This window comes from Micromonospora sp. DT53 (assembly GCF_049841535.1).
Lineage (GTDB): Bacteria > Actinomycetota > Actinomycetes > Mycobacteriales > Micromonosporaceae > Micromonospora.
The window spans coordinates 12,821-69,111 of sequence record NZ_JBNCKM010000012.1 but is presented as its reverse complement, the minus strand read 5'-3'; the positions used below and the strand labels follow the sequence as shown (position 1 = coordinate 69,111).

The 56,291-nt window shown below is 72.4% G+C and carries 53 protein-coding genes and 1 riboswitch; of the genes, 44 read left to right on the top strand and 9 right to left on the bottom strand.

The genetic code is table 11. The features are described from left to right. Positions 1-44 precede the first annotated feature (44 nt). The 15 genes from pyrR to ACLQ3B_RS29995 all read left to right on the top strand — a co-directional run bounded on the left by pyrR (position 45) and on the right by ACLQ3B_RS29995 (position 17,941). Positions 45-629 (top strand): bifunctional pyr operon transcriptional regulator/uracil phosphoribosyltransferase PyrR, encoded by a 585-nt coding sequence (gene pyrR, locus ACLQ3B_RS30065; RefSeq protein WP_425784062.1) that lies wholly within the window; start codon positions 45-47, stop codon positions 627-629. Next, positions 626-1,552, top strand: a complete 927-nt coding sequence (locus ACLQ3B_RS30060; protein ID WP_124821248.1) for an aspartate carbamoyltransferase catalytic subunit — start codon at positions 626-628, stop codon at positions 1,550-1,552. The genes pyrR and ACLQ3B_RS30060 overlap by 4 nt, the downstream gene beginning before the upstream one ends. Next, on the top strand, positions 1,549-2,826 hold the full coding sequence (locus tag ACLQ3B_RS30055) for a dihydroorotase (protein ID WP_425784061.1): 1,278 nt from the start codon (positions 1,549-1,551) through the stop codon (positions 2,824-2,826). Before ACLQ3B_RS30060 ends, ACLQ3B_RS30055 begins: the two co-directional genes overlap by 4 nt. After that, positions 2,823-4,022: a glutamine-hydrolyzing carbamoyl-phosphate synthase small subunit gene (carA, locus tag ACLQ3B_RS30050; protein ID WP_425784060.1), complete on the top strand. Its 1,200-nt coding sequence runs from the start codon at positions 2,823-2,825 to the stop codon at positions 4,020-4,022. Before ACLQ3B_RS30055 ends, carA begins: the two co-directional genes overlap by 4 nt. Further along, on the top strand, positions 4,015-7,362 hold the full coding sequence (gene carB / locus ACLQ3B_RS30045) for a carbamoyl-phosphate synthase large subunit (protein WP_425784059.1): 3,348 nt from the start codon (positions 4,015-4,017) through the stop codon (positions 7,360-7,362). The genes carA and carB overlap by 8 nt, the downstream gene beginning before the upstream one ends. Further along, positions 7,359-8,405 (top strand): quinone-dependent dihydroorotate dehydrogenase, encoded by a 1,047-nt coding sequence (locus ACLQ3B_RS30040; protein WP_425784058.1) that lies wholly within the window; start codon positions 7,359-7,361, stop codon positions 8,403-8,405. Before carB ends, ACLQ3B_RS30040 begins: the two co-directional genes overlap by 4 nt. Before the next feature lie 255 nt (positions 8,406-8,660). Beyond that, a complete protein-coding gene (locus ACLQ3B_RS30035; RefSeq protein WP_425784057.1) occupies positions 8,661-9,935 on the top strand; it encodes an adenosylmethionine--8-amino-7-oxononanoate transaminase in 1,275 nt (424 codons plus the stop codon). A gap of 72 nt (positions 9,936-10,007) precedes the next feature. Next, positions 10,008-10,844, top strand: coding sequence for an orotidine-5'-phosphate decarboxylase (gene pyrF, locus ACLQ3B_RS30030; RefSeq protein ID WP_425784056.1), 837 nt, complete (start codon positions 10,008-10,010; stop codon positions 10,842-10,844). A gap of 178 nt (positions 10,845-11,022) precedes the next feature. After that, positions 11,023-11,340, top strand: coding sequence for an integration host factor, actinobacterial type (mihF, locus tag ACLQ3B_RS30025; RefSeq protein ID WP_030335662.1), 318 nt, complete (start codon positions 11,023-11,025; stop codon positions 11,338-11,340). 25 nt (positions 11,341-11,365) lie between these two features. Continuing rightward, positions 11,366-11,899, top strand: a complete 534-nt coding sequence (locus ACLQ3B_RS30020) for a guanylate kinase (RefSeq protein ID WP_425784055.1) — start codon at positions 11,366-11,368, stop codon at positions 11,897-11,899. A gap of 64 nt (positions 11,900-11,963) precedes the next feature. Continuing rightward, on the top strand, positions 11,964-12,227 hold the full coding sequence (gene rpoZ, locus ACLQ3B_RS30015; protein ID WP_030335666.1) for a DNA-directed RNA polymerase subunit omega: 264 nt from the start codon (positions 11,964-11,966) through the stop codon (positions 12,225-12,227). A 14-nt stretch (positions 12,228-12,241) separates the two neighbouring features. Next, positions 12,242-13,450 carry a bifunctional phosphopantothenoylcysteine decarboxylase/phosphopantothenate--cysteine ligase CoaBC gene (coaBC, locus tag ACLQ3B_RS30010; RefSeq protein WP_425784054.1) on the top strand — a complete coding sequence of 403 codons (1,209 nt, stop codon included), beginning with the start codon at positions 12,242-12,244 and terminating at the stop codon, positions 13,448-13,450. Between the two features lie 87 nt (positions 13,451-13,537). Further along, entirely contained in the window at positions 13,538-14,731 is a 1,194-nt protein-coding gene (gene metK / locus ACLQ3B_RS30005; RefSeq protein WP_091401916.1) for a methionine adenosyltransferase, read from the top strand. Between the two features lie 59 nt (positions 14,732-14,790). Then, on the top strand, positions 14,791-16,701 hold the full coding sequence (locus tag ACLQ3B_RS30000; RefSeq protein WP_425784053.1) for a primosomal protein N': 1,911 nt from the start codon (positions 14,791-14,793) through the stop codon (positions 16,699-16,701). 256 nt (positions 16,702-16,957) lie between these two features. Then, positions 16,958-17,941 carry an AAA family ATPase gene (locus ACLQ3B_RS29995; RefSeq protein WP_210820320.1) on the top strand — a complete coding sequence of 328 codons (984 nt, stop codon included), beginning with the start codon at positions 16,958-16,960 and terminating at the stop codon, positions 17,939-17,941. 80 nt (positions 17,942-18,021) lie between these two features. On the opposite strand, the gene ACLQ3B_RS29990 is transcribed toward ACLQ3B_RS29995, so the two are convergent. Further along, positions 18,022-19,302, bottom strand: a complete 1,281-nt coding sequence (locus ACLQ3B_RS29990) for a hypothetical protein (RefSeq protein WP_425784052.1) — start codon at positions 19,300-19,302, stop codon at positions 18,022-18,024. A 239-nt stretch (positions 19,303-19,541) separates the two neighbouring features. Between ACLQ3B_RS29990 and ACLQ3B_RS29985 the strand changes: the two genes are divergently transcribed. The 4 genes from ACLQ3B_RS29985 to ACLQ3B_RS29970 all read left to right on the top strand — a co-directional run bounded on the left by ACLQ3B_RS29985 (position 19,542) and on the right by ACLQ3B_RS29970 (position 25,044). Further along, complete coding sequence (locus tag ACLQ3B_RS29985) at positions 19,542-22,010, top strand: ATP-binding protein (RefSeq protein ID WP_425784051.1); 2,469 nt, start codon at positions 19,542-19,544, stop codon at positions 22,008-22,010. Positions 22,011-22,121: 111 nt separating this feature from the next. Continuing rightward, positions 22,122-22,679 carry a peptide deformylase gene (def, locus tag ACLQ3B_RS29980; protein ID WP_030335682.1) on the top strand — a complete coding sequence of 186 codons (558 nt, stop codon included), beginning with the start codon at positions 22,122-22,124 and terminating at the stop codon, positions 22,677-22,679. Between the two features lie 5 nt (positions 22,680-22,684). Beyond that, the gene (gene fmt / locus ACLQ3B_RS29975; protein ID WP_425784050.1) at positions 22,685-23,611 is read left to right on the top strand and encodes a methionyl-tRNA formyltransferase; all 927 of its coding nucleotides are present in this window, start codon (positions 22,685-22,687) and stop codon (positions 23,609-23,611) included. Continuing rightward, positions 23,566-25,044 (top strand): RsmB/NOP family class I SAM-dependent RNA methyltransferase, encoded by a 1,479-nt coding sequence (locus ACLQ3B_RS29970; protein ID WP_425784233.1) that lies wholly within the window; start codon positions 23,566-23,568, stop codon positions 25,042-25,044. Before fmt ends, ACLQ3B_RS29970 begins: the two co-directional genes overlap by 46 nt. A 50-nt stretch (positions 25,045-25,094) precedes the next feature. Here ACLQ3B_RS29970 and ACLQ3B_RS29965 read toward each other — a convergent pair whose 3' ends face one another. Next, positions 25,095-25,985, bottom strand: coding sequence for a septum formation family protein (locus tag ACLQ3B_RS29965; RefSeq protein WP_425784049.1), 891 nt, complete (start codon positions 25,983-25,985; stop codon positions 25,095-25,097). Positions 25,986-26,067: 82 nt separating this feature from the next. After that, the gene (locus ACLQ3B_RS29960; protein ID WP_425784048.1) at positions 26,068-26,961 is read right to left on the bottom strand and encodes a septum formation family protein; all 894 of its coding nucleotides are present in this window, start codon (positions 26,959-26,961) and stop codon (positions 26,068-26,070) included. 254 nt (positions 26,962-27,215) lie between these two features. On the opposite strand from ACLQ3B_RS29960, the gene rpe reads away from it, so the two are divergent. From rpe to ribH, 7 genes are all read left to right on the top strand, one after another. After that, a complete protein-coding gene (gene rpe, locus ACLQ3B_RS29955; RefSeq protein ID WP_425784047.1) occupies positions 27,216-27,896 on the top strand; it encodes a ribulose-phosphate 3-epimerase in 681 nt (226 codons plus the stop codon). Between the two features lies 1 nt (position 27,897). Further along, positions 27,898-28,854 carry a GGDEF domain-containing response regulator gene (locus tag ACLQ3B_RS29950; RefSeq protein WP_425784046.1) on the top strand — a complete coding sequence of 319 codons (957 nt, stop codon included), beginning with the start codon at positions 27,898-27,900 and terminating at the stop codon, positions 28,852-28,854. A gap of 78 nt (positions 28,855-28,932) precedes the next feature. Next, positions 28,933-29,103: riboswitch (FMN riboswitch) on the top strand. A 166-nt stretch (positions 29,104-29,269) separates the two neighbouring features. Continuing rightward, positions 29,270-30,331 (top strand): bifunctional diaminohydroxyphosphoribosylaminopyrimidine deaminase/5-amino-6-(5-phosphoribosylamino)uracil reductase RibD, encoded by a 1,062-nt coding sequence (ribD, locus tag ACLQ3B_RS29945; RefSeq protein ID WP_425784045.1) that lies wholly within the window; start codon positions 29,270-29,272, stop codon positions 30,329-30,331. A 1-nt stretch (position 30,332) separates the two neighbouring features. Next, positions 30,333-30,983, top strand: a complete 651-nt coding sequence (locus ACLQ3B_RS29940) for a riboflavin synthase (RefSeq protein WP_425784044.1) — start codon at positions 30,333-30,335, stop codon at positions 30,981-30,983. Then, on the top strand, positions 30,983-31,666 hold the full coding sequence (pnuC, locus tag ACLQ3B_RS29935) for a nicotinamide riboside transporter PnuC (protein WP_425784043.1): 684 nt from the start codon (positions 30,983-30,985) through the stop codon (positions 31,664-31,666). The genes ACLQ3B_RS29940 and pnuC overlap by 1 nt, the downstream gene beginning before the upstream one ends. Then, on the top strand, positions 31,663-32,928 hold the full coding sequence (locus ACLQ3B_RS29930; RefSeq protein WP_425784042.1) for a bifunctional 3,4-dihydroxy-2-butanone-4-phosphate synthase/GTP cyclohydrolase II: 1,266 nt from the start codon (positions 31,663-31,665) through the stop codon (positions 32,926-32,928). The genes pnuC and ACLQ3B_RS29930 overlap by 4 nt, the downstream gene beginning before the upstream one ends. Positions 32,929-32,930: 2 nt before the next feature. Then, positions 32,931-33,431 (top strand): 6,7-dimethyl-8-ribityllumazine synthase, encoded by a 501-nt coding sequence (gene ribH, locus ACLQ3B_RS29925; RefSeq protein WP_091401939.1) that lies wholly within the window; start codon positions 32,931-32,933, stop codon positions 33,429-33,431. A 37-nt stretch (positions 33,432-33,468) separates the two neighbouring features. On the opposite strand, the gene ACLQ3B_RS29920 is transcribed toward ribH, so the two are convergent. Genes ACLQ3B_RS29920 through ACLQ3B_RS29910 form a run of 3 tightly spaced genes read right to left on the bottom strand, consistent with a single transcriptional unit; the run spans position 33,469 to position 35,921 of the window. After that, complete coding sequence (locus ACLQ3B_RS29920; protein WP_425784041.1) at positions 33,469-34,212, bottom strand: amino acid ABC transporter ATP-binding protein; 744 nt, start codon at positions 34,210-34,212, stop codon at positions 33,469-33,471. A gap of 3 nt (positions 34,213-34,215) precedes the next feature. Further along, positions 34,216-35,061: an amino acid ABC transporter permease gene (locus ACLQ3B_RS29915; protein WP_425784040.1), complete on the bottom strand. Its 846-nt coding sequence runs from the start codon at positions 35,059-35,061 to the stop codon at positions 34,216-34,218. Further along, complete coding sequence (locus tag ACLQ3B_RS29910) at positions 35,058-35,921, bottom strand: ABC transporter substrate-binding protein (RefSeq protein WP_425784039.1); 864 nt, start codon at positions 35,919-35,921, stop codon at positions 35,058-35,060. Before ACLQ3B_RS29910 ends, ACLQ3B_RS29915 begins: the two co-directional genes overlap by 4 nt. Positions 35,922-36,054: 133 nt before the next feature. Here ACLQ3B_RS29910 and ACLQ3B_RS29905 point away from each other — a divergent pair, with 133 nt between their 5' ends. From ACLQ3B_RS29905 to pheT, 9 genes are all read left to right on the top strand, one after another. Next, positions 36,055-36,318, top strand: coding sequence for a phosphoribosyl-ATP diphosphatase (locus tag ACLQ3B_RS29905; protein ID WP_030335709.1), 264 nt, complete (start codon positions 36,055-36,057; stop codon positions 36,316-36,318). Positions 36,319-36,367: 49 nt separating this feature from the next. After that, complete coding sequence (hisG, locus tag ACLQ3B_RS29900) at positions 36,368-37,213, top strand: ATP phosphoribosyltransferase (protein WP_030488425.1); 846 nt, start codon at positions 36,368-36,370, stop codon at positions 37,211-37,213. A 234-nt stretch (positions 37,214-37,447) separates the two neighbouring features. After that, positions 37,448-37,921 (top strand): PH domain-containing protein, encoded by a 474-nt coding sequence (locus tag ACLQ3B_RS29895; protein WP_425784038.1) that lies wholly within the window; start codon positions 37,448-37,450, stop codon positions 37,919-37,921. Between the two features lie 687 nt (positions 37,922-38,608). Continuing rightward, positions 38,609-39,259 (top strand): translation initiation factor IF-3, encoded by a 651-nt coding sequence (gene infC / locus ACLQ3B_RS29890; RefSeq protein WP_124818759.1) that lies wholly within the window; start codon positions 38,609-38,611, stop codon positions 39,257-39,259. Positions 39,260-39,279: 20 nt separating this feature from the next. Beyond that, entirely contained in the window at positions 39,280-39,474 is a 195-nt protein-coding gene (rpmI, locus tag ACLQ3B_RS29885; protein WP_007458415.1) for a 50S ribosomal protein L35, read from the top strand. A gap of 32 nt (positions 39,475-39,506) precedes the next feature. Further along, complete coding sequence (rplT, locus tag ACLQ3B_RS29880) at positions 39,507-39,899, top strand: 50S ribosomal protein L20 (protein ID WP_030488429.1); 393 nt, start codon at positions 39,507-39,509, stop codon at positions 39,897-39,899. A gap of 83 nt (positions 39,900-39,982) precedes the next feature. Continuing rightward, positions 39,983-40,780, top strand: coding sequence for a TrmH family RNA methyltransferase (locus tag ACLQ3B_RS29875; RefSeq protein WP_425784037.1), 798 nt, complete (start codon positions 39,983-39,985; stop codon positions 40,778-40,780). 219 nt (positions 40,781-40,999) lie between these two features. Continuing rightward, positions 41,000-42,067, top strand: a complete 1,068-nt coding sequence (gene pheS, locus ACLQ3B_RS29870) for a phenylalanine--tRNA ligase subunit alpha (RefSeq protein ID WP_030335722.1) — start codon at positions 41,000-41,002, stop codon at positions 42,065-42,067. Between the two features lie 40 nt (positions 42,068-42,107). Beyond that, entirely contained in the window at positions 42,108-44,654 is a 2,547-nt protein-coding gene (gene pheT / locus ACLQ3B_RS29865; RefSeq protein WP_425784036.1) for a phenylalanine--tRNA ligase subunit beta, read from the top strand. A gap of 172 nt (positions 44,655-44,826) precedes the next feature. On the opposite strand, the gene ACLQ3B_RS29860 is transcribed toward pheT, so the two are convergent. After that, positions 44,827-45,420: a TetR/AcrR family transcriptional regulator gene (locus tag ACLQ3B_RS29860; protein ID WP_425784035.1), complete on the bottom strand. Its 594-nt coding sequence runs from the start codon at positions 45,418-45,420 to the stop codon at positions 44,827-44,829. A gap of 63 nt (positions 45,421-45,483) precedes the next feature. Between ACLQ3B_RS29860 and ACLQ3B_RS29855 the strand changes: the two genes are divergently transcribed. From ACLQ3B_RS29855 to argH, 9 genes are all read left to right on the top strand, one after another. Further along, positions 45,484-46,182: an alpha/beta hydrolase gene (locus ACLQ3B_RS29855; protein ID WP_425784034.1), complete on the top strand. Its 699-nt coding sequence runs from the start codon at positions 45,484-45,486 to the stop codon at positions 46,180-46,182. Positions 46,183-46,615: 433 nt separating this feature from the next. Next, positions 46,616-47,617: an N-acetyl-gamma-glutamyl-phosphate reductase gene (gene argC, locus ACLQ3B_RS29850; RefSeq protein ID WP_425784033.1), complete on the top strand. Its 1,002-nt coding sequence runs from the start codon at positions 46,616-46,618 to the stop codon at positions 47,615-47,617. A 55-nt stretch (positions 47,618-47,672) separates the two neighbouring features. Next, a complete protein-coding gene (gene argJ / locus ACLQ3B_RS29845) occupies positions 47,673-48,845 on the top strand; it encodes a bifunctional glutamate N-acetyltransferase/amino-acid acetyltransferase ArgJ (protein WP_425784032.1) in 1,173 nt (390 codons plus the stop codon). Further along, positions 48,842-49,747, top strand: a complete 906-nt coding sequence (gene argB / locus ACLQ3B_RS29840; RefSeq protein ID WP_425784031.1) for an acetylglutamate kinase — start codon at positions 48,842-48,844, stop codon at positions 49,745-49,747. Before argJ ends, argB begins: the two co-directional genes overlap by 4 nt. Beyond that, positions 49,744-51,015 carry an acetylornithine transaminase gene (locus tag ACLQ3B_RS29835; protein WP_425784030.1) on the top strand — a complete coding sequence of 424 codons (1,272 nt, stop codon included), beginning with the start codon at positions 49,744-49,746 and terminating at the stop codon, positions 51,013-51,015. Before argB ends, ACLQ3B_RS29835 begins: the two co-directional genes overlap by 4 nt. Continuing rightward, positions 51,012-51,980 carry an ornithine carbamoyltransferase gene (argF, locus tag ACLQ3B_RS29830; RefSeq protein ID WP_425784029.1) on the top strand — a complete coding sequence of 323 codons (969 nt, stop codon included), beginning with the start codon at positions 51,012-51,014 and terminating at the stop codon, positions 51,978-51,980. Before ACLQ3B_RS29835 ends, argF begins: the two co-directional genes overlap by 4 nt. Then, positions 51,977-52,492, top strand: coding sequence for an arginine repressor (locus tag ACLQ3B_RS29825; protein ID WP_425784028.1), 516 nt, complete (start codon positions 51,977-51,979; stop codon positions 52,490-52,492). Before argF ends, ACLQ3B_RS29825 begins: the two co-directional genes overlap by 4 nt. After that, positions 52,489-53,700, top strand: coding sequence for an argininosuccinate synthase (locus ACLQ3B_RS29820; protein WP_425784027.1), 1,212 nt, complete (start codon positions 52,489-52,491; stop codon positions 53,698-53,700). The genes ACLQ3B_RS29825 and ACLQ3B_RS29820 overlap by 4 nt, the downstream gene beginning before the upstream one ends. A gap of 76 nt (positions 53,701-53,776) precedes the next feature. Beyond that, positions 53,777-55,240 carry an argininosuccinate lyase gene (gene argH / locus ACLQ3B_RS29815; protein ID WP_425784026.1) on the top strand — a complete coding sequence of 488 codons (1,464 nt, stop codon included), beginning with the start codon at positions 53,777-53,779 and terminating at the stop codon, positions 55,238-55,240. 44 nt (positions 55,241-55,284) lie between these two features. On the opposite strand, the gene ACLQ3B_RS29810 is transcribed toward argH, so the two are convergent. Beyond that, entirely contained in the window at positions 55,285-55,638 is a 354-nt protein-coding gene (locus tag ACLQ3B_RS29810; protein ID WP_425784025.1) for an MmcQ/YjbR family DNA-binding protein, read from the bottom strand. A gap of 77 nt (positions 55,639-55,715) precedes the next feature. Beyond that, positions 55,716-56,156, bottom strand: a complete 441-nt coding sequence (locus ACLQ3B_RS29805) for a DNA-binding protein (protein WP_425784024.1) — start codon at positions 56,154-56,156, stop codon at positions 55,716-55,718. Positions 56,157-56,291: the final 135 nt, after the last annotated feature.

The window sequence follows — 56,291 nt, the reverse complement described above, 5'->3', positions numbered from 1 at the left end:
ATCCTTTAACGACCCGTCCCGTGAGGCGGGGAAGGAGGTCCGCCGTGGCATACCCACCGGCTGCCCGCTCGTCACCACCGCGACAACCCTCGGTGAAGGTGATCCTCGCCAGCGCCGACGTGCAACGCGTGGTCGACCGCATCGCCCACCAGATCCTGGAAAAGACCCAGGGCGCCGCCAACACGGTGCTCCTGGGGATCCCCACCCGGGGCACCCCCCTCGCCCGGCGGCTCGCCGACCGGATCAGCACCTTCGAGGACGTCGCCGTCCCGGTCGGTGTGCTCGACATCACCCTCTATCGCGACGACCTCCGTCGGCACGCCACCCGCGCGGTGGGCCCGACCGAGCTGCCGTCCGGCGGGATCGACGGCAAACGGGTCATCCTGGTCGACGACGTGCTCTTCTCCGGCCGTACCGTCCGGGCCGCGCTCGACGCGCTCAACGACGTGGGCCGCCCGGCGTCGGTGCAGCTCGCCGTCCTGGTCGACAGGGGTCACCGGGAGTTGCCGATCCGCGCCGACTACGTCGGCAAGAACATTCCGACGTCGCTCGCCGAGAGCGTCAAGGTGACGCTCGCCGAGATCGACGGGACGGACGAGGTCAAGCTCTACGGGGGAACCTCCTCATGATCAAGCATCTACTCTCCGGCGGGGACCTGGACGCCGACACCGCCACCGAGATCCTGGACACCGCCGCCGAGATGGCCACCGTCGCCGGCCGCGAGATCAAGAAGCTGCCCGCGCTGCGGGGACGGACCGTGGTCAACCTCTTCTACGAGGACTCCACGCGCACCCGGATCTCTTTCGAGGCGGCGGCGAAGCGGCTCAGCGCCGACGTGATCAACTTTTCCGCGAAGGGGTCCAGCGTCACCAAGGGTGAGAGCCTGAAGGACACCGCGTTGACCCTGCAGGCCATGGGCGCGGACGCCGTGGTCGTCCGACACCCCGCCTCCGGCGCGCCGCACCGCCTGGCCAACTGGGTGGACGGGTCGGTGGTCAACGCCGGTGACGGCACCCACGAGCACCCCACCCAGGCGCTGCTGGACGCGTACACCATGCGGGCCCGGCTGGGCCGGCTCGCCGGCCTGTCGGTCGCGGTGGTCGGGGACGTGCTGCACTCCCGGGTGGCCCGTTCCAACGTGCTGCTGCTCTCCACCCTCGGCGCCAAGGTCACCCTGGTCGGCCCGCCGACCCTCATCCCGGTCGACATCGCGGGCGCCCTCGCCCCCGCCACCGACGTCTCCTACGACCTCGACTCCGTCCTGCCGAACGTGGACGTGGTGATGATGCTGCGCGTGCAGCGGGAGCGGATGAACGACTCCTACTTTCCCTCCGCGCGCGAGTACGCCCGCCGCTACGGGCTGGACGGGCCGCGGATGCGCCGGCTGCCCGAGCACGCGATCGTCATGCACCCCGGGCCGATGAACCGGGGGATGGAGATCACCCCCGAGGTCGCCGACTCACCCCGCTCCACAATCGTCGAACAGGTCACCAACGGGGTCTCCGTGCGGATGGCTGTCCTTTACCTGCTGCTCGGAGGGAACAACCGGTGACCGCGTACCTGATCACCAGCGTGAGTGTCGTCGGCGCCGCGCCGACCGACCTGCTGATCCGCGACGGTGTGGTCGCCGAGGTCGGTCCCGGCCTGACCGCGCCGGACGCCACAGTCGTCGACGGCACCGGCCTGGTCGCCCTGCCCGGCCTCGTCGACCTGCACACCCACCTGCGCGAGCCCGGCCGGGAGGATGCCGAGACCGTCGAGTCCGGTTCCCGGGCGGCGGCGTTGGGCGGCTACACGGCGGTCTGCGCGATGGCCAACACCTCCCCGGTGGCGGACACCGCAGGCGTGGTCGAGCAGGTCTGGCGGCTCGGCCGGGAGGCCAGCCTGGTCGACGTGCAGCCGATCGGCGCGGTCACCGTCGGGCTGGCCGGCGAGCGGCTGGCCGAACTGGGCGCGATGGCCGACTCGGCGGCCCGGGTGCGGATCTTCTCCGACGACGGGCACTGCGTCGCCGACCCGAAGTTGATGCGCCGGGCCCTGGAGTACGTCAAGGCGTTCGACGGGATCATCGCCCAGCACGCCGAGGAGCCCCGGCTCACCGAGGGCGCCCAGATGCACGAGGGCGAGGTCTCCACCCGGCTCGGCCTGATCGGCTGGCCGGCGGTCGCCGAGGAGGCGATCATCGCCCGGGACGTGCTGCTCACCGAGCACGTGGGCAGCCGACTGCACGTCTGCCACGTCTCCACCGCCGGCAGCGTCGAGGTGCTGCGCCAGGCAAAGGCACGCGGGGTACGCGTGACCGCCGAGGTGACCCCGCACCACCTGCTGCTCACCGACGAACGGGCGGAGTCCTACGACCCGGTCTTCAAGGTGAACCCGCCGCTGCGTACCGCCTCGGACGTCACCGCGCTGCGCGCCGCCCTCGCCGACGGGGTGATCGACGTGATCGCCACCGACCACGCCCCGCACTCGGTGGAGGACAAGGAGTGCGAGTGGGCGTACGCCCGGCCGGGAATGCTCGGTCTGGAGACGGCCCTCTCCATCGCACTGGACGTGCTCGGCCCCGAGTGGGACCTGATCGCCGAGCGGATGTCGCGCACCCCCGCACGGATCGCCGGCCTCACCGGGCACGGCGCCGACCCCGCGCCGGGTGTGCCGGCCAACCTGACCCTGATCGACCCGGCCGCCCGCCGCACCATCGAGCCGGCGGAGCTGGCCAGTCGCAGTCGCAACACCCCGTACGCCCGCATGACGCTGCCGGGTCGCATCGTGGCGACCTTCCTGCGCGGCGAGCCGACGGTCCTGGACGGAAAGGCAGTCAAGTGACCCGCAGACGTTCCGCAATTCTGGTGCTGGAGGACGGGCGCACGTTCCCCGGTGAGGCGTACGGCAGTGTCGGGGAGACCTTCGGTGAGGCGGTCTTCAACACCGGTATGACCGGTTACCAGGAGACGCTGACCGACCCGTCCTACCACCGTCAGGTGGTGGTGCAGACCGCGCCGCACATCGGCAACACAGGCGTCAACGGCGAGGACGACGAGTCCGGTCGGATCTGGGTGGCCGGCTACGTCGTGCGTGACCCGGCCCGGATCGGCTCGAACTGGCGGGCCACCGGTGGCCTAGAGGACCGCCTCGCCACCGAGGGCGTGGTGGGCATCAGCGGGGTGGACACCCGGGCGTTGACCCGGCACCTGCGCGAGCGGGGCGCCATGCGGGTGGGCATCTCCAGCATCGACAACGACCCGCAGAGCCTGCTGGCCCGGGTCCGCCAGGCGCCGCAGATGGTCGGCGCGGACCTGTCCGCCGAGGTGAGCACCGCCGAGCCGTACGTCGTCGAGGCCGTGGGTGAGCACCGGTTCACCGTGGCCGCCCTGGACCTGGGCATCAAGCGCAACGTCCCGCGTCGGCTGGCCACCCGTGGGGTGACCACCCACGTGCTGCCGGCGTCGTCGAGCATCGAGCAGATGCTCGCCACCGGCGCGGACGCGATCTTCCTGTCGCCCGGCCCGGGCGACCCGGCCACCGCCGACGCCCCGGTGGAGTTGGCCCGGGAGGCGCTGCGGCGGGAGGTGCCGCTGTTCGGCATCTGCTTCGGCAGCCAGATCCTCGGTCGGGCGCTCGGCTTCGGCACCTACAAGCTGGGCTACGGCCACCGGGGGATCAACCAGCCGGTGCTCGACCGGGTCACCGGCAAGGTCGAGGTGACCAGCCACAACCACGGCTTCGCGGTCGACGTGTCGGGCCGCGAACAGCGGCTCGGCGCGGTGCAGGTGCCGGGTGCTGGCGCCGGCGCTGTCGTCCCCGACCAGGTGATCGACACCGACTTCGGTGGCGTACGGGTGTCGCACGTCTGCCTCAATGACAACGTGGTCGAGGGGCTGCGGGCCGTCGACCTGCCCGCGTTCACCGTTCAGTACCACCCGGAGGCGGCGGCCGGCCCGCACGACGCGGACTACCTCTTCGACCGATTCGCCGATCTCATCGAGGGCCGGAACCACAGCAGGGGGCGCAGCAATGCCTAAGCGGACCGATCTCAAGCACATCCTCGTGATCGGCTCCGGGCCGATCGTCATCGGGCAGGCCTGCGAGTTCGACTACTCCGGCACCCAGGCGTGCCGGGTCCTGCGCAGTGAGGGGATCCGGGTCAGCCTGGTCAACTCCAACCCGGCGACGATCATGACGGACCCGGAGTTCGCCGACGCGACCTACGTTGAGCCGATCACCCCGGAGTTCGTGGAGCTGGTCATCGCCAAGGAGCGCCCGGACGCGATCCTCGCGACCCTCGGCGGGCAGACCGCGCTGAACACGGCCGTCGCCCTGCACGAGGCCGGCGTCCTGGAGAAGTACGGCGTGGAGCTGATCGGCGCGAACATCGACGCCATCAACCGGGGCGAGGACCGGCAGCTGTTCAAGGACATCGTGGCGAAGGCCGGGGTTCGGCTGGGCGTCGACGAGCCGACCGCGCTGGTGCCCCGCTCGCGGGTCTGCCACTCGATGGACGAGGTCGAGGCGACAGTCGCCGAGCTGGGCCTGCCGGTGGTGATCCGGCCGTCGTTCACCATGGGTGGCCTGGGCTCCGGCATGGCGCACACCCCGGAGGACCTGGCCCGCATCGCCGGTGACGGCCTGTCCGCCAGCCCGGTGCACGAGGTGCTCATCGAGGAGAGCGTGCTCGGCTGGAAGGAGTACGAGCTCGAGCTGATGCGCGACCGGCACGACAACGTGGTGGTGGTCTGCTCGATCGAGAACATCGACCCGATGGGCGTGCACACCGGCGACAGCGTCACCGTGGCCCCGGCCATGACGCTCACCGACCGGGAGTACCAGCGCCTGCGGGACCTGGGCATCGCGGTGCTGCGCGAGGTCGGGGTGGACACCGGCGGCTGCAACATCCAGTTCGCGGTCAACCCGGTCGACGGCCGGATCGTCGTGATCGAGATGAACCCCCGGGTGTCGCGGTCCTCGGCGTTGGCCTCCAAGGCGACCGGCTTCCCGATCGCGAAGATCGCCGCGAAGCTGGCCATCGGCTACACCCTCGACGAGATCCCCAACGACATCACCCTGAAGACCCCTGCGGCGTTCGAGCCGTCCCTCGACTACGTGGTGGTGAAGATCCCCCGGTTCGCGTTCGAGAAGTTCCCCGGCGCGGACCCGGAGCTGACCACCACGATGAAGTCGGTGGGCGAGGCGATGAGCCTCGGGCGCAACTTCACCGAGGCGCTGAACAAGGCGATGCGCTCGATGGAAACCAAGTCAGCCGGTTTCTGGAGCGTGCCGGACCCGGCGGGCGTCACCCTGGCGGACACTCTCGCCGCGCTGCGGATCCCGCACGACGGCCGGCTGTACACCGTCGAGCGGGCGCTGCGGCTCGGGGCGTCGATCGCCGAGGTCGCCGAGGCGTCCGGCGGGATCGACCCGTGGTTCCTGGACCAGATCGCCGCGCTGATCGAGCTGCGCGCCGAGATCGTCGACGCGCCGGTGCTCGACGCCGACCTGTTGCGCCGCGCCAAGCGGGCCGGTCTGTCCGACCGGCAGCTCGCCGCGCTGCGCCCGGAGTTGGCCGCCGAGGACGGCGTACGGACCCTGCGGCACCGCCTCGACGTGCGCCCGGTCTACAAGACGGTGGACACCTGCGCGGCCGAGTTCGAGGCGACCACGCCGTACCACTACTCGACGTACGACCTGGAGACCGAGGTCGTGCCGTCGGACCGGCCGAAGGTGCTGATCCTGGGCTCCGGTCCGAACCGGATCGGGCAGGGCATCGAGTTCGACTACTCCTGCGTGCACGCGGTGCAGGCGTTGCGGGCGGCCGGTTACGAGACCGTGATGGTCAACTGCAACCCGGAGACGGTGTCCACCGACTACGACACCGCCGACCGGCTCTACTTCGAGCCGTTGACCTTCGAGGACGTGCTGGAGGTCTGGCACGCCGAGGATTCGTCCGGCCGGGCGGCCGGTGGGCCGGGCGTGGTCGGGGTGGTCGTGCAACTCGGCGGGCAGACCCCGCTGGGTCTGGCGCAGCGGCTCAAGAACGCCGGTGTGCCGATCGTCGGCACCTCCCCGGAGTCGATCCACCTGGCCGAGGAGCGGGGCGCGTTCGGCGCGGTGCTGGCCCGCGCCGGCCTGCGCGCGCCGGCGCACGGCATGGCGACCTCGTACGACGAGGCCAAGACGATCGCCGACGAGATCGGCTACCCGGTGCTGGTCCGGCCGTCGTACGTGCTGGGCGGGCGGGGCATGGAGATTGTCTACGACGACCCGACGCTGCGCGACTACATCGGCCGGGCCACCGACATCTCCCCGGACCACCCGGTGCTTGTGGACCGGTTCCTCGACGACGCCATCGAGATCGACGTGGACGCGCTGTGCGACGCCGACGGCGAGGTCTACGTCGGCGGCGTGATGGAGCACATCGAGGAGGCGGGCATCCACTCCGGCGACTCGTCCTGCGCGCTCCCGCCGATCACCCTGGCGGGCTCGCACCTGGCCGAGGTCCGCCGCTACACCGAGGCCATCGCGCGTGGCGTCGGCGTTCGCGGCCTGCTCAACGTGCAGTACGCCCTCAAGGACGACGTGCTCTACGTGTTGGAGGCCAATCCGCGCGCGTCGCGGACCGTCCCGTTCGTCTCCAAGGCCACGGCGGTGCCGCTGGCGAAGGCGGCGGCCCGGATCGCGCTCGGGGCGAGCATCGCCGAGTTGCGCGCCGAGGGCCTGCTGCCGGCGACCGGGGACGGGGGCACGATGCCCGCGGACGCGCCGGTCGCGGTCAAGGAGGCGGTGCTGCCGTTCAAGCGCTTCCGGACCCGGGCGGGCAAGGGGATCGACTCGCTGCTCGGGCCGGAGATGAAGTCGACGGGCGAGGTGATGGGCATCGACACCAACTTCGGTCATGCCTTCGCCAAGAGTCAGTCGGCCGCGTACGGGTCGCTGCCGACCGCCGGGAAGATCTTCGTCTCGGTGGCGAACCGGGACAAGCGCGGCATGATCTTCCCGATCAAGCGGCTGGCCGATCTGGGCTTCGAGATCGTCGCCACGACCGGCACGGCGGAGGTGCTGCGCCGGCACGGCATCGCCTGTGAGCAGATCCGTAAGCACTACCAGGCGGGTGCGGGCGACGACGCGGTGTCGCTGATCGGCGGTGGCCACGTGGCGCTGGTGATCAACACGCCGCAGGGTTCGGGTGCCAGCGCCCGCTCCGACGGCTACGAGATCCGCAGCGCGGCCGTCACCGCGGACATCCCCTGCATCACCACGGTCCCGGGCGCGGCGGCGGCGGTGATGGGCATCGAGGCGCGGATCCGCGGCGACATGCAGGTCCGCCCCCTGCAGGACCTGCACGCCATCCTGCGGGCGGCCCAGTGACCCTGTTCGAGCAGGCGGTACGGCCGTGGTTGTTCCGGCTTGGCGGTGGGGACGCCGAGGCGGCGCACGAGTGGACGCTACGGCGGTTGGCGGCCCTGTCGCGGCGGCCGGCCGCGCTCGCCGCGCTGCGGGCCCGGTACGCGGTCGACGCGCCGCGCACGGTGTTCGGGGTGCGGTTCCCCAACCCGGTCGGGTTGGCCGCCGGCATGGACAAGGACGGCGCGGCGTTGCCGGCCTGGCCGGCGCTCGGCTTCGGCTTCGTGGAGGTCGGCACGGTCACCGCGCACGCCCAGCCGGGCAACCCCCGGCCCCGGCTGTTCCGGCTGCCGGCCAGCGAGGCGGTGGTCAACCGGATGGGCTTCAACAACGCCGGGGCCGCCGCGCTGGCCGCCCGGCTGGCGGCGCTGCCGCGCCCGCTCGGGGTGCCGCTGGGCATCTCGCTGGGCAAGTCCAAGGTGACCCCGCTCGACGAGGCGGTCGAGGACTACCTCGCCTCGTACCGGGCGCTGCGGGGGCACGGCGACTACTTCGCGGTGAACGTGTCCTCACCGAACACCCCGGGTCTGCGGTCGTTGCAGGACCGCGCCCACCTGGACGCGCTGCTCGGCGCGCTGGTGGGGGAGAAGCCGGTGCTGGTCAAGATCGCACCAGACCTGACCGAGGCGGCGATCACCGAGCTGCTGGAGGTCTGCCTGGCCCGCGGCGCCGCCGGGGTGATCGCCACCAACACCACCCTGTCCCGGGACGGGCTCGCTGACGGTGACGTGGAGCGTGGCGCGCAGGCCGGTGGCCTGTCCGGTCGGCCGCTCACCGGGCGGGCCCGCGACGTGGTCGCCTTCGTGCACCGGGAGACCGCCGGCCAGTTGCCGATCATCGGCGTCGGCGGCGTGTTGGACCCGGACGACGCGGCGCGGATGTTCGACGCCGGCGCCGCCCTGGTGCAGCTCTACACCGGTTTCATCTACCGAGGGCCGGCCCTGGTCCGTGCCACCGCCCGTGCGACTGCCACAACGATGGCACCGGACGCGGTCGCTGGCCGGTGAGCGCGCCGGCCCGGTGCTCGCCCGGCCTCGCGTCGGGCAGGCCCGCGCCGGCTCGCCGCCGAACCGGCTGCGCGCCCGGGAGGCAATCCCCGTTGCTGGCCCTTTGCTCTGCTTCAACCCACGCAACGGCCGACGTCCGATCTCCGGACACCGGGTGTTGCGTCCGGTGAAGCAGAGCAAAGGTGGCGAAGGGATGACTCGACTCGGCTGTGGGACGTCCGCCTCCCGGCCCGTCCGTGTCTGGAAGGAGTACGCGTGACACCCGAGGAGATCCTGGCCGCTGACCGGGCGCACGTCTGGCATCCGTACGCCGCGCTGCCGCCGGCCAACCCGCCCTACGTGGTGCGCGGCGCCGAGGGGGTACGGCTGACCCTGGCCGACGGCCGGGAGCTGGTGGACGGGATGTCGTCCTGGTGGGCGGCGATCCACGGGTACCGGCACCCGGTGCTGGACGCGGCGGTGACCGACCAGCTCGGCCGAATGAGCCACGTGATGTTCGGCGGGCTCACCCACGAGCCGGCGGTGCGGCTCGCCCGGACCCTGGTCGAGCTGACCCCGGACGGCCTGGAGCACGTGTTCCTGGCCGACTCCGGCTCGGTCAGCGTCGAGGTGGCGGTGAAGATGTGCCTGCAGTACCAGCGGGCCGTCGGGCGGCCGCAGCGGCGTCGGCTGGCGACCTGGCGGGGTGGCTACCACGGCGACACGTTCCACCCGATGAGCGTCTGCGACCCGGAGGGCGGGATGCACCACCTGTGGGGCGACGTGCTGCCCCGGCAGGTGTTCGCCCCGGTGCCGCCAGGCGGCTTCACCGATCCGCCCGACGACGCGTACGTGGCGGCGCTTGTGGAGACGGTCGAGCGGCACGCCGACGAACTGGCCGCCGTGATCGTCGAGCCCGTCGTCCAGGGCGCCGGCGGGATGCGCTTCCACCACCCGGGTTACCTGCGGGTGCTGCGCGAGGTGACCCGGGCGCACGGGATTCTGCTGATCTTCGACGAGATCGCCACCGGGTTCGGCCGTACCGGTGCGATGTTCGCCGCCGAGCACGCCGGGGTGACGCCGGACGTGCTGTGCGTGGGCAAGGCGCTGACCGGCGGGTACCTGACCCTCGCGGCGACCCTATGCACCCCGGAGGTCGCCCGGGGCATCTCGACGACCGGCGTGCTGGCGCACGGTCCCACGTTCATGGGCAACCCCCTGGCCTGCGCGGTGGCGAACGCCTCCATCGGGCTGCTGCGGGCCGGAGACTGGGCCGGCCAGGTCGCCAGGGTCGGCGCCGGCCTGCGCGCCGGCCTGGAGCCCCTGCGTGGCACGCCGGGCGTGGCCGACGTACGGGTGCTCGGCGCGATCGGCGTGGTCCAGCTCGATCACGAGGTCGACCTGGGCGCGGCGACCGCGGCCGCGGTCGCCCAGGGGGTGTGGCTGCGTCCGTTCCGCGACCTGATCTACACGATGCCGCCGTACGTCACCGACGACGACGATCTGGCCCGGATCGCGAGTGGGGTGGCGGCGGCGGTGGCGGCTGGCTGAGTCGGCCCGGTCACCGGGTCGACGGTTACCCGGGCGGGGCAGCCGCCCGGACGAGAAGAGGGGAACACTCCGATGGAGAGCTTCGGTACTCGACTGCACCGGGCGGTCATTGAGCGGGGCCCGCTGTGTGTGGGCATCGACCCGCATCCCGGTCTGCTGGCTCAGTGGGGTCTCCCGGACGACGTTCAGGGGCTCGACCGGTTCAGCCGGACCGTCGTGGAAGCCCTCGGTGACCGGGTTGCGGTAGTCAAGCCTCAGTCGGCCTTTTTCGAGCGGTTCGGATCCCGAGGTGTGGCGATTCTTGAGTCAACTATCCGACAGTTACGGAATGCCGGCTCGCTCGTTCTGCTCGACGTCAAGCGCGGCGACATCGGCTCGACGGTGAGCGCGTACGCCGCCGCGTACCTTGATCCATCCAGCCCGATGTATGTCGACGCGGTCACCGCGAGCCCGTACCTCGGGGTCGGTTCGCTGGCGCCGATGTTCGAGCTGGCCGCCAAGCACGGCGGCGGGGTGTTCGTGCTGGCCCTCACCTCCAACCCCGAGGGCGCGGCCGTGCAGCGGGCCGTCACGGCGGACGGCCGCACCGTGGCGCAAACCGTGATCGACAAGATTTCCCAGCTCAACAGGGGTGCGTCTCCGCTCGGGAGCTTCGGTCTGGTGGTCGGCGCGACCATCGGTGACACCGGTCACGACCTCTCCGGTGTGGGTGGCCCACTGCTCGCTCCGGGGCTCGGCGCGCAGGGTGCCGGCGCAGCCGATCTGCGTACCGTCTTCGGTTCGAGCCTCGCCTCGGTGCTCCCGTCGTACTCCCGGGAAGTGCTCTCGGCCGGCCCCGACGTGGCCGCGCTGCGGGCCGCCGCGGACCGCGTGTTGGTCGACTGTCGGGCCGTCCTGCCTGCCCGGTGACTGACTGACGGGTCGGTCACTCTACGGTGATCATGCGGCCCCCACGTTGCCGAAAGCTCCGTTGGCCGCTAGTTTTCCCCGCGCTGGGAACCATGGACCCCTTGGTTCACAGCGACACCACGTTTCACAGATGCGGCGGTGCGCCCCGCCCGCCGCGATAGGGACCTGAGGAGAACTGGTGCCGCTCCCGTCACTGACCCCCGAACAACGCGCTGCCGCGCTCGAGAAGGCCGCGGAGATCCGCAAGGCCCGTGCTCAGCTGAAGGAGCAGCTCAAGCAGGGCAAGACCACCCTCGGTGCCGTCCTCGAGCGGGCCGAGAGCGACGACGTCGTTGGCAAGCTCAAGGTGTCGGCCGTCCTGCAGGCCATGCCGGGCATCGGCAAGATCCGGGCTACCCAGATCATGGAGAAGCTCAAGATCGCCGACAGCCGTCGCCTGCGTGGCCTCGGCGAGCAGCAGCGCAAGGCACTGCTTGGAGAGTTCGCCGCCAACTGAACCTGGCAGCGTGTAGAAACAAGCAGTGAGCACGGATGACGAGGCGCGCCCGGCGGCTCGGCTCACTGTCCTGGCTGGACCTTCGGGTTCCGGCAGGGAGAGTGTCGTCGAGCTCGTCCGGGCGCGTTCTCCGTCCGTGTGGATCCCGGTCGCGGCGACCACCAGGCCGCGCCGGGAGTCGGAGATCGACGGGGCGGACCGCGTCTTCCTCGCCCCGGCCGAGTTCGATCGGCGGATCGTCGACGGCGAGCTGCTGGAGTGGTCCCGGATCGGTTCGTACCGCCGGGGCACCCCGTACCCGCCGCTGCGGGCCCGGCTCGACGCCGGGCAGCCGGTGCTCCTCCCGCTCGACCTGCGCGGCGCCCCACTCGTCCGCGCGCGCCTGCCCGATGCCCGGTTGGTGCTGCTGAGCCCACCCGGGTACGCGCCGGACGCCACGGTGGTCGCCACCGTCGAGCACACGCTGACGCACGACCACACCGAACGGGTGGTCGACGAGCTGGTAGGCTTACTCGGTTCTTCTTATCCGGATCCGGCCTGGTCGCGCGCGCGTGGCTGACGGTCGGCCGCCGTTGAGACTCAGCACCGCGTCCGCGCGGCTCGAAAGACGCAGAGGTTAATTCGTGGGATCCATCGCCAACCCCGAAGGCATCACCAACCCGCCGATCGACGAGCTCCTCGAGAAGACGACGTCGAAGTACGCGCTGGTCATCTTCGCCGCCAAGCGCGCGCGCCAGGTCAACGCCTACTACAGCCAGCTCGGTGAGGGTCTGCTGGAGTACGTCGGTCCGCTCGTCGAGACCACCCCGCAGGAGAAGCCCCTCTCGATCGCCATGCGCGAGATCAACTCGGGCCTGCTCACCGCCGAGCCGACCGACCAGCCGTAAGCCCCCGCTGGCCGATGTCCGCCTCGATCGTCCTCGGGGTCGGTGGCGGTATCGCCGCCTACAAGGCGTGCGAGCTGCTGCGACTCTTCACCGAATCGGGTCACCGGGTTCGGGTCGTGCCAACCGCGTCGGCGCTCCGCTTCGTTGGAGCGCCGACCTGGGCCGCGCTCTCCGGTCAACCGGTCGCCGACGACGTGTGGACCGACGTGCACGAGGTGCCGCACGTCCGGCTCGGTAAGCAGGCCGACCTGGTGGTGGTCGCGCCGACCACCACCGACCTGCTCGCCAAGGCCGCGCACGGCCTCGCCGACGACCTGCTGACCAACACCCTGCTGACCGCCCGCTGCCCGGTCCTGCTGGCCCCGGCCATGCACACCGAGATGTGGGAGCACCCCGCCACCGTGGCCAACGTCGCCACGCTGCGCTCCCGGGGTGTGCGGGTCATCGAGCCCGCCGTTGGCCGGCTCACCGGCGCCGACACCGGCAAGGGTCGGCTGCCCGACCCGGCGGAGATCTTCGCCGTCGCCGGTCGGCTCCTGGCCCGCGGTGACTCCGCCCCCGCCGACCTGGCCGGTCGCCGGGTGGTCGTCACCGCCGGTGGCACCCGCGAGCCCCTGGACCCGGTCCGCTTCCTCGGTAACCGCTCGTCGGGCAAGCAGGGGTACGCGTTCGCCCGCGCGGCGGTGGCCCGGGGCGCCCGGGTCACCCTGATCGCGGCCAACGTCGGCCTCGCCGACCCGGCCGGCGTCGACCTGATCCGGGTGGGCACCACCGCCGAGCTGCGGGAGGCGACCGTCGAGGCCGCCGCCGGGGCCGACGCGGTGGTGATGGCGGCGGCTCCGGCCGATTTCCGGCCCGCGACCTACGAGCCTGGCAAAATCAAGAAGTCGGACGACGGTGTCGCGCCCACCATCGAGCTCGTCACGAACCCGGACATCGCGGCGGAGCTCGGCCAGCGCAAGCGACCAGAGCAGGTGCTTGTGGTGTTCGCCGCCGAGACCGGCGATGCCGAGGCCAACGGTCGGGTGAAACTCGCCCGGAAGCGGGCCGACCTGATCGTGGTCAACGAGGTCGGTCCGGACCTGGTCTTCGGCGCCGACACCAACACGGTGACGGTCATCGGCGCGGACGGTTCGGTCAGCCGGCTGCCCGAGCAGGCCAAGGAGGCCGTGGCCGACGCCGTCTGGGATCTCGTCGTGGCACGGCTGCCCGGCCGCTCCTGACGGGTGGAACAGTGCGCGACCGATCCCGACACCGACCGCAGTGGTGATTAGACTGCCGCGGAACGACCTCACACGCTTAGGAGTGCCGTGACACGCCGTCTCTTCACGTCCGAATCGGTCACGGAAGGCCACCCGGACAAGATCGCTGACCAGATCAGCGATGGCATCCTCGACGCGCTGCTGACCGAGGACCCCCACAGCCGGGTGGCGGTGGAGACCATGATCACCACCGGTCAGGTGCACATCGCCGGTGAGGTGACCACCAAGGCGTACGCCGACATCCCGACGATCGTCCGCCGGACCATCCTGGACATCGGCTACGACTCGTCGAAGAAGGGCTTCGACGGCGCCTCCTGTGGGGTCAGCGTCTCCATCGGCGCCCAGTCCGAGGACATCGCCCAGGGTGTGGACAACGCCTTCGAGCTGCGGACCGGGGCGTCGGAGAGCGCGCTGGACGCGCAGGGTGCCGGCGACCAGGGCATGATGTTCGGCTTCGCCTGCTCGGAGACGCCCGAGCTGATGCCGCTGCCGATCGCGCTCGCCCACCGGCTGGCCCGCCGCCTGTCCGCGGTGCGCAAGGACGGCACGATCCCGTACCTGCGGCCGGACGGCAAGACCCAGGTCACCATCGAGTACGAGGGGCTGCGCCCGGTCCGGCTGAACACCGTGGTCGTGTCCAGCCAGCACGCCGCCGACATCTCACTGGACTCGCTGCTCACCCCGGACGTGCGCGACCACGTGATCGCCCCGGAGCTGGAGAGCCTCGGCCTGGACACCGACGGCTACCGGCTGCTGGTCAACCCGACCGGTCGGTTCGAGATCGGCGGCCCGATGGGTGACGCCGGGCTGACCGGTCGCAAGATCATCGTCGACACCTACGGCGGATACGCCCGCCACGGTGGCGGCGCGTTCTCCGGCAAGGACCCGTCGAAGGTGGACCGTTCGGCCGCGTACGCGATGCGCTGGGTGGCCAAGAACGTGGTCGCCGCCGGTCTGGCCGAGCGGTGCGAGGCGCAGGTCGCCTACGCCATCGGCAAGGCGCACCCGGTGAGCCTGTTCATCGAGACGTTCGGCACCGAGACCGTGCCCGTCTCCTCGATCGAGAAGGCCGTCACCGAGGTGTTCGACCTGCGTCCCGCCGCGATCATCCGGGACCTCAACCTGCTCCGCCCGATCTACCAGCAGACTGCCGCGTACGGCCACTTCGGCCGGGAACTGCCGGACCTGACCTGGGAGAGCACCGACCGGGCCGCCGACCTCAAGTCGGCCGCGGGAGCCTGACCGCCACCAAGCGCAGCGACCGGCGACCCGCGGACGGGTCGCCGGTCGCGCGCGTCTGCGTGGATGTCGGGCTGGCGCACCTGGACCGGCCGTTCGACTACCTGGTGCCGGCGGAGCTGGACGAGGTGGCGGTGCCCGGTACCCGGGTGAAGGTGCGTTTCGCCGGGCAACTCGTCGACGGGTGGTTGCTGTCGCGCGCCGACGACTCCGGCCACACCGGCCGCCTCGCGTACCTGGAGAAGGTGGTCTCGCCGGAGCCGGTGCTGGCCCCCGAGATCGCCCGGCTGGCCCGGGCGGTCGCCGACCGGTACGCGGGCAGCCTCGCCGACGTGCTCCGGCTCGCCGTGCCGCCCCGGCACGCGCGGGTGGAGAAGGAGCCCCGGGACGACCAGCCCACCCCGGCGGTCCCCACCGGGGAGGTCGACCCGCGCGGGTGGCGCGACTACCCCACCGGCCCGGCCCTGCTGCGGGCGCTCACCGACGGCCGGGCGCCCCGCGCGGTCTGGTCGGCGCTGCCCGGCGAGGACTGGGCGGCGCGCTACGCCGACGCGGTGGCGGCCACCGTCGCCGGTGGGCGCGGTGCGGTGGTCGTGGTGCCCGACGCGCGTGACCTCGACCGCCTCGACGCCGCGCTCACAGGTGTGCTCGGCCCGGGGCGACACGTCAGCCTGTCCGCCGCGCTCGGCCCGGCCCGGCGTTACCGGGCGTTCCTCGCCGCTCGTCGCGGACAGGTGCCGGTGGTGATCGGCACCCGGGCGGCGATGTTCGCCCCGGTGGCCCGACTCGGCCTGGTCGCCGTCTGGGACGACGGCGACGACCTGCACTCCGAGCCTCGGGCGCCCTACCCGCACGCCCGCGACGTGCTGCTCACCCGCGCCCACCTCGCCGAGGCCGGCGCGCTGGTCGGCGGGTACGCCCGGACGGCCGAGGCGCAGTTGCTGGTGGAGACCGGCTGGGCCCCGGAGGTGGTCGCGGACCGGGCCACCGTGCGGGCGCGGATCCCGGCCATCGCGCCGACCGGAGACGACCCCCAACTGGCCCGTGACCCCGGGGCCGCCACCGCCCGGCTGCCCAGCCTGGCCTGGACGGCTGCCCGTGACGCGCTCCGGCAGGATCTGCCGGTGCTGGTGCAGGTGCCCCGTCGCGGCTACCTGCCGTCGATCTCCTGCGCCGAGTGCCGTACCCCGGCCCGCTGCGCGCACTGTGCCGGCCCGCTCGCGTTGCCGTCGGCGGGCGGCACCCCGGCCTGCCGGTGGTGCGCCCGGGTGGCCGCCGCGTACGCCTGCCCGGAGTGCGGTGGGCGGCGGCTTCGGGCCGCGGTGACCGGCGCCCGGCGGACCGCCGAGGAGTTGGGCCGGGCGTTCCCCGGTGTCCCGGTGCGCACCTCGGGGCGTGAGGAGGTGCTGACCGACGTGCCCGGCGGCGCGGCCCTGGTGGTGGCCACCCCGGGCGCCGAGCCGGTCGCCGAGGGCGGGTACGGCGCGGTGCTGCTGCTCGACTCGTGGGCCCTGCTGACCCGGGCCGACCTGCGCGCCGGTGAGGAGGCGCTGCGCCGCTGGCTCTCGGCTGCGGCCCTCGCCCGCCCGGCGCCGGCCGGTCGGGTGGTGGTGGTCGCCGACGGCGCGCTCGCCCCCGTGCAGGCGCTGCTGCGCTGGGACGCCGGCTGGTTCGCCGGCCGGGAGTTGGCCGAGCGCCGCGAGCTGGGCTTCCCGCCGGCCGTACGGATGGCGAGCGTCACAGGCGTGGCCGAGGCGGTGGCGGACCTGCTGGCCGCGGCCCGGCTGCCGGACGACGCCGAGGTGCTCGGGCCGGTGCCGGCCGAGGAGGGTCGGGAGCGGATGTTGGTTCGGGTGCCCCGGGCCCGGGCTGCCGCGCTCGCCGAGGCGTTGCACTCGGCCGCTGGCGTTCGGGCCGCCCGTAAGGCCGCCGATCCGGTTCGTCTCCAGGTCGATCCGCTGAGCCTGTTCTGAGAAGTTTTGGCCGGTGCCGGTGGTGGCGGACCTCTCCCGCTGCGGTGGCCCTCGCACACCGCGTCCGGCAAAGCGGTGGCGTCCGAGTGGTAGCATCGCCCGTCATGCCGAGGCGTACGACGGGCTCCTGGTCGCGACGGAGCGTCAGCCGCGCCGAGCGGGAGCTGCCGCGGGATGGCGCGACGATGGCGGGAACGCGTCGGTCGGGCGCGAGGTCGATGATGTCAATGAGCCGGTGAGCAGGGGTGGACCAGTCGTGACCGTTGGACAATCGATCGTCTTCAACGGCGACCTCGGCAGCGGCAAGAGCACCGTGTCGGTCGAGATCGCCAAGCGGCTCGGAATGCGTCGGGTCAGCGTGGGGGACCTCTACCGGGAGATGGCTCAGCAGCGGCAGATGACCGCCCTGCAGCTCAATCTGCACGCCGAGCTCGACCAGGCCGTGGACGGCTACGTCGACCAGCTCCAGCGGGACATCGCCGCCTCCGGTGAGCGCCTCGTGATGGACTCCCGGCTGGCCTGGCACTTCTTCACCGACGCGCTCAAGGTGCACATGATCACCGAGCCGGGTGAGGCGGCCCGTCGGGTGCTCGCCCGACCTTCCGGGCCGGCGGAGAGCTACGCCTCCCTGGACGAGGCCAAGGCCAAGCTCCGTGAGCGCAGTTCGAGCGAGCGGAGCCGGTTCATCATCCGGTACGGGGTGGACAAGGCCCGTCTGCGCAACTATGACCTGATCTGCGACACCACCCGGGCGTCCGCCGCCGAGGTGATCGAGCACATCGTGGCCGCGTACGAGGGCACGCTCGGTGCCGAGGTGCTGCGCGACGCGCCGCCGCTTCTGCTGCTGGACCCGGCCCGGGTCTACCCGACCGAGGACATCGCCACCCTGCGGGGTCTGTGGGACACCGACTTCGTCGGTGGGGTGGCCGAGGCCGGTGACGAGGCCCTCGAACCGCTGAAGATCGGGTTCACCGGCGAGTACTTCTTCGTCGTCGACGGTCACCGCCGGCTCAGCGCCGCTCTGCAGAACGGGTTCTCCCTGGTCCCGGCCCAGCTGGTCGCCGAGGTCGACGAGCCGGTCGTGGGTGGGATGACCGCGATCGACTACTTCGCCGCCCAGGTGCGTCCCGGCCTGATCTACGACTGGGAGGCGGCCCACAAGATCCAACTGCCGCTGCCCGAGCCCGCGCTGCTGCGTGGCGACGCGGTGCTCGCGGGCGACCCGGGCGCCAGCGTCTGAACTGAACGCGAGGCCGGGCCGACGCGCGGGGTACGCGCGCCGGCCCGGCCACCGAGTGGTCCGGCGGTCGCCGAGACGGCTCAGCCGAGGACGACGCCCGTGGCGCCGACTCCGTTCATGCCGGAGAGAATGTCCTCGTAGTACATCCGCCAGGCGCAGACCCGACCGGTGGTCACGTAGCCGGTACAGGGGACCGTGGTGTTGGTGTCGTCGATTGCGGTGGTGGTGCCGGTCGCCCAGACCTGGAGGGTGTTCGCCGCATTGACGATCTCCACCGGGCCGCCGCTGTCGCCCTGACCGACGGCGTTGGTGCCTGTGGTGTTCTCCGCCTGCACCTGGCCGCAGACCGTGCCGAAGTTGCGCACGTTGATGCACAGGTTGCGGGCCTTCACCTGGATCGAGCACCGGGTGCCGGAGTACGCGCCGGAGGTGCATACGAAGTTGCCGACCTGGCTGGCCGTCGCGCCGATCACCTGGTTGCTGAACTCGCTGACCACCGCGCCGGCCGCGGTGGTGCTGTTGTTGAAGACCCGGCCGCCCGAGCTGCCGTTGAGCAGCAGGGTGTCGGTGCTGACGTTGCGGGTGCCGACGACGCCGATCGTCTGCCCGGTCGGGTCGGTCGCCAGAACGTTGAGGTTGGCGCAGTGCGCGGCGGAGAGCACCCGCGACACCCCGCCCTGGAACACCCCGAAGCCGGTCGAGCAGCCACCGCCGTTGGCGGTGTTGCGCCACGCGGCGCCACCCCACCACGGCGGCGAGTCGTCCCACCGGGTCGCGGGCGCGGCGGCGACCCCGGTCTGCACGGTCACCGGTACCCCGGCGAGAGCCGTCGCGCCGAGCAGCCCGTCCTGGGTGCCGACGAGCAGGCCGGCGCCGTCGGCGCGCGGACCGACCGTGGTGATCTTGTTGCCGGCCGCGGCCCGCAGCCGCTCCGCCGCGACGAGGAGTTCCCGCTGTGAGTACGCGGCGGACAGCACCTGGGTGGCGACGGTGGCCCGGGCGGTGGCCACCAGGTTGGCCGGCGGCTCCCCCTTCCAGTAGACCTGCAGCTGGCGGGTGGTGGGGTCGGCGACGATGCCGGCGAATCCGGAGTTGGCGCTGCGCTGCGCCGCGTTGGTGATCCGCGCGGCGGCGGTGTTCATGCGCTGCTGCAACCGGAGCAGCTCAGACCAGGAGGCGAAGCCGCCGGGCACCGGTGTGCTGTCGACGAAGGATCCGGTGGTGGCGGCCTTGCCGCCCGGAGCGGCGGCGGCCGGGGTGGCGGTCATGCCCGCGGCGAGCAGCGTGAGGCCGATCGCGGTGACGGCGAGTCGACGCAGCATCGCCACGGGACGTCGGGTGGTCGGGTGTGGACGGATCATCGGGTACCTCTTCCCCCAGGGATCGTGGAGCGGGCCGGGCCCGCACCAGGACGGTGGCAGGGGCGTCGGCGCCTCGGGGCGGATCCTGGACGGGACTGGACACCGTTGGACACCGCCGGACGGGGTGACGGTCCGCAGTGGATCTGTCATTCATTGGCATGGGTCTATCGATCGGTGAGTGGCCGGATTAGCCTGCCGGTGCGTATCCGGGGGGCCGGATGACCGGGGGTGGGGGCCGCATGCCTGATCAGTGGATACCGTCCGGCACTCATCAGACGTCACATGGGTCGGCCGGCGGGTTCGAGCTGGCCCGCGCCGGCAGCGAGGTGCAGACACTGCCGGAGTTGGCCGGGTTGCTGCGTCAGTTGCGCCGCCGCGAAGCCCGTCAGCAGGGCGAGACCCTGTTGACGTACCGGCAGTTGGCCGCGAAGACCGGCTGGTCGCGCGGGATCATCGGGGAGTACTTCGCCGGCAACATCCTGCCGCCGCCGGAGCGGTTCGACGCGCTCATCCGACTGCTCGGCGCGACAGCCGCCGAGCAGGGGGTGCTGGCCACCGCACGGGACCGGGTCGAGGAGCGACGTCGACGCCCGAACCGCGACCACGCGACCACCGGGCGGGCGGTCGCCCGGGCCAGGGCCGGCGGCCCACGCACCCCTCCGACGTCCCCGCGATTCCCGGTGCCCCGCCAACTGCCCCCGGCGCTGCCCGGGTTCGTCGGGCGCGCAACCCAACTCGCGCAGCTCGACGCCGAGTGCGCCGGCGTCGTGGCGCCCGGGGACGACGGCGTGGCGCCGGTCACCGTCATGACGCTGTCCGGGACGGCCGGGGTCGGCAAGACGACCCTCGCGGTCAACTGGGCGCACCGGGTCGCCGACCGCTTCCCGGACGGCCAGCTCTACGTCGACCTGCGCGGGTTCGACTCCACCGGAACGGTGGTGACGGCCGTCGAGGCGGTTCGGGGCTTCCTGGAGGCCCTCGAGGTGCCGCCCGAACGAATCCCCACCCACCTGCCCGCGCAGGTGGGCCTCTACCGCAGCCTGCTCGCCGGCCGCCGGATGCTGGTGCTGCTGGACAACGCCCGCGACGCCGAGCAGGTCCGGCCCCTGCTGGTCGGCAGCCCGAGCTGCCTGGTCCTGGTCACCAGCCGCAACCGGCTCGCCGGCCTCGTCGCCGCCGAGGGGGCCCGACCGATCGGCGTCGACCTGCTCAGCAGCGCCGAGGCCTGGCAGCTGTTGGGCCGGCGGCTCGGCCCGGACCGGTTGGCGGCCGAGCCGCAGGCGGTGGACGAGATCATCGAGCGGTGTGCGCGGCTGCCGCTGGCGCTGGCCGTGCTCGCCGCGAGAGGCGCGGAGAAGCCGACGTTCCCGCTGGCCACCCTCGCGGCCGAACTGCGGGCGGCGCCCCGACCACTCGACTCGTTCGACGGAGGGGACGCCGGCACCGACGTGCAGGGCGTCTTCTCCTGGTCGTACCGGAGCCTGTCGCCGGCGGCGGCACGCCTGTTCCGGCTCCTCGGCTGCCATCCCGGGCCGGACATCGGGTTCGCGGCGGCGGCCAGTCTGGCCGGGCTGCCCCGGGACCAGGTGCCCCGCCTGCTGGCCGAGTTGGCCCACGCACACCTCGTCACCGAACACGCCCCCGGCCGGTTCGGCGCGCACGACCTGCTCCGGGCGTACGCGGTGGAGCAGGTCGAGCGTCTCGAACCGGCGCAGGACCGGCGGGCGGCGATCCGGCGTGGGCTGGACCACTACCTGCACACCGCGCACGCGGCGGCGCTGCTGTTGCAGCCGGGCCGGGATCCGGTCACCCTCGCTGTCGCCGCACCGGGTGTGGCGCCCGAGGAGATCACCGACCTCGGCCAGGCCCTCGCCTGGTTCACCGTCGAGTATCCGGTGCTGCTGGCGGCGGTCGCCCACGCGCGGTGGGCCGGGTTCGACGGCCATGCCTGGCAGCTGGCCTGGACACTCGTGGACTTCCTGCAACGTCGGGGGCGTTGGCCGGACCTGGCCGTGGCCCAGCGCAACGCCCTGGCCGGGGCGCGGCGGGCCGGCGACCGGCCCGGGCAGGCGAACGCCCACCGCGACCTCGCCCGGGTGCTGTCCCGGCTGGGCCGGGTGGACGAGGCGTCGAGGAACTACCGCCAGGCCCTGGTGATCTTCGCGGAGTTGGGCGACCACACCGGGCAGGCGCGCACCCACCGGGCGTTCGGGGCGATGCTCGACGGGCTCGGCCGGCACGCCGAGTCGCTGGAGCAGAGCGAGCGGGCCCTGGCGCTGTACCGGGCCGCCGGCCACGTCGCCGGGGAGGCCAGCGCCCGCAACGCGGTGGGGTGGGCGCACGCCCAGCTCGGCCAGTACGGGCCGGCGCTCACGCACTGCCGGGAGGCGTTGGCGCTGCTGCGCACGACGGGTGACCGGCACGGGGAGGCGAACACCTGGGACAGCCTGGGCTTCATCCACGCCCGGCTGGGTGACCACCGTGCGGCGATCCGCTGTTTCCAGCGGGCGCTCGGGCTGTACCGGCAGGTCAGCGACCGCTACGACGAGGCGGACACCCTGTCCCGGCTCGGGGAGAGCCGGCAGGCGGTGGGGGACGCGGCCGGTGCCGCGCGTGCCTGGCGCCGTGCCCTGGGCATCCTCGACGATCTCGGCCACCCGGACGCCGAGCGGGTGCGTGACCTGCTGGCCCGGGCTGCCGCCCGGTGACGCCGGGCACACCGACGGTGGGTGACCGAGGTGGGCCGCCCGGTCTCCAGCCGGGCACTCCGTAGACTGGTGGCGCACAGCTCGTCCCACCCCACGAAGGAGCCGTCCCGCGTGACCGTCCAGCCCATCCGTCTGTTTGGGGATCCGGTGCTGCGCACGCCGGCCGATCCGGTGGTCGACTTCGACGCCGAGCTCCGTCGGCTCGTCGCCGACCTCACCGACACGATGCGTGAGCAGAACGGCGCCGGCCTGGCCGCGCCGCAGCTCGGTGTGAGCCTGCGGGTGTTCACCTTCGACGTCGACGACGTCCTCGGGCACCTGATCAACCCCGTGCTGGAGTTCCCCGACGAGGAGGAGCAGGACGGCCCGGAGGGCTGCCTGTCGATCCCCGGGCTCTACTTCGACACCAAGCGTCGGCAGAACGTCGTCGCCAAGGGCTTCAGCTCGTTCGGTGACCCCGTGCAGATCGTCGGCACCGGTCTGATGGCGCGTTGCGTGCAGCACGAGACCGACCACCTCGACGGGGTGCTCTTCCTGGACCGCCTGGACCCGGAGGGGCGCAAGGAAGCCATGAAGGCGATCCGCCAGGCCGAGTGGTACGACGCGGCGGCCCCGCCCACGGTCAAGCTCAGCCCGCACATCAGCGACCCCTTCGGTCTGGGGCGCTGACCCGGATGCGCGTGATCTTCGCCGGTACGCCGGCCGTCGCCGTGCCCGCCCTGGCCGCCGTCGCCGCCTCCCGCCACGAGGTGGTGGCCGTGGTCACCCGGCCCGACGCGCCCGCCGGGCGTGGGCGGGGCCTGTCCCGCTCCCCGGTCGGCGCGTGGGCCGACGAGCACGGCGTCGAGGTGCTCACGCCGGCCCGTCCCCGTGACCCGGAGTTCCTCGACCGGCTGCGTGAGCTGGCACCGGACTGCGTGCCGGTGGTCGCCTACGGCGCGCTGGTGCCACCGGCGGCCCTGGAGATCCCCCGGTACGGCTGGATCAACCTGCACTTCTCCCTGTTGCCCGCGTGGCGTGGCGCCGCGCCCGTGCAGCACGCGGTGCTGCACGGTGACGAGCTGACCGGGGCCAGCGTCTTCCAGTTGGAGGAGGGCCTGGACACCGGCCCGGTCTACGGCACGCTGACCGACGAGATCCGCGCCGCCGACACCTCCGGTGACCTGTTGGGACGGCTCGCCGACTCCGGCGCCGGGCTGCTGGTGGCGGTGCTCGACGCGATCGCCGACGGCACCGCCCGCGCGGAGCCGCAGCCCGCCGACGGGGTGTCGCTGGCGCCGAAACTGACAGTGGACGACGCTCGGGTGCGCTGGGGTGACCCGGCCTTCGCCGTGGATCGGCGGATCCGGGCCTGCACGCCCGCGCCGGGTGGCTGGACCACGTTCCGCGACGAGCGGGTGAAGCTCGGGCCGGTCGTCCCGGTGCCCGACGGCCCCGAGCTGAAGCCGGGGGAGCTGCTGGTGGAGAAGTCCCGGGTGCTGGTGGGCACGGCGACCGTGCCGGTGCGTCTCGGCGAGGTCCGCGCCGCGGGCAAGCGGGCCATGGGCGCGACCGACTGGGCGCGCGGCGTCCGGGTCGGCACTGGAGAGGACTTCGCGTGACGGCACCGGAGGGAACCCGACCGACGCGCTCCGGCCCGTCGACCGGCCGTGGCGGGGATCGCCGTCCGGTCCGGCCGCCGCTGGACCGACCGCGCCGCGCCGCGTACGAGGCGGTGGCGGCGGTGCACCGGGACGACGCGTTCGCCAACCTGGTGCTGCCCATCATCCTGCGGGAGGAGGGGCTGTTCGGTCGGGACGCGGCCTTCGCCACCGAGCTCACCTACGGCACCCTGCGCCACCTGGGCACGTTGGACGCGATCCTGACCGACGCGGCCGGCCGGGACGTGGCCCGGATCGACCCGCCGGTACGCGACGCGCTGCGGCTCGGGGCGTACCAACTCCTGCACACCCGGGTGCCGGCGCACGCCGCGGTCTCGTCGACGGTGGACCTGGTCCGTTCGGTCGCACCGGGCGCGACCGGGTTCGCCAACGCGGTGCTGCGCGAGGTGTCCACCCGTGACGCGGACGCCTGGGTGGCGAAGCTCGCCCCACCGATGGAGACCGACCCGGTCGGGCACCTCGCGTTGGCGTACAGCCATCCGCAGTGGATCGTGCGGGCCTTCTCCGAGGCGCTCGGCGGCGATCTGGGTGAGACGGAGCGCCTCCTGATCGAGGACAATGAGCGCCCGCCGGTGCACCTGTGCGCCCGGCCCGGCCTGATCGACCCGGTCGAGCTGGCCGACCAGGTCGGCGGTGCGCCCGGCGCCTTCTCGCCGTACGCCGTCTATCTGCCCGGTGGCGCGCCTGGTGACATCCCGGCGGTGGTCGACGGCCGTGCCCACGTCCAGGACGAGGGCTCCCAGTTGGTGGCGACCGCGCTCGCCGACGCGCCGTTGGACGGCCCGGACGGGCGTTGGCTGGACCTGTGCGCCGGCCCGGGTGGCAAGGCCGGGCTGCTCGGCGCGTTGGCCGCGCAGCGGGGCGCCCGGGTGACCGCGGTGGAGGTGGCCGAGCACCGCGCCCGACTGGTCTCGTTGGCCACCCGGGACCTGCCGGTGGCCGTGCTGACCATGGACGGTCGTGAGGTCGGCGGCGACCCGAAGCTGCCGGAGCAGCACTTCGACCGGGTGCTGGTGGACGCGCCGTGCACGGGGCTGGGCTCGCTGCGTCGTCGGCCGGAGTCGCGCTGGCGTCGCCAGCCGTCCGACCTGCCGCCGCTGACCCGCCTGCAACGGGAGTTGCTCGGCGCGGCGCTGCGGGCGGTCCGCCCGGGTGGCCTGGTCGCCTATGTCACCTGCTCGCCACACACCGTCGAGACGCACGTGACGGTGACCGAGGCGGCGCGCCGCAGCGGGGTTTCGGTGGACTTCGTGGACGCCCGGCCGCTGCTGCCGGCCGGCATGCCCGGTCTCGGCGACGGGCCGACCGTGCAGCTCTGGCCGCACCGGCACGGCACCGACGCGATGTTCCTCGCCGTCCTGCGCCGAGGCTGACCCGACCCTGCGTCCGGCCGATCGGTGACCCGACCGGCCGGACGCGGCGCTCAGGTGACCGGAAGGCCCTTGGTGCCGGCGTTCCTCATCGACCGGGTCAGGTTCCGGTCGGAGATCCAGAGGAAGCACTGCACGCCCCGGTTGCCGTTGCGCCACTCCTCCTCGTACGGCTGGTAGTAGATCGTTCCGGCGCGGAAGTCGAGCTGGGAGTTGTCCGGAACCTTGGCGTACTTGGCGATCATCGTCTGGCAGGCCCGGTGGGTCCGCTTGACGCCGCCGGTGAATGCCGCGTAGGTGGTGTCCGGCGCCTGCCAGACGCCGACGAACTCGGCGTGGTGCTTGGTGGTGCAGGAGACCGGCACCATCTCGTCGATGTCGTCCTTCACCAGCTTCGGGTTGAAGCAGCGGTACGCCAGCGGGGCCGCCCCGGACAGCGCGCCCCGGAGGCTGCCGGTGCGCAGGTCGACCGCGGTGTCGTCGATGCTGGCGATCTCGGTGACGTCGCACCGGTACCAGCGGGCCCCGCCCGACCAGGCCTGCGGTGACGGCAGCACGACGGTCAGGCCGAGCCGCCCGGAACGCCAGTCGGCGCCCACCGCCTTGTTGACCGCCGTGTCGCACCCGGCCTGCGCGGCCCGCATGCCGGCCGAGCCGGGCTGTGGGGGAGTGCCGCCCGCGGCGCCCGGGCCGGTGAGGGTGCCGACGTGCATGGTCTCCACCCGGTGCGACTCGGTGCACGCCGTCGGGTTGTAACCGGTCAGGAAGCCGACCTGCTGGGAACTCTGGTGGCAGACGTCGGCAGCGGGGACGAACTGCTGCGCCGCGACGGGCGCCGGCCAGTCGTCGATGAGATCACTGTCGACTCCGGCGGGCGCGCCGCACCCGGCCAGCGCCAGGGCCAGCGTCCCACCCGCGGCGACCGCCGCCAACCACCGTCGCATCCCGACCTCCCGCCGCTGCTGGCCCCCGACCGGACCCAGCCGGTCGATAGCGCCACGGCGCAGCAGCATACGGCACCGATGCTCAGATCGCGGGCAGTCCCTCGGGGCCGGCGCCGCGCATCGAGCGGGTGAGTTTGCGGTCGTCGCTCCACAGGAAACAGCGCACTCCACGGTCGCCCTCCTCCCACTCCCGCTGCGACGGTGGGTAGTAGATGGACCCGGCCCGGTACGGCAGCTCGCTGTTGTTGGGCACCGCCGCGTACTCGGCGATCAGCGCCATGCACCGTTGGTGCGCCTGTTCGGCGGACTTGGCGAACGCCGCCCAGCTCATGTTCCGCTCCTCGTAGACGCCCACGAACTCGGCGCGGTGCGGCTCGGTGCAGAGCACCGGCGCCATGTAGTTGAGGTTGTCGCCGATCAGCTTGGGGTCGAAGCAGCGGTGCGTCAGGGGCGTGTCGCCGATCAGGGCGCCGCGCAGGCTCCCGGTGCGGTTCACCGCGCGGGTGTTGTCGATGCTGCCGGTCTCGCTGAGGTCGCAGCGGAACCAGCGGGCGCCGCCGGTCCACGCGGGCGCGGACGGCAGCGCGAGGGACAGCGTGAGCCGGGCCGTGTGCCAGTCACCGCCGAGCACCTGCCGGGCCCGCTGGTCGCACTCGCCGCGAGCCGTGCGCAGCGCCGACGATCCGGGTTCCGGTCGGGTCTCGGTCAGCGCGTCGGGCCCGACGAAGGTGCCGACGTGAATGGTCTCGGCCAGGTGGTTGCGCGCGCAGTCCACCGTCTCGTACGTGCTGGCCTGCACGACCGTGGCGATCCGCGGCAGACAGGTGTCGGTGGCGGGGGTGAACGGCTTCGGCACCCGCAGCGTCGGCCAGTCGTCGGTGAGATCACCGTCCGCGCCCCGCGCCGGCGCGCAACCGGTCAGCAGCAGCATGGTCGTGACGCCGGCCAGCACCAGCGCTGGAAGCCACCGTCGCATCGTCCGCCCTCCCGGGAGCTGGCGGCCGGTCACCGCGCCCCGCGGCGAGACCCCGGCGGGCGTGCAGCCTATGGCACCGTCCCGGTTGGAGTGTCGTCGCGTTTCCGTCGATCGGCCAGTCGCTGATGTCTGTTCGTCCGGATTCGGGGGTCCGGAGCGTCGAATTCTGCACCACTGGTCACTACTGGGTCACAGCGCGTCCCCGAAGGTGGCGCGATGCGGGTGGCGGGTGGCCACGTTCGTACACTGGCCCCGTGACCGTACCGCCGCCGATCGTCGCGCCGAGCATCCTGGCCGCCGATTTCGCCCGCCTCGCCGAAGAGGTCCGTGCCGTCGAGGACGCCGCGGACTGGTTGCACGTCGACGTGATGGACAACCACTTCGTGCCGAACCTGACCATTGGGCTGCCCGTGGTGCAGAGCCTGCGCGCTGTCACGGCGATGCCCTTCGACGTGCACCTGATGATCGAGGACCCGCGCCGGTGGGCGCCCGGGTACGCCGACGCGGGGGCGTACAACGTCACCTTCCACGCGGAGGCGTCGGACGACCCGGTGGCGTTGGCCAAGGACCTGCGCTCGGCCGGTGCGAAGGCGGGCCTGGCCATCGACCGGGACACTCCGATCGAGCCCTACCTGGACCTGCTGCCCAGCTTCGACACCCTGCTGATCATGACGATCAAGGCCGGCTTCGGTGGTCAGCGGTTCATTCCGCAGATGCTGGACAAGGTGCGGACGGCCCGGCGGCACGTGTCGGCCGGGCACCTGGAGCTGCGCATCGAGGTGGACGGCGGGATCGCCGCCGACACCATCGAGCAGGCGGCCGCCGCGGGCGCCGACGCGTTCGTGGCCGGGACCGCCGTGTACGGCGCCGCCGACCCGGCGGAGGCGGTACGGCACCTGCGGGCACTGGCGGAACGCGCGGCTCCCGGGGCCTGAGGTGGAGCCGGAGGCCGACCGCAAGGACATCATCCTCGTCGTGGACGACGACGCGGACATCGCTCGTTTCGTCGAGTTCAACCTGCGGCTGCACGGCTTCGAGGTGATCCACGCCAGCGACGGCCAGGAGGCTCTGGAGGTCATCGAACGCCAGCGGCCGGACCTGGCGGTGGTCGACCTCATGATGCCGCGGATCGACGGGCTGGAGCTGACCCGTCGGCTGCGCGCCGACCCGATGACCTCCGCCCTTCCGGTGATCATGCTGACGGCCAAGGGAATGACAGTCGACAAGGTGCACGGGCTCAGCGCCGGCGCGGACGACTACCTGGTCAAGCCGTTCGACACCGCCGAGCTGGTGGCCCGGGTCTCGTCCACGCTGCGCCGCAACAAGGAGTTCCGGGAGGTCTCCCCGCTGACCGGGCTGCCCGGCAACAGCCGGATCCGTCGGGAGATCAGCGACCGGGTCCGAAACGGCGTGGACTACGCGGTCGGCTACATCGACATCGACCGGTTCAAGAGCGTCAACGACAGGTACGGCTTCGTGCGCGGGGACGACTTCATCTCCGCGCTGGCCCGCAGCCTGCACCGGGCGGTCGTGGCGGTGGGCCTGCCGCCGGCCTTCCTCGGCCACGTCGGCGGCGACGACTTCGTCATCGTCTGCGCCCCGGACCAGGTGCGCTCACTGACGTCCCGGGCGGTCGTCGACTTCGAGAAGGCCGCCGACACGCTCTACGACGCGACCGACCGTGAGCGCGGCTTCGTCGAGCTGAAGGACCGGCGCGGCAACATCCGGCGCGCGGCCCTGGTCACGCTCTCGATCGGGGTGTCCCTCTCCGACGCCGGCAAGCGGTTCACCGACCCCCTCGAAGCGATAGCGGTGGCCTCGGAGATGAAGACGGTCGCCAAGAGTCAACCGGGTTCGTACGTGGCGGTGGACCGGCGTCGCGGCGTCACCTGAGCGTGATACCGCTGTGAAGTAGCTCGCCTAGGTGGCGGCAGAGTCGCATCGGCGTGTAAGACTTCCCGTGTACCCACCACGCGCTGGCGGGACTCGGTGAAATTCCGAACCGGCGGTGATCCACGGTCCAACCGTGGTCAGCCCGCGACCCGGACGGCTCTGCCGTCCGGTGGACCTGGTGAAAATCCGGGGCCGACGGTTGGGGGCGGTTCGTCCGCGCCCAGACAGTCCGGATGGGAGACAGCGCGCGGGACGGACGGGTCCGAGCCGGCCGCTGGCTTCAGCGTGCCGTCCCGACCCCCCGGGGCGGCTGTGCCGTTCCCGGATTCCGCCACCGCCTGCCCGTGGCCCCATGGCCACCGCCTCCCTGACCGCCCGCGCGCGGACCGGCGAGTGAGAGGGCAGGGGCAGGGCGATGGCCAGCGTCTCCGTTGATGAGGCGATGCGGCGTGCGATCGAGTTGGCGGCGCGCGGGCTCGGCACCACCAGCCCCAACCCGGTGGTCGGGTGCGTGCTGCTCGACGAGGACGGCGAGGTCGTGGGCGAGGGCTTCCACGCGTACGCCGGCGGGCCGCACGCCGAGATCGTCGCGCTGGCGCAGGCCGGGCGCCGGGCCAAGGGCGGCACCGCGGTCGTCACTCTGGAACCCTGCAACCACACCGGCCGCACCGGCCCCTGTAGTTCCGCGCTCGTCCAGGCGGGGGTGGGCCGGGTGGTCATCGCCGTACCCGACCCCAACCCGGTCGCCACCGGGGGCGCCGCCACGTTGCGCGCCGCCGGGGTCCGGGTCGATCTGGGGGTACGCGGCGAGGAGGCCGAGGCCGGCAACGTCGCGTGGCTGACCTCGATGCGCCGGGGCTGGCCGTACGTGATCTGGAAGTACGCCGCCACGCTCGACGGGCGCTCCGCGGCGGCGGACGGCACCAGCATGTGGATCACCTCGGAGGCGGCCCGGATCGACGTGCACGCGCTGCGGGGCACTGTCGACGCGGTCATCGCCGGGGTGGGCACCGTGCTCGCCGACAACCCTCGGTTGACCGCCCGCAACCTGCGCGACGGCAGCCTGGCCATCCGGCAGCCGCTGCGGGTGGTGGTGGACAGCTCGGGGCGTACCCCGGCTGACGCCCTGGTCCGCGACGGCGCCGCGCGGACGTGGATCGCGACCGCCGACGAGGTCGGCGCCGACCCGGACGGCCGGGTCGACCTGTCGGCGCTGCTCGCGGCGCTGCACCAGCGCGGGATCCGCGCGGTGCTGCTGGAGGGCGGCCCCCGGTTGGCCGGCGCGTTCCTGCGGGCCGGCCTGGTCGACAAGATCGTCGGGTACGTCGCGCCGCGGTTGCTCGGCGCCGGCCCGACCGCTCTGGTCGACGCGGGAGTGACCACCATCGCTGAGGCCATCGATCTGGAGTTCGTCGACGTTACACAGATCGGTCCGGATCTCCGGATCACCGCTTTGCCCCGAAAAAGGGAGGGCTGAGATGTTCACCGGCATTATCGAGGAATTGGGCGAGATCGTCCGGGTCGCGCCGACGGCGGGAGACTCGGCGTTGCTCGGCGTACGCGGCCCGCTTGTCACGTCCGACGCCCGGCACGGCGACTCGATCGCCGTCAACGGCGTCTGCCTGACCGTCGTGGAGGTGGCCGACGGGGTCTTCACCGCCGACGTGATGGGGGAGACGCTGCGCCGCTCCGCGCTGGGCGCGCTGCGCCGCGGCGACCCGGTCAACCTGGAGCGGGCCGCCGCGCTCGGCAGTCGCCTCGGCGGGCACCTGGTGCAGGGCCACGTCGACGGCGTCGGTGAACTGATCTCCCGGGAGCCGGCCGAGCAGTGGGAGACCGTCCGGTTCCGACTGCCCGCCGCCCTGTCCCGGTACGTGGTGGAGAAGGGCTCGATCACCATCGACGGTGTCTCGTTGACCGTGGCCGCCGTCGGCGCGGACGAGTTCGCCGTCGGGCTGATCCCGACCACGCTCAAGCTGACCACGCTCGGCGCGAAGGGCGTCGGCGACCCGGTCAACCTGGAGGTCGACGTGCTGGCCAAGTACGTCGAGCGGCTGCTCGGCGACCGGCTGACAAACGCCGACGCCGACGCTCGCGGGCTGGCCACGCACCCGGGCCGGGTGGCCTGATGGGCCCGCTCAGCTGGCTGCTGGACGCCCAGGTGCAGATCGCCGGCTCGCCGGTGCTGGCCCGGGAGATCGTCGGCAACGCGTTCGGGCTGGTCTCGGCGCTGCTCGGGCTGCGCCGGCTGCTCTGGGCGTGGCCGGTCGGCATGATCGGTAACGCGCTGCTCCTCACCGTCTTCCTCGGCGGGGTGTTCGCCACCCCGCAGGAGCACGACCTGTACGGGCAGGCCGGTCGACAGGTGTTCTTCTTCGCGGTCAGCGTCTACGGCTGGTGGCGCTGGCAGCGCAACCGTCGCGGCGACGCCGGACAGGCGGCTGTCGTCCCGCGCTGGGCCACCGGACGGGAACGACTGATGCTGCTGGTGGCCGCCGTGATCGGCACCGCCGCGGCGTACCCGCTGCTCAAGGCGCTGGGCTCGTGGGGCCCGCTGCCCGACGCCTGGATCCTCACCGGCAGCCTGCTGGCCACCTACGGCATGGCCCGCGGCTGGGTGGAGTTCTGGCTGCTCTGGATCGCGGTGGACGCGGTAGGTGTGCCGCTGCTGCTGCGCGGCGGGTTCTACCCGTCGGCCGTCATGTACCTGATCTACGGCGCCCTCTGCGTCTGGGGCTTCGCCGCCTGGTGGCGCACCTCGCGCGCGACGGCCACCGTCCGTACGCCCATCTACACGGAGGCCCTGGCGTGACCGGTTTTGGGGATATCGAGCAGGCGGTCGCGGAGATCGCCGCCGGCCGGCCAGTCGTGGTGGTCGACGACGCGGACCGGGAGAACGAGGGCGACCTGATCTTCGCGGCCGAGTTGGCCACGCCGGAGCTGATGGCGTTCATGGTGCGCCACACCTCCGGGTACGTGTGCGTGGCGCTGACCGAGAGCGAGGCCGACCGGCTCGACCTGCCGCCGATGCACCACACCAACCAGGACCGGCGGGGCACCGCGTACACGGTGACCGTGGACGCCCGGGAGGGGGTCAGCACCGGCATCTCGGCGGCCGACCGCGCGCACACCAGCCGGCTGCTCGCCGCCGCGGCCACCGACCCGACCGACCTGGCCCGGCCCGGGCACGTGGTGCCGCTGCGCGCTCGCGAGGGCGGGGTGCTGCGCCGGCCGGGGCACACCGAGGCGGGGATCGACCTGACCCGGATGGCCGGGCTGCGTCCGGCGGGCGTGCTCTGCGAGCTGGTCAACGACGACGGCACCATGATGCGCCTACCGGACCTGGAGAAGTTCTCCGCCGAGCACGGTCTCACGCTGATCACCATCGCCGACCTGATCGCCTACCGGCGGCGTACCGAGAAGCAGGTCGAGCTGGTCGCCGACGCCCGGATGCCGACGCGCCACGGGGTGTTCCGGGCGCTCGGCTACCGCGCCGAGCACGACCCTGCCGAGCACGTCGCGATGGTGCTGGGTGACCTGGGCGACGGCCAGGACGTGCTGGTCCGGGTGCACTCCGAGTGCCTGACCGGGGACGTGTTCGGCTCGCTGCGCTGCGACTGCGGGCCGCAGTTGGACGCCGCGCTGGCTCGGGTCGGGCAGGAGGGCCGGGGCGTGGTGCTCTACGTGCGTGGGCACGAGGGGCGCGGCATCGGGCTGCTGCACAAGCTCCAGGCGTACCAGTTGCAGGACTCCGGCCGCGACACCGTCGACGCCAACCTCGACCTGGGCCTGCCGGCCGACGCCCGCGACTACGGCACCGGCGCGCAGATCCTCTACGACCTGGGCGTGCGGTCGATGCGGCTGCTGACCAACAACCCGGCCAAGCGGGCCGGGCTGGAGGGGTACGGGCTGACCATCACCGGCCGCGAGGGGCTGCCGGTCGGCGCGCACCCGGAGAACATGCGCTACCTGCGCACCAAGCGGGACCGGATGGGTCACCTGCTGGACCAGTTGGACGAGGTGTCCGAGGCGCCGCTGGGGCGTCCGGTCGCCAACGACGAGATCGGAGCATGACGATGGCGGGTTTCGGTGAGCCGGGAGTCGAGGCGGTCGACGCCGCGGGGCTGACCGTCGGGGTCGTTGCCGCCCGCTGGCACGGCGAGCTGACCGACCACATGCTGGAGCGTGCGGTGGCCGCCGCCGAGGCGTGCGGCGCCCGTTCCGTGGTGGCCCGGGTCGCCGGTTCGGTCGAGCTGCCGGTGGTGGCGCAGGCCCTCGCCCGCCGCTGCGACGTGGTGGTCGCCCTCGGCGTGGTGGTCCGCGGGTCCACCGCCCACTTCGACTACGTCTGCCGCTCGGTCACCGACGGGCTGACCCGGGTGGCGCTGGACGAGGGCAAGCCGGTGGCGCACGGCGTGTTGACCGTGGAGACCATCGAGCAGGCCCGCGACCGCGCCGGTCTGCCCGGGTCGGCGGAGGACAAGGGCTGGGCGGCCACCGTCGCGGCGCTCGACGCGGCGCTGGCCGTGCGGACCGTGGCGGCGGGCAACGCCCAGCGGGTCGGCTTCGGCGGCTGACCCGCCCTCGGCCTCGGCCGTCTCTGAAGGCTGGCCCTCACAGCCGACCGGCCTCGATGATCCGGCGCAGGAACTGCCGGGTACGGGGCTGCGTCGGCTCGCCGAGCACCTGCTCGGGAGGGCCGCTCTCGACGACCCGCCCGGCGTCGAGGAAACACACCTCGTCGGCGACCTCCCGGGCGAAGCCCATCTCGTGGGTGGCCAGCACCATGGTCATGCCGTCGGCCTTCAGGTCCCGGATCATCGACAGCACCTCGCCGACGAGTTCCGGGTCCAGCGCGGAGGTGACCTCGTCGAGCAGCATCAGCCGAGGTGAGTTGGCCAGCGCCCGGACGATCGCCACCCGCTGCTGCTGCCCGCCGGAGAGCCGGTCCGGGTAGGCGTCCGCCTTGGCGCCGAGCCCCACCCGGTCGAGCAACTCCCGGGCCTGGGCCTCGGCCTCCGCCCGGGCCCGCCGGTGGACGCGGCGCGGCGCGAGGGTGATGTTGTCCAACACGCTCAGGTGCGGAAAGAGGTTGTACGCCTGGAACACCATGCCGATCCGCCGCCGGACCTGGTCCGGGTCCACCCGGGGATCGGAGATGTCCTCCCCGTCCAACTCGATGGTGCCGTCGTCGAGTTCGTCCAGCAGGTTGAGGCAGCGCAGCAGTGTCGACTTGCCGGACCCGGACGCCCCGATCAGGGCCACCACCTGGTGCTCGGCGACGGTCAGGTCGAGCTGGTCGAGCACGACGTGCCCGCCGAACTCCTTGCGCAGGCCACGACACCGCAACAACGCCACGGGTCAGCCCCCCGACTGTCGGCGGGCCGCGCGCAGCGTCACCCAGTCCGTGACCGCGATCAACGGGATCGCGAGCAGCACGAAGAGCACCCCCGCCACCACGTACGGCGTGTAGTTGAACGTCTGGGCGGTGGCGATCTGGGCGGCGCGGACCGCGTCGATCGGCCCGGCGAGCGACACCAGGCCCACGTCCTTCTGCAACGCCACCACGTCGTTGAGTAGCGGTGGCGCCACCCGACGGACGGCCTGCGGCAGGACCACGTGCCGCATCGTCTGCCGGTAGGTCAGGCCCAACGAGCGGGCGGCGGCGAGCTGACTGGAGTGCACCGACTCGATGCCGGCCCGGAACACCTCGGCGAGATAGCCGCCGTAGGTGAGGACCAACGCGATCCCGCCCAGCACCAGCACCGGCGGCATGCCCTGCAACCGCAGCCCCGGCACGCCGAGGGTGAGCAGGTAGAGCACGATGATCAGCGGTAGGCCGCGGAACGTGTAGGTGTAGCCGGCGGCCAGCGCCCGGACCGGGAAGAAGACCGGCCCGCGCAGCGTCCGCAGCACGGCGATCACCAACCCGAGCAGCAGCGCGCCGGCCGCACAGCACACCAGCAGCCGTACGTTGAGCCAGAGCCCGCTCAGCACCGTCGGCAGCGCGTCGCGGGCGATCTGCGGATCCAGGAACGACCGCCGGACCCGGTCCCAGCCGGGCGCCCCGGTCACCGCGATCACCAGCAGCGTGCCGAGCGCCGCCGTCGAGGACGCCGCGACGAGCACGCTGTAGATGGTCTGCCGACGCCGGTACGCCGAGCGCCGCAGCTGCGCCTCGGACGGCACGTGATCCAGAAGTGTCACCGCAGCTCGGCCGCCCCCGCCACCTGGGCGAGCCACTTCTGCTCCAGCTCCTTGAGCGTGCCCGCCGCGGTGAGCTGACCAACCGCCCCGCTCACGCAGGACGTCAGCGGGGAGTTCTTGTCCAGCAGCAACCCGAACGCTTCGGGCGTGCCGACCTGCGGCACCTGCCCGACGATCGTCGCGTCGGTGATCTCCGCGCCGGTGATGTAGAAGGCGGTCGGCAGGTCCACCACGAGACCGTCCAACTGCCCGTTCTGCAGGGCCTTCTTGGCATCGTCGTTGCTGTTGTAGACCTGCGGCTTGGCGGCCGGCCTGATCACGTCGGTGATCGCCTGGTAGCTGGTGGTGCCGACCTGCGCGCCGAGCCGGGCGTCGCGCAGCTCGGCCAACGACTTCCGGCCGGCGATCTTCGAGGACTTCAACGCGATGACGGTCTGCCGCACCAGGTAGTACGGCGCGGAGAAGTCGACAGCCTGCTTGCGCTCCTCGGTGATGGAGAACTGGTTGATGTCGAAGTCGAAGTCCTTCGGCCCCGGCGCGATAGCGGTGTCGAACTTGACCCGGGTCCAGGTGACGTCGGCGCGGGCGTAACCGAGCTTCTCGGCCACCGCGTACGCCACGGCGGATTCGAAGCCCTCGCCGCTGTCCGGCTTGTCCTTGGCGAACCACGGCTCGTACGCGGGCTGGTCGGTGGCGATGGTCAACTTGCCCGGGGTACGCGTGGGCAGGCTGTCCCTGGCGCACGACGACGCCGCGGTGACGGTGGGGGTGGGTTTCTCGTCCTGCGGCGCGCATCCGGCGGTGGCTACGACGACGGCGCCGGTGAGGGTGAGCGCGAGGAGACGTGAGCTGCTGGCCATGGCGGACAGCGTAGAGCTCCATGGGCATCGATCGACAATTGTCCCACCATGTTGGTAGGGAATTGTCCGCTTGCTGGATTCCGGCGGACCCGGACGCGGGGCGCCGCCCGGGCGGCTGGAAGAATCGTTCCCCGTGAAGACGTTCGAGGAGTTGTTCGCCGAGCTGCAGGCCAAGGCCGCCGCCGGCACCCCGGGCTCGGGCACCGTCGCCGCGCTGGACAAGGGCGTGCACTTCATCGGCAAGAAGGTCGTCGAGGAGGCGGCCGAGTCGTGGATGGCCGCCGAGCACGAGGGGCCGGAGCGCACCGCCGAGGAGATCTCCCAACTGCTCTACCAGGTCCAGGTGCTGATGCTCGCCAGTGGCCTCGAGCTCAAGGACGTCTACCGACATCTGTGAGTGCCCCCCACCCCGTTGATCGCCATCCGGATCGAAGGAGCACTCCGTCATGCTGCGTGTCGCCATTCCCAACAAGGGCACCCTGGCCGAACCGGCCGCCCAGATGCTGCGTGAGGCGGGCTACCGCCAGCGCACCGACCCCAAGGACCTCGTCTGCCGGGACGAGGCCAACGACGTCGAATTCTTCTACCTACGTCCGAAGGACATCGCCACCTACGTCGGCTCCGGTGACCTCGACCTGGGCATCACCGGCCGGGACCTGCTGATCGACTCGGCCGCGCCGGCCGAGGAGGTCGTCGACCTCGCCTTCGGCCGAGCCACCTTCCGCTTCGCCGCCCGCCCCGACGACATCGCCTCCGTCCAGGAGCTCGGCGGTCACCGGATCGCCACCGCGTACCCGGGGCTGGTCGAGCGGCACCTCGGCGAGGTGGGGGTCAAGGCCGACGTGATCCGCCTCGACGGCGCCGTGGAGAACGCCGTACGCCTCGGTGTCGCCGACGTCATCGCGGACGTGGTGGAGACCGGCGCGACCCTGCGCCAGGCGGGCCTGGTGGTCTTCGGCGAGCCGCTGCTGCGCTCGTCGGCCGTGCTGGTCCGGCGCGCCGGCGCGCCCGCACAACCCCAGGCCGAGCAGTTGCTGCGCCGCCTGCACGGCGTGCTGGTGGCCCGCCGCTACGTGATGCTCGCCTACGACGTGCCGGCCGGTCTGCTGGACCGGGCCAGCGGGCTCACCCCGGGCATCGAGTCGCCCACCGTGTCGCCGTTGCACCGCGAGGGCTGGGTGGCGGTGCAGGCGATGGTGCTCCGTGACGACGTGCACCGCATCATGGACGAGCTGTACGAGCTGGGCGCCCGCGCCATCCTCGTCACCAACATCCACGCCTGCCGCCTCTGACCGCCCCCGCCCCCGCCCCCGGACCGGGGTGCCCGCGCGCCAGGGACACCCCCGGTCCAGTGATGCCTCGTCGATCATGGAGTTGTGGTGGGCGACAAAGCGCCCGTAAAGCCCCAAACCGGGCACCACAACTCCATGATCGACGAGCCCGACCTGGCCCTGCTCCGCGTGCTCCGGGTGGTGGCTCGGCGGGTGGTGCGTTTGATGGGGGAATGTGGGTGGCAGACTGGTGGGGTGAGTGAAACCGAGCTGGTCCGCCTGAAGCCCCGCCGCATTCGCGTGGTCTGCTGGTCGGCGGCGGTTGCCCTGGTGGTGGTGTTCGGCCTGGTCGCCACGTCGCTGAGCGGCCCGACCGGCGATGGTTACGGCAGCTTCCAGCGCGGCGACCAGATCGCCATGATCGGCCTGGGCATCTTCGGGGCGCTGGGCTTCCTGCTGTTCACCCGTCCCCGGGTGGAGGCGGACGCGCGGGGCATCCGGGTGCGGAACGTCATCAGCTCCTACGAGCTGCCCTGGGAGGTCGTCCGGGGCGTGCGCTTCGACCGGGGCGCGCCGTGGGCCAGCCTGGAGCTGCACGACGACGACCTGCTGCCGATGGTCGCGTTGCAGGCCGCCGACAAGGAGTTGGCCGTCGACGGGGTCCGCGCGCTGCGCCGGCTGCGCGAGGCCCACCAGGCCCGCCTCGCCGAACGCGCCGTCGGCCGCTGACCCGGCGACACCGCCCACCCCAGGACCACGCGCCGCCGCCCGCCGCCGCCTGGCGGCGACCTGCCCACCCCAGGACCACGCGCCGCCGCCCGCCGCCGCCTGGCGGCGACCTGCCCACCCCAGGACCACGCGCCACCGCCCGCCACCGCCCGGTGGCGACCTGCCCACCGCCGACCCCGCGTCGCCGCCAGCCCGGCCGCGCACCCTCGCCAAGGTCTGGACAACTTCCCCGAAACTGCCGCCTCCCGGCATCCTGAGGCGGCAGTTTCGGGGAAAGTGCGCGGATCTCGCGGCGGGGCGCGGCGGGGCGCGCGGATCTCGCGGCGGGGCGCGGCGGGGCGCGCCGCGCCGGTGTGAGCGCAGGCCGTGCCCGGTTTGGGGGTGGCCGGGGCGCCGGTGTAGTGTTATCGAGTCGACCAGGCTGTCTCCGCGTGCGAGCAGGCAGCCTTTGAAAGCGGAGCGCCTGCTCCCACCCGAGTCGCCGCTACGGTGGCCGGGTCCGGTCACCGGTTCCGGGCATGTCCCGGTGCCGGATGCGCGATCCTTGTGATCGTGCTGACCGGTCGAGCGGGCCCTGGCATGCGCCGGGGCCTTCTGCTTTTTCGGGTCGGTTCCCTCCTGGGAGCCGCAGGGGTCGGCGACAGAGCAGAAACGACTCGAGGAGGCCCCATCAGCGTCGAACCACGCGTGAACGAGCAGATCCGGGCACGTGAGGTCCGACTGGTCGGCCCAGAGGGTGAGCAGGTGGGCATCGTCCCGCTGGAGCGCGCTCTTCAGCTGGCCGCGGACGTCGATCTGGACCTGGTCGAGGTTGCGCCGATGGCGCGCCCGCCGGTGTGCAAGCTCATGGACTTCGGCAAGTTCAAGTACGAGAGCGCACTCAAGGCGCGCGAAGCGCGGCGTAATCAGCAGCAGACCGTCATCAAGGAAATGAAGCTTCGGCCGAAGATCGACCCGCACGACTACGAGACCAAGAAGGGTCACGTGGTGCGGTTCCTCAAGGCGGGCGACAAGGTCAAGGTGACGATCATGTTCCGCGGTCGCGAGCAGAGCCGCCCGGAGCTGGGTTACCGGCTCCTGCGCCGGCTCGAGTCCGAGATCACGGAACTGGGATACGTCGAGGCCGCTCCAAAGCAGGACGGCCGAAACATGATCATGGTTCTCGCCCCGCATCGGGCCGTCAAGGCCTCCGCGGTCGCCGCTACGGCGTCTCGCGGCGGACCTCGGGACCGGGCAGGGGACGAGTCCGCCGCTCCGGAAGCCGATGAGACCGCGGCGGTCAGCGAGACCGCAGCAGCCGGTGACACCGGCCTCGCCGCCGACACCAGCGGCGAGTAACAGGGGAGAAGACGTTCCACATGCCGAAGATGAAGAGCCACACGGGTATGGGTAAGCGGGTCAAGGTGACCGGCAAGGGCAAGATCGTTGCCCAGCAGGCCGGCCTCCGCCACAACCTGGAGAAGAAGCCCTCCACCCAGACCCGCCGGCTGACCGGCACGGTCGTGCTGGCCAAGGCCGACGTCAAGCGCATCAAGAAGCTGCTCGGCCGCTGACGCGCGCCACCTTTACGTAATTAGGAGTTGAGATGGCACGCGTCAAGCGGGCTGTAAACGCCCAGAAGAAGCGTCGTACCCTGCTGGAGTCCGCGAGTGGTTACCGCGGTCAGCGCTCCCGCCTGTACCGCAAGGCCAAGGAGCAGGTGCTGCACTCGATGCAGTACGCCTACCGGGACCGTCGCGACCGCAAGGGCGACTTCCGGCAGCTGTGGATTCAGCGGATCAACGCGGGCGCCCGGGCCAACGGGATGACCTACAACCGTCTGATCCAGGGCCTGCGTCTGGCCGGCATCGAGGTCGACCGCAAGATCCTGGCCGACATGGCTGTCAACGACGCCGCCTCTTTCGCGGCGATCGTCGAGCTGGCCCGGGCCGCGGTCACGGCCGAGGGCACCGGCGGCGCGGCGGCTCAGGCCGCCTGATCCCCACGCACCAGAGCGAGGCGTCTCCCGCGTCGGCATCGCCGTCCGGGGGGCGCCTCAATCGTGCCGGAGGAGCGCACATCATGGCTTTCACCCCGCGTACCCCCAGGGTTGTCGCCGCCCGCCGTCTGCAACGCCGCCGGGACCGCGACGCCACCGGCCGTTTCCTGGCCGAGGGCCCGCAGGCGGTCCGCGAGGCCCTCGCGCGACCGGGGGTGGTCACCGAACTGTTCGGTACGACCACCGCGCTCGACAGGTACCCGGAGTTGGCCGCCACGGCGGCCCGCGCCGACGTGCCGGTCTCCGAGGTGACCGACGACGCCGTCGCGGCGCTGACCGAGACGGTCGCCCCGCAGGGGCTGGTGGCCGTCTGCCGGCACGTGGACGTCTCGCTGGAGCAGGCCCTCGCGGGCGCGCCCCGGCTGGTGGCGGTGCTCGCCGAGATCCGCGACCCGGGCAACGCCGGCACGGTGTTGCGCACCGCCGACGCGGCCGGCGCGGGCGCGGTGGTCTTCGCCGGAGACGCCGTCGACCCGTACAACGGCAAGTGTGTGCGGGCCTCGGCCGGCAGCCTCTTCCACGTCGACGTGGTGCGCGCTCCCGACCCGGTCGCGGTGGTCGACACGCTGCGCGCCGCCGGGCTGTCGATCTTCGCCACCACCGGGTACGGCGACAACGACCTGGACGACCTGACCGACTACGGTCGGCTCGTCGGGCCCACCGCGTGGTTGTTCGGCTCGGAGGCGCACGGGCTGCCCGAGGAGTTGACCGCCGCCGCCGACACCACGGTGCGGGTGCCGCTGTACGGGCGCGCGGAGAGCCTCAACCTGGCTGCCGCCGCGGCGGTCTGCCTGTACGCTTCAGCGAGAGCGCAGCGCTGAGGGTGATCGCCTCCGGCGCGACTGACAGCAGGGGAGAGCGTCCGTCCATGAACGCGACACGGCGTTCGTTTAGCCAGCCCGCCGGTGTCGGCGGGCGGCGGGCCTGACCTGCTCCCTGCGCAACTCCTACCGGCGGGCTGCGGCACAGCCGCGCGTCCGTAGACTCGCCTAGCCGCCCCGGTGAGGGCTGGCGCCGCCGTGAGGGAGTGCCCGTACGCCATGAGCTACCGCAACGATCCGTACGACCCGAAGCAGGTCGCCCTGCTCGACCCCGCCGCCCTGGCCGAGGCCGTCGCGGACGCCACGAAGGCGTTCGAGGCCGCCGCCGACCCGGACGCGCTGACCGCGCTGCGCTCGGTGCACCTGGGTGACCGGTCACCGGTCTCGCTGGCCCGCCGGGAGATCGGCGCGCTGCCGCCGGCCGCGAAGTCCGACGCCGGCAAGCGGGTCAACGAGGCCCGACGGGCCATCGAGTCCGCGTACGCCGAGCGCGCCGAGGTGGTGGAGCGCGAGCAGGCCGAGCGGGTGCTGGTCGAGGAGCGGGTGGACGTCACCCTGCCCTACGACAGGCGTCCGCGTGGCGCCCGGCACCCGTTGAGCACCCTGATGGAGTCGATCAGCGACCTCTTCGTCGGGATGGGCTACGAGGTTGCCGAGGGGCCCGAGGTCGACCTGGAGTGGGTCAACTTCGACGCGTTGAACATCCCCGCCGACCACCCGGCGCGGGGGTTGATGGACACGTTCCACATCGCACCGGAGGGCTCCGGCCTGGTGTTGCGAACGCACACGTCCACGGTGCAGACCCGGACGATGCTCAGCCGCAAGCCGCCGATCTACGTGATCGTGCCCGGTCGCGTCTACCGCACCGACGAGATCGACGCCACCCACAGCCCGGTGTTCCACCAGGCCGAGGGTCTGGTGGTCGACAAGGGCATCACGATGGCGCACCTGCGGGGCACGCTCGACCACTTCGCCCGGGCGATGTTCGGCCCGGAGGCGAAGACCCGGTGGCGGCCGCACTACTTCCCGTTCACGGAGCCGTCGGCGGAGTTCGACGTGTGGTTCCCGGAGCACCGTGACGGCCCGCAGTGGGTCGAGTGGGGTGGCTGCGGCATGGTCAACCCGCGGGTGCTGCGCGCCTGCGGCGTCGACCCGGAGGTCTACTCCGGCTTCGCCTTCGGCATGGGCATCGACCGGACCCTGATGGTCCGGCACGGGGTCAGCGACATCCGCCATCTCTTCGAGGGCGACGTGCGGTTCAGCCGCGCGCTCGGGACCGGGGCGTAGGCGATGCGGGTACGAGACACGGGAACGGTGGTCTGAAGTCATGCGAGTTTCTGTCAGTTGGCTGCGGGAGTACGTCGACCTTCCCGCCGACCTGCCCACCGGTGACCTGGAGCAGGCCCTGGTCGACCTCGGCATCGAGGTCGAGTCCGCTGTGGACCTGGCCGAGACCGTCACCGGCCAGTTGGTCGTCGGTGAGGTCCGCGAGATCGAGGAGCTGACCGGCTTCAAGAAGCCGATCCGGTTCTGCCGGGTCGACGTGGGCGCCGCCAACGGCACCGGTGAGCCGCAGGAGATCGTCTGCGGTGCCCGTAACTTCGCCGAGGGTGACCGGGTGGTGGTGATCCTGCCCGGCGGCGTGCTGCCCGGCGGTTTCGCGATCGGCGCCCGCAAGACGTACGGGCACAACTCGGCGGGCATGATCTGCTCGGTCAAGGAGCTGGGCCTGGGCGACGACCACTCCGGGATCATCGTGCTGGGTCCGGACGTGACGGCGAAGCCGGGTGACGACGCGCGCCCGGTGGTCGGCCTCGACGACGTCGTGCTCGATCTGGAGATCACCCCGGACCGGGGGTACGCGCTGAGCCTGCGCGGCCTGGCCCGGGAGCTGTCGCACGCGTTCGACGTGCCGCTGCGCGACCCGGCCCTGGCGCCGGCTCCGGGCGGCACCGAGACGCCGGCGTACCCGGTGGAGGTCCGCGACACTGTCGGCTGCGACAGGTTCACGGCCCGCCTGGTCCGCGGGGTCGACCCGACCGCGCCCACGCCGTCCTGGATGCAGCAGCGGCTCGTCACCGCCGGCATCCGCAGCATCTCGCTGCCCGTCGACATCACCAACTACGTGATGGTGGAGCTGGGTCAGCCGATGCACGCCTTCGACGCCGACCGGATCGTCGGGCCGCTGGTGGTCCGTCGCGCCGAGGCGGGGGAGAAGCTGACCACCCTCGACGGCGTCAACCGGGTGCTCACCGCCGACGACATGGTGATCTGCGACGACACTGGGCCGATCTCCCTCGCCGCGGTGATGGGCGGCGAGACCAGTGAGGTCGTTGCCGGCACCACGAACGTGCTCTTCGAGGCGGCGCACTGGGACCCGGCGATGGTCGGGCGCACGGCCCGCCGGCACAAGCTGTTCAGCGAGGCCGCGAAGCGCTGGGAGCGGGGCGTCGACCCGGCCGTGGCGCTTGTCGCGCTGGAGCGTGCCGTGCGGCTGCTCACCGAGCACGGCGGGGGCACGCCGAGCGCGGAGATCCTGGACATCGACCACGTGCGGCCGCGTACCCCGATCAGCCTTCCGGCGGATCTGCCGACCCGGCGGGTCGGCGTCGAGTACCCGCCGGCGCGGGTGGTCGCCCTGCTGGAGCGGGTCGGCTGCACGGTGGCGCAGGGCACGGACCGGTTGTCCGAGGACCCGGGCGCGGTCGGCGTGGCCAGCGGCGTCGGGGCGGTGCTGAGCGTCACCCCGCCGACCTGGCGGCCCGACCTGACCGACCCGGCCGACCTGGTCGAGGAGGTGGTCCGCCTCGACGGGTACGACAAGGTGCCGTCGGTGCTGCCGACCGCGCCTCCGGGGCGCGGTCTGACCCCGCGGCAGCGTCGCCGCCGGGCCGTCGCCGGGTCGCTGGCCGAGCGGGGGTACGTGGAGGTGCTCGCGCACCCGTTCGTGTCGCCGGAGCTGGCCGACCAGCTCGGCCTGCCGGCCGCTGACCCGCGTCGGCCCGCGGTGCGGCTGGCCAACCCGCTGTCCGAGGAGGAGCCGCTGCTGCGCACCACGCTGCTCGGCCCGCTGCTCGGCATCCTCAAGCGCAACCTCGGCCGGGGTCACCGCGACCTCGCCCTCTACGAGATCGGTGCGGTCTTCCACCCGCGCGTCGGCGCCGGCAGCCCGCCGGCGATGGGCGTGGACCGACGCCCCACCGACGCCGAGTTCGCGGCCGCCGACGCGGTGGTGCCGGCGCAGCCGGTGCACGTCGCGGTGGTGCTCTCCGGCGACCTGGACCCGGCCGGTTGGTGGGGTGCCGGTCGCCCGGCCGGCTGGGCGGACGCGATCGAGGCGGCCCGTGACGTGCTGGCCGCCGCCGGGATCCCCGACGAGCGGGTCGAGGTGCGTGCCGCCGAGTACGCCCCGTGGCACCCGGGCCGCTGCGCCGAGCTGCGGGTCGACGACTCGGTCGTCGGACACGCCGGCGAACTGCACCCGGTGGTGGTAGCGGCGTTGGAGCTGCCCCGCCGTACCAGCGCGATGGAGCTGAACCTCGACGCGCTGCCGCCCACCCCGGTGACGCCCGCGCCGGCGGTCTCCGGCTTCCCGCCGGCGCTGATCGACGTGGCCCTGGTGGTGGACGACTCGGTGCCGGCGGAGCAGGTGCGCCGGGCGTTGGAGGCGGGCGCCGGTGAGCTGCTGGAGGACGTGCGGCTGTTCGACGTGTACTCCGGCGCGCAGCTCGGCGAGGGTCGCCGGTCGCTGGCGTACAAGCTCACCTTCCGGGCACCGGACCGGACGCTCACCGTCGAGGAGGCGGTCGCGGCACGGGACGCGGCGGTCGCCGTCGCGGCGGAGCGCCTCGGCGCCACCCTGCGCGGCGCCTGACAGGGGTCGGCCCGCCCCCGCCCCGCGATCTCTTGGTCCGCGGGTTCGAGTCCCTGGCGGCGCACCAACGATCAAGGCTCTGACCTGGTTTTCTCACTGGGTCAGGGCCTCTTTCGCGTACGGCGGCGCTGGGTGGTCCCTCTGCGCCCTTGCTCCGTCGAGGCCGGCGGCTTCACGATCTGCCTGAGCCGTCCGTGCCGACCTTGCCAGCGGTCGTCATGAGGACGAGCGCGTCCAGGAAATCGTCGAAGGCCCGGTCGGCTCGCGGCGTGTCGCCGGTGGCCTCGACGTCCATGATGAGGCCGCGGATGACGGCCAGCACGAGAGTGGCGAGCTCGGGGCGGCCGACGGTACGCATGCCGTCCTCGAGGGGCTGCAGCCAGTCGGTGGTGGCCTCGCGCCGGAAGTTCGGCCACAACTGCTGCTCTGCGTCCTGACGGAGCTTGCCGAACATGCTGAGGTAGGGGCGGCCCTCGGGGCCGGTCATGGCCTGCCACGTGCGCCGCAGCGTGCTCAGGTAAGGCTCGCCCGGCGTGGGGGACAACAGGTCGCCGTAGAACTCGCGCTGACGCTGCCGTGCCCGGCGCAGGGTCTCGCGCAGCAGCGCGTCGCGCGTCCCGAAGTGGTAGATCAGCATGCGGGTCGAGTAGCCCGATGCCTTCACCAACGGTTCGAGACGGTCGGGCAGGCCGTGGGCGAGCGCGTGATCGACGCAGGCGTCGAGGATGCGGTCGCGGATCTCGGGCTGCTTGTGACGTCCCACCATCACACTTTTTCACGTAACTGGCGGTACGTCTAACGTTGATCCCAGCCGGAGAAGGAGGCAGAGATGCGAGTGGTATTCGTGCACGGTGCGTGTGTTCGGGACGGCGCCTGGTGGTGGCACCCGACCGCCGAAGCACTGCGCGAGCGGGGCATCAGCAGCGTCTCCCCGGCGTTGCCGAGCTGCGGTGAGGGCGATCGGCCCGCCGGTTCGAACGGTCCCGGCCTGCCGGAGGACGTCGCGGCGGTGCGGACCGTGCTGGCTGCGGGCGATCAGCCGACGGTGGTCGTGGGACACAGCTATGGCGGAATCGTTGCGGCCGAGGCCGCAGTGGGCGTCGCATCGGTGCGGCACATGGTTTTCGTGTCGAGCTATCTGCCCGAGCCGGGCGAGTCGCTGTCGACCTTCGGCGCTGCGGAACCGCCGCCGTTCCTTGACTTCGACCCCGAGGGCGGCACGTTCGGCGCGGTGCCGCAGTTGTTCGCCGAGACCTTCATGCAGGACTGCCCGCCGGACATCATCCGCGAAGGTGCGGCTCGCCTGATCCGGCAGACGATGGCCGTCACCCAGCAGCCGGTGCAGCAGGTGGCATGGCACGACCTGCCGACAACGTACGTGGTGTGCGCCGACGATCGCGGCACTCCCGCGTCGTCCCAACGTGAGTTCTCCCGCCGCGCCGACAAGGTCGTTGAACTGTCGACGGGCCACCACCCGTTCCTGTCAGAGCCGCAGGCCGTCGCCCACATTCTGTTCGGGCTGTCGTGACCACGGCGTCGGAACCTCACCGTCCGCGACAACTGAAGCCAAGGAGGCGTCGTGCGACTGCGAGAGTTCCCCGTGCCAGAAGGCCAGCATGCCGACACTTCTTGCATCGGACGCAATTCCCCGGACTCAACGATCCTCGTCTGCGTTCGAGGTAACTCCGGCTCGGGTGAGAGCAGCATCGCCCATGACAACGATGTGCGCCCGATCGTCACGTAGAACCCGCGAGGAGCCCCCGCCGCCGGTGCGAGCGGGGATTCCGGCACGATCGTGCGGCCCACCGCCTCGGCTGCCTCGTCGACCTCGCCGACCACGTCTGCGCCCACCCGACCCGATCCAGGGGGCAGGGGTACATCACCATGCAGTCGGCCGTATTAAGTTGCAGTGGGCCCTGGGCCGCTGCTAGCCTTCGCTGCATAGTCATGCGGAGGTGAGTATGGGGATCCGAGTCGCGGTCGCCGGAGCGAGCGGGTATGCCGGGGGCGAACTGCTGCGCCTGATCGCCGGGCACCCGGAGTTCGACCTGGTCGCCGCCACCGCGCACAGCCAGGCCGGACACCGCGTCGACGTGGTGCACCCACAGCTCACCGGGCTCGACCTGGTGCTCGGCAAGACCGATCCAACCACTCTGGCCGACGCCGACCTGGTCTTCCTGGCCCTGCCGCACGGCGAGTCGGCGGCCCTCGCGGCACAGCTCCCGGCCGAGGTGCGGGTCGTCGACCTGGGCGCCGACCACCGGCTGGCCGACCCGTACGCCTGGGCGCAGTACTACGGCGGCACGCACGCCGGGCAGTGGACCTACGGTCTGCCCGAGCTGCCCGGCCAGCGGGAGCTGATCGCCGACTCCACCCGGGTGGCGAACACCGGCTGCTACGCCGCCGCGATCACCCTGGCGCTCGCGCCGCTGATCGCCGACGGCGCGGCCAGCCCCGCCGACGTGGTGGTGGTCGCCGCCTCCGGCACCTCCGGGGCCGGCCGGGCGGCCAAGCCGCACCTGTTGGCCAGCGAGGTGATGGGCGACCTGTCGCCGTACCGGGTGGGAACCCACCAGCACGTCCCGGAGATCAAGCAGGCCACCGGCGCGACAGGCCTGTCGTTCACACCGGTCCTGGCGCCGATGCCGCGCGGCATCCTGGCCACGGTCACGGCGGTGCCGGCGCGCGGCGTCGACCCGCAGGACGTGCTGGCGCGGGCGTACGCGGACGCGCCGTTCGTGCACGTGCTGCCGGAGGGCCGCTGGCCGCACACCGCCGCCACCCTGGGCTCCAACTCGTGTCACCTACAGGCCACCGTCGACGTCGACTCGGGTCGTCTGATCGTGCTCAGCGCGTTGGACAACCTGGGCAAGGGCGCCGCCGGTCAGGCCGTCCAGAACGCCAACCTGATGCTCGGCCTGCCGGAGACGACGGGCCTGTCGATCTGGGGAACCGCGCCGTGAGCGCGAGGAGTGCAGCGCAGCGGAGCCCCGCAGTCGCGAACGAAAGGCAGGCGCCGTGAGTGTCACCACCCCTCGGGGGTTCCGGGCGGCCGGTGTGGCCGCCGGCCTCAAGGCCAGCGGTGGCGCGGATGTCGCCCTGGTGGTCAACGACGGTCCGGACACCGGCGTGGCCGGTGTCTTCACCACCAACCGGGTCAAGGCCGCGCCGGTGCTCTGGAGCCAGCGGGTCGTGCAGGGCGGTGTGGTCCGCGCCGTGGTGCTCAACTCCGGTGGCGCCAACGCCTGCACCGGCCCGGCCGGCTTCCAGGACACGCACGCCACCGCCGAGCACACCGCCGCCGTGTTGACCTCGGTCAGCCCACGGTTGATCCTCGGTGCCGGTGAGGTCGCGGTCTGCTCGACCGGCCTGATCGGTGAGCGGCTGCCGATGCCGAAGCTGCTGCCGGGCGTCCGCTCGGCGATCCGGGGCCTGTCCCGCGACGGTGGCCCGGCCGCCGCCGAGGCGATCATGACCACGGACACCCGGCCGAAGACCACTGTGGCCCGGGGGAGCGGCTGGACTGTCGGCGGCATGGCCAAGGGCTCCGGGATGCTCGCGCCGGGGATGGCCACCATGCTGTGCGTGCTGACCACCGACGCGGTGGCCGGGCCGGCGACGCTGGACGAGGCGTTGCGCGCGGCGACCCGGATCACCTTCGACCGGGTCGACTCCGACGGTTGCATGTCCACGAACGACACCGTGCTGCTGCTGGCCAGCGGCGCGAGCGGCATCGAGCCGACGCCGGCCGAGTTGGCTGCCGCCGTCACCGCGGCCTGTCACGACCTGGCCCAGCAGTTGGTGGCCGACGCCGAGGGCGCGACGAAGCAGGTCGCCATCGACGTGGTCGGCGCGGCGGACGAGGACGAGGCGGTCGAGGTGGGCCGTACGGTGGCCCGCAACAACCTGGTCAAGACGGCGCTGTTCGGCAACGACCCGAACTGGGGCCGGATCCTCGCCGCCGTCGGGACGACCGCCGCAGCGTTCGAGCCGGACGAGGTGGACGTGGCGGTCAACGGGGTGTGGGTGTGCCGGGGCGGCGCCGCCGCCGAGGACCGCTCGAAGGTCGACCTGACCGGGCGGGACGTGACCATCCGGATCGACCTGCACGCGGGCACGTCGGCCGCCACGATCTGGACCAACGATCTGTCCCACGCGTACGTCCACGAGAACTCGGCGTATTCCACATGACACTCAGCAGCGACCTGGCTCGCGCCCAGGTCAAGGCGGAGACGCTGATCGAGGCGCTGCCCTGGTTGGCGCGCTTCTCCGGCTCGACGATCGTGGTCAAGTACGGCGGCAACGCGATGACCGACCCGGAGTTGCAGCGGGCGTTCGCGGCCGACATGGTCTTTCTGCGCTTTGTGGGCCTGAAGCCCGTGGTGGTGCACGGTGGTGGTCCGCAGATCTCCGCGATGCTGGGTCGCCTCGGCATCGCCAGCGAGTTCCGGGGTGGTCTGCGGGTGACCACCGCCGAGGCGATGGACGTGGTCCGGATGGTGCTTGTCGGTCAGGTGGGCCGGGAGTTGGTGGGTTTGATCAACTCGCACGGTCCGTACGCCGTCGGCCTCTCCGGGGAGGACGCCCGGCTGTTCACCGCGGTGCGCCGTCCGGCGTACGTGGACGGGGTGCCGGTCGACGTGGGCCAGGTCGGGGACGTCGAGTCGGTCGACGTGTCCGCGGTGACCGACCTGATCGAGGCCGGTCGGATTCCGGTGATCTCCACGGTGGCGCCGGACGTGGAGGGCGTGTTGCACAACCTCAACGCGGACACCGCCGCCGCGGCGTTGGCCATCGCCCTGCGGGCTCGAAAGCTCGTGGTGCTGACCGACGTGGCCGGTCTGTACGCCGACTGGCCGGACACCACAAGCCTGGTGTCCGAGATCGCGGCGGACGACCTGGCCAAGCTGTTGCCCAGCCTCGAGTCGGGGATGGTGCCGAAGATGGAGGCCTGCCTGCGGGCGGTGCGTGGGGGAGTGCCCGCCGCGCACGTCGTCGACGGTCGGGTGGCGCACTCCACGTTGCTCGAGGTGTTCACCTCGGAAGGGTTCGGAACGATGGTGGTGCCGGCAGACGGGACGGACGCGACATGAGCACGTTGGCGCAGCGGTGGAAGCAGTCCATGATGGACAACTACGGCACGCCGCCGTTGGCGTTGGTCTCCGGCGCCGGTGCCGTCGTGGTCGACGACGCCGGCCGGGAGTACCTCGACCTGGTGGGTGGCATCGCGGTCAACGCCCTCGGTCACGCCCATCCGGCGGTGGTGGCGGCGGTGTCGAAGCAGGTCGCGACCCTTGGGCACGTCTCCAACCTCTATGTGGCCGAGCCGCCGGTCGCCCTCGCCGAGCTGCTGTTGGCGCTCGCCGGCCGGCCCGGGCGGGTCTTCTTCGCCAACTCGGGCGCGGAGGCGAACGAGGCGGCGTTCAAGCTCTCCCGGCGCACCGGCCGCACCCACGTGGTGGCCACCCGGGGCGGCTTCCACGGCCGCACCATGGGCGCCCTCGCGTTGACCGGCCAACCGGCCAAGGCCGACCCGTTCCGGCCGCTGCCCGGCGAGGTGACCCACGTCGACTACGGCGATGTCGCCGCCCTCGACGCGGCCGTCTCCGACGCCACCGCCATGGTGATCCTGGAACCCATCCAGGGTGAGAACGGCGTCCTCGTCCCGCCGGCCGGTTATCTCGCCGCGGCTCGGCGGATCACCGCCCGGCACGGCGCGCTGCTGGTCCTCGACGAGGTGCAGACCGGTGTCGGGCGTACCGGGCACTGGTTCGCGCACCAGGCCGAGGGCGTGGAGCCGGACGTGGTCACCCTGGCGAAGGGGCTGGGTGGCGGGCTGCCCATCGGCGCGACGCTGGCCTTCGGCCCTGCCGCGGACCTGCTCACCCCTGGCTCGCACGGCACCACGTTCGGCGGTAACCCGGTCAGCTGCGCGGCGGCGCTCGCCGTGGTGGCGACCATCGCCAACGAGGGCCTGCTCGACAACGTCAAGCGGGTCGGTGAGCGGTTGCGTCGCGGCATCGAGGCGCTGGGCCACCCGCTCATCGCCGAGGTGCGCGGTGCCGGGCTGCTGCTCGGCGTGGCGCTCACCGCGCCGGTGGCGTCGGTGCTGGCCGACGCCCTGCGGGAAGCGGGCTTCCTGGTCAATCCGGTGCAGCCAGGTGCGCTCCGGCTGGCTCCGCCGCTGATCCTCACCGCCGCCCAGGCGGACGCCTTCCTCGCGGCCCTACCCGCCGCACTGGACGCGACCGCCCCGGCCGCGGCCGGAACCGCCGCAGATCTTGGAGGGAAAGCGCCCCTCCAGGGGCCGAAATCTTCCAAGATCTCGACGCCGACCACCACGACGGGGACGACTCGATGACCCGGCACTTCCTGCGCGACGACGACCTCTCGCCCGCCGAACAGTCCGCGGTCCTCGACCTGGCGGCGCGGATGAAGGCGGATCGGTTCGGCCACCGGCCGCTGGTCGGCCCCCGCTCGGTGGCGGTGCTCTTCGACAAGCAGAGCCTGCGGACCAGGATCTCGTTCGACGCCGGGATCGCCGAGTTGGGCGGGCACCCTCTCGTCGTGGACACCCAGGTCACCCACTTCGGCCGTGGCGAGTCCCTCGCGGACGCGGGTCGCGTGCTGTCCCGCTACGTCGCGGCGATCGTGCTGCGGACCCATGGTGACGAGCGGATCGCCGAGGTGGCGGCGGGCGCCAGCGTGCCGGTGATCAACGCGCTCACCGACGGTTTCCACCCGTGCCAGTTGCTGGCCGACCTGCTCACCGTCCGGGAGCGGTGCGGTGGCACGGCCGGCCGCACCCTGGCGTACGTGGGGGACGGCGCGAACAACATGGCGCAGTCGTACCTGCTGGCCGGGGCGACGGCCGGGATGCACGTGCGGATCGCCGGCCCGGCCGGGTTCGCGCCGGACGCGGCCGTGGTGGAACGGGCGGCCCGGATCGCGGCGGACACCGGCGGGTCGGTGCGGGTGTTGACCGACCCGGCCCAGGCGGTCCGCGACGCCGACGTGCTGGCCACCGACACCTGGACGTCGATGGGGCAGGAGGCCGACGGGTTGGACCGGATCACCCCGTTCCTGCCGTACCAGGTCAACAAGGAGTTGCTCGGCCAGGCCGCGCCGGACGCGATCGTGCTGCACTGCCTGCCCGCGCACCGCGGCGAGGAGATCACCGACGAGGTGCTCGACGGGCCGCAGAGCGCGGTCTTCGACCAGGCCGAGAACCGGCTGCACGCGCAGAAGGCGCTGCTGACGTTCCTCCTGGGAATCGTGACCGGCGACGCCGTGACCGGCGACGCCGTGACCGGCGGGCCGCGATGACCGCGCCGCTGACCCGCGCGGCCCGGCACGCCCGGATCGTGGAGCTGATCCGCGACCGGGCGATCCGCTCGCAGACCGAACTGGCCGACCTGCTCGCCGCCGACGGTGTGGGCGTCACCCAGGCCACCCTCTCGCGGGACCTGGAGGAGTTGGGCGCGGTCAAGGTGCGCGGCGGCGACGGCCCGGCCGTCTACCTGATCCCCGAGGACGGGCAGCGCCCGTTGCGCGACGCCGAGGCCGCCCCGGCCCGGCTGGTACGGCTGCTGCGCGAACTGCTCAACGGGGTCGACTCCAGCGGCAACATCGCCGTGCTGCGGACACCGCCGGGCGCGGCCCAGTACCTGGCCAGCGCGTTGGACCGGGCGGGCCTGCCCGAGATCGTCGGCACCATCGCGGGCGACGACACCATCCTCGTGGTGGCCCGTGAGGCCGTCGGCGGGGCCGCACTCGGAGACAAGCTCGCCGGCTGGGCCCGCCGGGAAGACACAGTTGAAGGGAACAGCACGCCATGACCGAGCGGGTCGTGCTCGCGTACTCCGGAGGGTTGGACACCTCCGTCGCCATTCCGTACCTGTCCGAGCAGACCGGCGCCGAGGTGATCGCGGTCGCGGTCGACGTCGGGCAGGGCGGCGAGGACCTCGACGCCATCCGTCAGCGTGCCCTGGACTGCGGCGCCGCCGAGTCCGAGGTGGTGGACGCGCGCGACGAGTTCGCCGCCGACTACTGCCTGCCGGCGATCCGGGCCAACGCCCTCTACATGGATCGCTACCCGCTGGTGTCGGCGCTGTCCCGGCCGCTGATCGTCAAGCACCTGGTGACCGCGGCGCGCAAGCACGGCGGCACGATCGTGTCGCACGGCTGCACCGGCAAGGGCAACGACCAGGTCCGGTTCGAGGTGGGCCTGAACGCGCTCGCCCCCGACCTGAAGATCATCGCGCCGGCCCGGGACTTCGCCTGGACCCGGGACAAGGCGATCGCCTTCGCCGAGGAGAAGGGGCTGCCGATCGACGTGTCGGCCAAGTCGCCGTACTCGATCGACCAGAACCTGTGGGGTCGCGCGGTGGAGACCGGCTTCCTGGAGGACATCTGGAACGCACCCGTGGAGGACCTCTACTCGTACACCTCCGACCCGACACAGGAGCGCGACCCCGACGAGGTCGTGATCACCTTCGACGGCGGCGTGCCGGTGGCGATCGACGGTGAGACGGTCACCCCGTACCAGGCGATCCTGGAGCTCAACCGACGCGCCGGCGCCCAGGGCGTGGGCCGGCTCGACATGGTCGAGGACCGCCTGGTCGGCATCAAGAGCCGCGAGGTGTACGAGGCGCCCGGCGCGATCGCGCTGATCACCGCCCACCAGGAGTTGGAGGCGGTGACCGTCGAGCGGGACGTGGCCCGGTTCAAGAAGGGCATCGACCAGCGCTGGGGTGAGCTGGTCTACGACGGGCTGTGGTTCTCGCCGCTGAAGGCGTCGCTGGACGCGTTCATCGACGACGCGCAGCGGCACGTGAGCGGCGAGGTGCGGATGATCCTGCACGGCGGCCGGGCCACGGTGACCGGCCGGCGCTCCGAGGCGAGCCTCTACGACTTCGGGATGGCCACCTACGACACCGGCGACACCTTCGACCAGTCCCTGGCCAAGGGCTTCGTGCAGTTGTGGGGGCTGCCGAGTCGGATGGCCGCCGCCCGGGACGCCCGGCTGGGCGGTGGCGGACAGTGACGCGTGCGAGCGCGCAGACCGAGCGAGCGCGGCGAGTAGGCCCCGCAGTCGCGAGCGAAAGGCAACCAGCGCAATGATGGGCGACGTGGACGACAAGAGCCTGACCGAGAACAGCGCCGCCACCAACCGGACGAGCCTCTGGGGTGGCCGGTTCGCGGGTGGCCCCGCCGAGGCGCTCGCCCGACTGTCGGTGAGCGTGCAGTTCGACTGGCGCCTGGCCCCGTACGACATCGCCGGTTCCCGGGCGCACGCCCGGGTCCTGGCCGGCGCCGGCCTGCTCGATCCGGAGGAGCTGGGCCGGATGCTGGCGGCGCTGGACGACCTGGAGGCCGCCTGCGCCTCCGGCTCGTTCCGCCCCACCATCGACGACGAGGACGTGCACACCGCGTTGGAGCGCGGTCTGCTGGAGCGTCTCGGCAGCCTCGGTGGCAAGCTGCGCGCCGGCCGGTCGCGCAACGACCAGGTCGCCACCGACCTGCGGCTCTACCTGCGCGACCACGCCCGGGGCGTGGCCAGCCGCCTGGTGGAGTTGGCGGAGGCGCTTGTCGAGCAGGCCGAGCGGCACATCGACACCGCCGCGCCGGGCATGACCCACCTCCAGCACGCCCAGCCGGTCACCTTCGGGCACTGGCTGCTCGCGCACGTGCAGCCGCTGCTGCGCGATCTGGAACGGCTGCGCGACTGGGACCACCGGGCGGCGATCAGCCCGCTCGGCGCGGGCGCCCTGGCCGGTTCCGGGCTCCCGCTGGACCCGGTGGCCGTGGCCAAGGAGCTGGGTTTCCGTACGTCGTTCGCCAACTCGATGGACGCCGTCGCCGACCGGGACTTCGTGGCCGAGTTCCTCTTCACCACCGCCCTGATCGGGGTGCACCTGTCCCGCCTCGGCGAGGAGGTGGTGCTCTGGACCTCGCACGAGTTCGGCTGGGTGGAGCTGGACGACTCGTTCGCCACCGGCTCGTCGATCATGCCGCAGAAGAAGAACGCGGACATCGCCGAGCTGGCCCGGGGCAAGTCCGGGCGTCTGGTCGGCGGCCTGATGACAGTGCTCACCATGCTCAAGGGCCTGCCGATGACCTACGACCGGGACATGCAGGAGGACAAGGAGCCGGCCTTCGACGCGGTCGACACCCTGGAGCTGCTGCTTCCGGCCCTGGCGGGAATGATCTCCACGATGACGGTCCGGGTGGACCGCCTCGTCGCCGCCGCCCCGGTCGGCTTCTCCCTCGCCACCGAGGTCGCCGACTGGCTGGTCCGACGCAACGTGCCGTTCCGCGACGCGCACGAGATCACCGGCCAGCTGGTGGCGCTCTGCGCGGCTCGGGAGTGCGAGCTGAGCGACGTTTCCAACGAGGACCTGGCCACGATCAGCGGGCACCTCGACCCGTCGGTGCGCGACGTGCTCTCGGTCCGTTCGGCTCTCGCGGCCCGGACCACCCCCGGCTCCACCGGCCCCGGCCCGGTCGCCGACCAGCTCGCCGCCGCGGCGGACCGGCTGGCGAGCTGGCGGGAGTGGGCCGCCGAACCTGTCGTCCCGCGCTGAGCGGTGCCGTGGCGTCGGCGCCTGCCGTCGGCGCCGCGGCCGGTTCAGGCCGTCGGGCGCTCCCGCTTGGGGAGCTTGGCCACCACCATGTCGTACGACGAGTCGACCGCCTCGGTCAGCTCCTCGTCGTCGATTCCGCCGTCCAGGCGCAGCGTGTTCCACCCGGACCGGCCGATGTAGGCCATCACCCTGGCGTCGCCGGGGTGCCGGTGCAGCCACGCGTCGGCGATCTCGCGGGTCGGCCCGCACTTGATGCCGACAGTCGGTTTGCCCCCGTCGCTGCCGAGGAACGCGAAGATCCGGCCGCCCACCTTCACCACCTCGTCGCCCTCCCACGGCCGGTCCAGCCACGCTCCCGGCTTGGCCAGGCAGTACGCCAGCATCTCCGCGCGCTCCATGGGTGCCTCCTCGTCGTGCGCACAGTGTGCCCGTCCGACCGCCGTCGCAGGCGCGGCGTGCCGATCCGGGCGTCGGCTCAGGACGTGCCGGATCCGGCGTTCTGCTCGGACGAGCGGGCGGCCACCCGTTCGTAGCGCTGTCGGGCCGCCTGTGCGCTGCCCAGCCCCAGCCCGTACGCGATCGCCTGCCAGGTCAGCCCCCGGTCGCGGGCCAGCGTCAGCAGGCCGGCCTCCAGGGCGTCCAGCTCGGCGCGGACGTGTGGCAGCAGGGTCAGCGCGGCGGTGAGGTCGGCGGCGTCGATCGGCTCCTCCGCGGGTTCGTGCTCGGCCCCGCCGGCGGCGAGCGCGGTGACCAGGGCGACGGCCTCCCACGGGTCGAGCACGTACGGGTGGGCCCACCGCCCGCGCCGCGCCTCGGAGCCGGCGTGCCGTTCGCTGATCCGCTGTAACGCCTCGTGGGTGCGGTGGGCGCGGGCCCGGCCCGGGTCCGGTGCGGCGAACAGGTCCTCGGTCGTCATGTTCCCGAGCACACCCCATGAACGCCAGATTGTCAACAGACTGTTGAAGCGTGGCGGCACGGACCTGCCGGGGCGCCCCGCCCCGGCTCCGAGGGCCACAACCAACCCGTGCGCGTCGGGTCTAGAGTTTGACAC

Bases quoted from the DNA above. Each gene is read 5' to 3' on its own strand.
- ACLQ3B_RS29835 (WP_425784030.1), top strand. From the start codon at position 49,744: ATGAGCACGTTGGCGCAGCGGTGGAAGCAGTCCATGATGGACAACTAC.
- ACLQ3B_RS29825 (WP_425784028.1), top strand. From the start codon at position 51,977: ATGACCGCGCCGCTGACCCGCGCGGCCCGGCACGCCCGGATCGTGGAG.
- ACLQ3B_RS29990 (WP_425784052.1), bottom strand. From the start codon at position 19,302: ATGATCCGTCCACACCCGACCACCCGACGTCCCGTGGCGATGCTGCGT.
- ACLQ3B_RS29810 (WP_425784025.1), bottom strand. From the start codon at position 55,638: ATGGAGCGCGCGGAGATGCTGGCGTACTGCCTGGCCAAGCCGGGAGCG.
- pnuC (WP_425784043.1), top strand. From the start codon at position 30,983: ATGGGCCCGCTCAGCTGGCTGCTGGACGCCCAGGTGCAGATCGCCGGC.
- fmt (WP_425784050.1), top strand. From the start codon at position 22,685: ATGCGCGTGATCTTCGCCGGTACGCCGGCCGTCGCCGTGCCCGCCCTG.
- ribH (WP_091401939.1), top strand. From the start codon at position 32,931: ATGGCGGGTTTCGGTGAGCCGGGAGTCGAGGCGGTCGACGCCGCGGGG.
- ACLQ3B_RS30060 (WP_124821248.1), top strand. From the start codon at position 626: ATGATCAAGCATCTACTCTCCGGCGGGGACCTGGACGCCGACACCGCC.
- hisG (WP_030488425.1), top strand. From the start codon at position 36,368: ATGCTGCGTGTCGCCATTCCCAACAAGGGCACCCTGGCCGAACCGGCC.
- ACLQ3B_RS29940 (WP_425784044.1), top strand. From the start codon at position 30,333: ATGTTCACCGGCATTATCGAGGAATTGGGCGAGATCGTCCGGGTCGCG.
- rpmI (WP_007458415.1), top strand. From the start codon at position 39,280: ATGCCGAAGATGAAGAGCCACACGGGTATGGGTAAGCGGGTCAAGGTG.
- ACLQ3B_RS29855 (WP_425784034.1), top strand. From the start codon at position 45,484: ATGCGAGTGGTATTCGTGCACGGTGCGTGTGTTCGGGACGGCGCCTGG.
- rplT (WP_030488429.1), top strand. From the start codon at position 39,507: ATGGCACGCGTCAAGCGGGCTGTAAACGCCCAGAAGAAGCGTCGTACC.
- ACLQ3B_RS29910 (WP_425784039.1), bottom strand. From the start codon at position 35,921: ATGGCCAGCAGCTCACGTCTCCTCGCGCTCACCCTCACCGGCGCCGTC.
- ACLQ3B_RS29860 (WP_425784035.1), bottom strand. From the start codon at position 45,420: ATGGTGGGACGTCACAAGCAGCCCGAGATCCGCGACCGCATCCTCGAC.
- ACLQ3B_RS29960 (WP_425784048.1), bottom strand. From the start codon at position 26,961: ATGCGACGGTGGCTTCCAGCGCTGGTGCTGGCCGGCGTCACGACCATG.
- pheS (WP_030335722.1), top strand. From the start codon at position 41,000: ATGAGCTACCGCAACGATCCGTACGACCCGAAGCAGGTCGCCCTGCTC.
- argB (WP_425784031.1), top strand. From the start codon at position 48,842: ATGACACTCAGCAGCGACCTGGCTCGCGCCCAGGTCAAGGCGGAGACG.
- argF (WP_425784029.1), top strand. From the start codon at position 51,012: ATGACCCGGCACTTCCTGCGCGACGACGACCTCTCGCCCGCCGAACAG.
- argC (WP_425784033.1), top strand. From the start codon at position 46,616: ATGGGGATCCGAGTCGCGGTCGCCGGAGCGAGCGGGTATGCCGGGGGC.
- ACLQ3B_RS29820 (WP_425784027.1), top strand. From the start codon at position 52,489: ATGACCGAGCGGGTCGTGCTCGCGTACTCCGGAGGGTTGGACACCTCC.
- carB (WP_425784059.1), top strand. From the start codon at position 4,015: ATGCCTAAGCGGACCGATCTCAAGCACATCCTCGTGATCGGCTCCGGG.
- argH (WP_425784026.1), top strand. From the start codon at position 53,777: ATGGGCGACGTGGACGACAAGAGCCTGACCGAGAACAGCGCCGCCACC.
- pyrF (WP_425784056.1), top strand. From the start codon at position 10,008: ATGGAGAGCTTCGGTACTCGACTGCACCGGGCGGTCATTGAGCGGGGC.
- coaBC (WP_425784054.1), top strand. From the start codon at position 12,242: ATGTCCGCCTCGATCGTCCTCGGGGTCGGTGGCGGTATCGCCGCCTAC.
- ribD (WP_425784045.1), top strand. From the start codon at position 29,270: ATGGCCAGCGTCTCCGTTGATGAGGCGATGCGGCGTGCGATCGAGTTG.
- ACLQ3B_RS29805 (WP_425784024.1), bottom strand. From the start codon at position 56,156: ATGACGACCGAGGACCTGTTCGCCGCACCGGACCCGGGCCGGGCCCGC.
- ACLQ3B_RS29875 (WP_425784037.1), top strand. From the start codon at position 39,983: ATGGCTTTCACCCCGCGTACCCCCAGGGTTGTCGCCGCCCGCCGTCTG.
- ACLQ3B_RS29965 (WP_425784049.1), bottom strand. From the start codon at position 25,985: ATGCGACGGTGGTTGGCGGCGGTCGCCGCGGGTGGGACGCTGGCCCTG.
- pheT (WP_425784036.1), top strand. From the start codon at position 42,108: ATGCGAGTTTCTGTCAGTTGGCTGCGGGAGTACGTCGACCTTCCCGCC.
- ACLQ3B_RS29985 (WP_425784051.1), top strand. From the start codon at position 19,542: ATGCCTGATCAGTGGATACCGTCCGGCACTCATCAGACGTCACATGGG.